This is a genomic window from Paenibacillus sp. Y5S-9, from assembly GCF_036894235.1.
In the GTDB taxonomy this organism is placed as follows: domain Bacteria; phylum Bacillota; class Bacilli; order Paenibacillales; family Paenibacillaceae; genus Paenibacillus.
Map to the genome: position 1 here is coordinate 2306856 of NZ_CP145887.1, position 57671 is coordinate 2364526.

The following is a 57671-nucleotide window of genomic DNA, read 5'->3' on the forward strand; positions in this document are numbered from 1 at the left end:
ATGCCCTTGAACGTGCCGAGAAGGCCTTGGCTTCGGCAGGTAATTGGGGCGTATATGACATGATGGGTGGTGGGGTAATCTCCACACATATCAAGCGGGGACGAATGGATGACGCTCAGGTCGCTATTATGGATGCAGGTAAGCGTCTACGACGTTTTCAGAAGGAATTGGAGGATGTAGAGATGGCCGTACACGCCGATCTGCATCTTGGAGGTCTGCTTTCATTCGCAGACTATTTCTTTGATAACCTTTTTGTGGACTGGATGGTTCAGGAAAAAATTCGCAAAGCCGAACGTCAGGTGAAGGATGGACTGAGCGCGGTTCGGAAGACCATGCATGTGTTAAGAAATGAAATCCGTGACCATAAGGCAGAGTTAGAGATATTGGATCGTAAATATCATGCATATGTGGAACAGGCAGATTAAGAGATATGACAAAAAAGGACACTTCCGATAGCGCACCGATTTGCTGTGCTTGGAAGTGTCCTTTTTGATTAGACAAGACTTATGGATGTCACCATGATGATTTCGTAGAAAAATGATGCTTTTTTACTTGGTTGTAATGTAGGCAGCGAGCAATCGTGCCGTATTCAGGACAGCATCCTTATGCGTACGCTCCATGGAATGAGATGCGTGAACCCCTGGACCGATCAGTGCTGCTCGGATATTGTTTCCTCCGCGTAATGCTGCACTGCCATCTGAGCCATAGTGAGGATAAATGTCGACGACGTAATCCATGCCATCTTGTTTGGCCAGCTCAATGAGACGGCTAGTCATATCATAGTCATACGGGCCAGAAGAGTCCTTGGCACATATGGAAACGTCGGTTTCTTTACAACTGAGATCGTCACCCATCGCACCCATGTCTACAGCGATCATTTCACTGATTTCCGCAGGGATATACGATGCGCCATGTCCAACTTCTTCATAGTTGGAGATGAGCAGAGAGACGTTATGTAATGGTTTCCAGCCCTCGCGATGTGCAGACTCAAGGATGCCGAATAGCGCAGCCACGCTGGCTTTGTCGTCCAGATGACGTGATTTGATATAACCACTCGGAGTGATGACGGCGCGAGCATCGAAGGAGATAAAATCGCCCACAGAGATTCCGAGTTTCAACACATCCTCCTTGGAAGAGACGACTTCATCGATTCGAACTTCCATATGGCTCTCGGTCCGTTCAAAGGTGCGTGCATCTGGATAGACGTGTACAGACGGGTGAAGGGAGAGGATGGTGCCTGTGTATGTTTTTCCATCCCGAGTATGGATGGTACAATATTCGTTTTCGATACTTTGCATGGAAAATCCACCAACAGAGGTCAGTTTCAATGTGCCGTAAGATGTAATGGAGCGCACCATGGCCCCTAGCGTATCCACGTGGGCGCTCAAAGCAATTGTCTTGGACGAATCCTGCCCTGGCAATGTAAGCACTGCACCGCCCTTATTATTCAGCTCACAGGCGATGCCCAGTGATTCTGCTTCCTTGCGGATCATCTCGATAATATGATGGGTGTAACCACTTGGGCTTGGTGTATCCAGCAATTTTTTCAGAAAAGACAGAACGTATGATTCATCAATTGTAAAACTCATTGTGTAATTTCCTCCTCGGATCGTGGGTATGGTGTGAAACAAAATACAGCCTGTCTGGGGGAGAGAATGTAATACTACCATTCCTGACTCGCCAGCAGGCTGTCTCTGATTGGTTACAGTGTTCCCGTAGGGTTTCCCTTGCGCTGACTCTGGATCGAATCATTCTCCAATAGGCTGTCGGATTCATTGGAGTCAAGCGAATCCATCGATTTGAAAGAATCCAACGTAGATTTGCTTGTCGCGGAACTTTCCAATTCAGATACACGCAATTTCAATTGTTTGTTCTCGCGTTGCAGTCTGTATTGGCGATAGATGCCATATGACCCTACAATAATTCCACCGATCAGGGTACAGCCGAGAATCAGCAAGATCAGCGGGATTTGTACCGTGTTAAATAACAGGTTGACTTGTACGGAATCCACATTAATGACCGCAAAGATTCCCGTGAGCAGTGCAAAAACAAGACCTGCTATGAGTGCCCATTGCATTTTCATGGTGTTGCCTCCTTGTTGAACAATTGAGAACTAGATATGCATTACCCATATTCGGGTATGTTGCATCTAGCAATGATGATAAAATCCCCTGCCCAACGGGCAAGGGATGCAGGTCACTTGGAAAGACAACCTTATTTGGTTAATTGCTCCATCTGTTCAATCAATTCCTTGAACACACTCATGGCTTCACGAATTGGCTGTGGTGTAGACATATCCACACCTGCTTTTTTCAGAATGTTGATGGAGTAATCACTGCCACCACTCTTCAGGAAGCCAAGATATCGGTCAACAGCCGGTTGGCCTTCTTCCAGAATTTGCTTGGAAAAGCTTGTTGCTGCGGAGAAGCCTGTAGCATATTTGTAAACGTAGAAGCTGTTATAGAAATGGGGAATGCGAGCCCATTCCATTTCAATTTCTTTGTCAACAGCCATGCCTTCTCCGTGATATTTAACGTTCAGATCATAATAGATCTCGGATAACAATTGTGGTGTTAATGCGTCACCTTGTTCCGCACGTTCATGAATGATTTTCTCGAATTCAGCAAACATGGTCTGACGGAATACCGTTGTACGGAATTGGTCTGCATAATAGGTCAACAGATACAATTTTTCCTTTGGATCTGTTGATTTGTTAAGCAGATAATCCATAAGCAACGCTTCGTTGGTTGTAGATGCAACCTCTGCCAGGAAGATGGTGTACTGTGCATCACGATACGGAAGAGCTGTATCCGAGTAATGTGAATGCAGAGCGTGACCCATTTCATGTGCGAGTGTGAACATGCTGTTCAGGTTATCTTTGTGATTTAACAAGACATACGGGTGAGTGCCGTAAGCGCCCCAGGCATATGCGCCTGAACGTTTATTTTCATTCTCATATATATCGATCCAGCGGTTATCATATCCAGTCTGCAATGCGTCAGCATAGTCCTTGCCGAGTGGTTTCAGACCATCTTTGACCGTTTGTTTCGCTTCCTCGTAGGTAATATCCATTTTGTATTCGTCTACGAGTGGAGCGAACAGATCGTACATGTGCAATTGATCCACACCCAGCAACTTTTTGCGCAGGTCCATATAACGATGCAATAACGGAAGGCTCTCGTGAATGGTGTCTACCAGATTCGTATACACATCCGTTGGGATGTTATCTCCATATAGGGACATTTCCATCACGGAAGGGTACTTCCGAACATTAGCATAGAACATATTTTTGGTTACATTTGCATTCAGGGCAGCCGCAATTGTGTTCTTCTGTTTGGCATAGGTTTCGTATACCGCTTTGAAGGCACGTTCGCGAACTTCACGATTAGGATTCTCCAGGAACTGAATGTAGCTGCCGTGTGTCAGCTCGACTTCGTTACCATGTTCATCCTTGATCCTTGGAAACTTGAGGTCAGCGTTATTCAGCATGCTGAAGATTGTCTGTGGTGCTTGTGAAAGGTTGCCTACCTGTGCAAGCAAAGCCTCTTCAGCTTGGCTAAGAACGTGGGCTTTTTCGCGTTTCATCTCTTCCAATGTAAACGTGTAAGCAGAGAGTTTTTCGTTCGCAATAAATGCGTCCAACTGATCATCCGGCAGGGAAAGAATCTCCGGTGTGACAAAAGAAAGTGCTTCACCAACCCGTACGCCTAATTTCTGGGCTTTTTGGGACAGGTTTTGATATGTAGGATTCGCTGTGTCTTCATCTTGATGCATACGTGCGTACACAAAGAGGCGTTCTATTTTGAGGCTGATCTCATCTTCGAATTCGAAGCAAGATTTGAGTACATCAGGTTGATTCAGTTTGCCTTGGAATTCGGAGGCCTTCTTGGTCAAAGACGATACTTCTTCATATTCCTGATCCCAGGCTTTCTGATCGGCAAATAAATCTTCCAGTTTCCAGCTATGCTCAGCCGGCACCTCGGAACGTTTCAATAATTGACTCATGGAAATCCTCCTTTGATGATCTGATGAATGTATGGACGAAGCTGCCTTCGTCTCGCTTGCCTGTGCGGAGAGAGACGAAGGAATCAGACTAAGTACCAGGATAACAGATAGCGATTTCTGGTATTTCAACGGCCTTCCTCCTTACAATACGAATAATCTCGTATAGTATGACCTTAGGCACGATGAAATATTTGAGCATCTGGGTCCCCGTGATTAGGTTCCCATGTTATACAGAAAATAAACGATCAGGAAAAAGGCGAAACAAATGAGCAGGGTAGCAATAAGCGCCATTCCCCGTCTCAATCGATCCGGGATGGAATTGCGTCCCAAAATAAGCACAATACCAAGAGAGAAGGCAAGGATAATAAAAATGACGACATTGCTTGAGTCAAGCTGCATGGGTTAGACCCCTTTGAAGGCAGCCATCAATTGACGCCATTCATCCTCACGGTTCTCAAAATCTGCTTTTGGAAAACGGCGTTCAGCCCAGTGCATTAATGCAGGACGGCTAAGGAACGTATGGCATTCTTCGCCCCACTCTTCCGAAATTTCTCGCAGTACGAGATATTTGCCTTGAACTTCTACGGTCATCATATTCCACTTGTCTGTTTTGTATATTTCATGTTTTTTTATCATAGGTAGTCTCCAAACTAACGGTTTTGGTAAAATGATACCGTACCCTACGATTCAAAGCAAATTTTTTCGACATTTATGGAAAGATAAATTGCAAAATGGAAGCCCATACAGTATAATAAGGGTATTCGCCATAGATGGCGATATTTTTAGGAGGTTTTTCATTTGAAAGGTACAGTTAAATGGTTTAACGCAGAAAAAGGCTATGGCTTTATTTCAGTTGAAGGCGGCGAGGACGTATTCGTACATTTCTCCGCAATCCAAGGAGATGGCTTCAAAACATTGGAAGAAGGTCAAGCGGTAGAATTCGAAATCACTGATGGAAACCGTGGTCCTCAAGCAGCTAACGTAAACAAACTGTAAGAATTTTTCCGGTCAACGGACTTCTTATATATGATAAATTTATAGCTGAATATTAAGAACCTAAGCACAGTCCCCCAAGGGAGGCTGTGCTTTTTTTGATTCTAAGATTTCTCAGTGTAAATAACGGTTGAATACGATGTATGTTCCCTGTGTGTTCAGGAGACACGATTGGTCATGCTGGACCATAACTTCAATCCGAAACCGATCAGTGCAGCCAGGGAGAAAGCCATAGCGGTGAGATAGAAGGTTTGTCTGCCTGCATGTTCCAGCAGCAGCCCGCCCAACGTTCCACTAAGAAGTCCCGAAGCACTGGACCAGACAATGGTGAACAAAGCCATACCCGTAGCTCTGTAACCGTCTGGAACCAGGCGAATGATATAGCGGACCGCCGTAACGTAGAAAATACCAAAGGTAACACTGTGCATCGTCTGAATCGCAACGACAGCTGCAGGTGTATCGGATATGGACATGAGAAGCAAACGAACCGTATACATCAGTGCAGCAAAAGCAATTAGCGGCAGCTCTTTATAACGGTTTCCATACTTGCTGAGCAGTAGAAATATGGGGATTTCACTTACGGAAGAGATCAGCAAAGACCAGCCGATCAGCCCCTCGCTGGCACCCAGATCTTTTAGCGTGATGGTAAGAAATGCTTCGTTCATGCGATGTCCCATGGCAAGCAAAAACACACAGCCAAAAAAGGTGAGCACATCTCTGCGTTTCAAAATAGCCCATAACCCCGATAGATCCATTTTGCTACTGCTTCCCGAAGGTTGATCCTTCAATTGAAAACTGATCAATAGTGTAGTGGCAGCAAGACCAACACAGACCCAAATCGTCCATGCTGGACCAAAAGATCCAAGGAAATACCCGATACTTAATGCAAAGAAGGCATAACCGATCGATCCGAAGACTCGAATGGAAGTGAAATTTCGGCCGTACTTGCTGGCGGTTGTAATAGCCATCGTATCGGAGAGTGGATAGACCGGATAATAGAAAAAGTAAAACAGGGTTACGAGTACAAATACCTGACCGAAAGTTGTCGCATTGGCTAGCATGACTCCTGTGATCAATTGGCCTCCAAGCAGAATAATCATCACTTTGCGTACCGTTTGGTAGCGGTCGCTGGCCATACTCCAGAACATATTGGAGAACACGGAGATGAGTGGGCCGATCCCGTAGAGATAACCAATCTCAGCCCGACTGAAGCCCAGATGACTGAAGTAAAGCTGGAAGTAGGATACCACCAGAACGGTGGAACCAAAGATGGTGAACATGAGAGCCCGCAGCCAGTTCTGGTCCGGGCGGGCGTTGTGACTTAATTTCATGATGAGAGACTCCAATCCTGATAACAATTCAATGATTTTATTACCCTTTCAGGGATGTTGATTTACGGGCTTTCGGCACGGACATCGTAGGTTCTTTCTGTGTGCGCCGGATGACAAGCCAGACAATGATAAGTTCGGCGAGCAGGCCAAGGGATTGGGCTACAGCGCCAATCATACCGTTCCACGCAGGGAAAATACTAACCAGTATAAGCAGCACAATTACCGTGCAGATGGCATTCGCCGTTTGCGAACGAAACATCGTTTTCGTCTGACCGCGAAGCAGAATGAGGCCATTGCTGAAATCCAGAAAAGGGAAGATCAGCGGAAATAAGACAAACGCACGCAGTGTCCACAGACTTTGTTCCAACAGTTCACCCTGAACGCTCATGACATTTTCGAGTACCCAAGGTCCCAAGGGGGTATAGGCAATCGACACCATCATCGCAAACGGAATAAATCCTGTCACAAGTGCGAATTTTCGTACCAGTTTGGCGTCCACAAGGTAGAAATTCAGCACGATCTGATGGATGTATGTAAAGAAGCTTAGCATCAACTGCATCAGACTGCTTGCTATGGCAAAGGACGAAATGGCTAGTGCGATCCCTGTCGTTTTGCCCAGTACAATGTTAATAACCGGTCCTATGAACAGCGCTACAAAGCTGGATAACAGCAGCGGCTTATAAAAGCGAAATACGTCTCCCTTGCTCTCGACGGGATGATCCTCAAGCTTGGCTGGCATCTTGCGTTTGATGCTGTTTCCCTCCAGAAAGCTGACCAGCGCTTCAATCATCATGCCAGCAGCAAAAATGATAGCGCCTACACGTCCACTGTCAATGCTGTCTGTATATATGAAATAGAGGGATAGGCCGTACATGCCGGCTAAACGGAAAACCATCCCGATGGTTAACCACTTGGTGCGGTTATTCGTAATGATGATCCCCTGATAGATGTTGCGGATCACAGAAAAGATACTCACATACATGAGAATTTCATATACGTCGATGACCTTGTTCAGCAGATCCGGACTTACACCAAACAAGTATTTGAACACCCCGGTACCAACGGGAGAGTATACGATGAGAAACCCAATGAGAAGCACACAGGCAAGAAATATTTTGGTCACAAACGTGAGGGCCTGAAAGGAAAGGCGATCGCGAACCAGTGCGGAACAGGTTTGCCGCAGCAGGGTGGAGGGGCGTTCCGTGAGGGTTAACAAGCTACCGGCGATGGCATAGCTGGCAATAACCGTCTCGGGATGAGCGGAACGTGCTAATGTGCTGTTTATGATGACGTGAGAAATGGTGACGAGAGAGGCGGAAATGCCAAGTGGCACAAAAAAAGAAAATAACCGTCTCCACGAAAGTGATTCACTTGACGACATGTCAACGACTCCTTTGATGGATGAAATATGCCTAGTATATCACAAAGCTTTGGGCGCGGATGCGATTTTTTATGCGGAATATGCGGCAGATCATTTGTACAATTAAGGGGATCATATTATAATAGGAATGGTTAAAAATCGCTCTAATACGTATTCAACCAAGTGGAGGCACATTTATTTTGAGCCAATCAAATCGAAAACGTCATCAATATCCGCGTGGACCGCTGGCATTGATGAGAGGGGTGTACAAATACACCATTCCGGAAACACGGAAGGCACTGAATGGATGGCGAGTCCAAGCTGAGGCGATTCCGAATGAAGAATTGCGTACGCAAGCACTTGCCAGTCTGAAGGATAAACAGTTTCACTGTGAAGGCGGAACCGTCTACGCATTAGCTGATTTGCCCAACAGACACATTCTGATTCCGCTGATCGTTTCATATCAAACTATTAGTGATTATTTGGACAATCTGTGCGACCGCAGCACGTCGATGGACCCGGATGACTTTCGTCTTCTCCATCAATCTATGCTTGATGCGGTAGATCCCGAAGCAATTCCCGTCAATTATTATGCCCTCCGTGAGGAGCAGGATGACGGCGGATATCTGCGGAATCTGGTGACCACATGTCAGGAACTGACCCGTCAGTTACCGGGCTATACGTCCGCCAAGCCCCAAATTCAGGATCTGGCAGGCCTATACACGGACCTGCAGGTATATAAGCATATCAAGCCGGAACTGAGAGAAACGGCACTGCTCGAATGGTGGTCGGAGCATCGTCATCGCACACCTCAGTTTCGTTGGAACGAATTTGCTGCTGCAACTGGCTCTACACTGGGCGTTTTCATGCTGTTTCTGGCTGCGAGTGACGATCAGTTGACTGAAGAGCAAGCGGCCTCGATCCACACGGCCTATTTCCCACATGTATGCGCATTGCACATTATGCTCGATTATTTAATTGATCAGGATGAGGACCGCATCGGGGGAGATCTCAACTTCTGCAACTATTATGAGAATGTGGAGACAATGCTGGACCGAATTGCTTTTATTGTGGAGATGGCACGCAGCGATGTGCAGAAGATTCCGGGAAGCTCCTTTCACCGGATGATCATCGAAGGACTGATTGCCATTTACCTGTCTGATCCCAAAGTCAGCGAACAACAGGAAGTTCGCGTCGTATCCAAACGTCTGCTGAAAAATAGCCCGATCACAAGAATATTTTTCTTCATTTTCAGTCGCTGGATACGGAAAAATATGTAAGTCAGGTGTGATATTGCGGAGCCTGAAGTGAAACTAGAGGAGGAAGAAACATCATGACAGCAGTAAAGAAAATCGCAGTATTAACGAGCGGTGGTGATTCACAGGGGATGAACGCGGCTGTTCGTGCGGTTGTTCGCAGCGGACTGTTTCACGGTCTCGAAGTATATGGAGTTCAACGTGGATACCAGGGTCTTTTGAATAATGACATTTTCCCAATGGATTTGCGGAGTGTAGGGGATATCATCCAACGTGGGGGAACGGTTCTTCAATCGGCACGTTGCAAGGAGTTCTATACCGCTGAAGGTCAGCAAAAAGGTGCGGACATTCTGCGTGCGCGTGGCATTGACGGTCTGGTTGTTATCGGTGGGGATGGTTCTTACAACGGAGCAAACAAACTGAGCAAGCTGGGCATTAACACCATGGGTCTGCCGGGAACGATTGATAACGATATTTCATTCACCGACTACACCATCGGGTTTGATACAGCTGTAAGCATAGTGGTTGACGCAGTGAACAAATTGCGTGATACGATGTCTTCACACGAACGTTCTTCCATCGTGGAAGTTATGGGTCGTCACTGTGGGGATATCGCTCTGCATGCCGGACTTGCTTCGGGTGCTGAAACGATTCTTGTCCCAGAAGTTCCATTTGACATGGACGAAGTAGCAGATCGGATGAAAGCTAACTTTGCACATGGCAAACGTCACAGTATTATCATCGTTGCAGAAGGCGTAGGCAAGGGTGAGGATGTAGCAAAAGAACTGATGGAACGTTGCCCGACGTATGAGCCACGTGTAACCGTTCTGGGTCACATCCAGCGTGGGGGTACGCCAACACCTTTCGACCGTAACCTGGCAAGCCGTCTTGGCGACTTCGCTGTTCGCAGTCTGATTGCAGGCGAGACAGACAAAGGTTGTGGCATTATCAAGGGTGAACTTACCCTGACGGATATTGATAAAGTGGTTAACACAAAAAAAGATTTCGATATGGAGACTTACGAGCTTGCACAACGTTTGTCCCAATAATTCGATTCATAAGCAAGGAGCACAATCCCGCTTTAACGTGGATTGTGCTCTTTTTGTTGTTTCACGGAGTGAGTATATCGATGTTACGCCTTGCGGAGTGCGGCTTGTTTTTGTACCAGGAAGAGTCGCCAGAGAAGCGCTGTTGCTCCTACAGCAAGGCCGGCAATGAGGCCGATCCAGTATCCGAAGGCACCGAGTGAAGTATACGTAGCAGTTAGATAACCTACAGGCAAGCCAATGATCCAATATGCTACGAACGTGATGATCAGTGCCGGATTAACATCTTTGTAGCCACGTAATGCTCCTTGAGTCGGTGTAGCAATCGCATCCGAGATCTGAAAGAAAATGGCGTAGATGAGGAAATGCTGCGTAAGTGCAATGACCTCTCGATCGTTTGAATACACACCTGCAATCTGTTCGCCGAACACAATCAATACGATCGCTGTCAGCAGTGAGAGGCCGATGGCTCCACCAATGCCAAGCAGACTGTATTGTTTGGCATCTCTCAGACGTCCCGCACCTGCCTCATAACCCACAAGGATCGTAAGAGCCATACATATGCTCACAGGCAGCATGTAGAGCGTAGAAGCGAAATTCAGCGCCGCCTGGTGGGCAGCAATTGTTGTGGTATCGAAACGGCTCATCATTAAAGTCACAGCAGCGAAGATGGACGTTTCGAAAAAAGTCGCAAATCCGATGGGCACTCCAATCTTGAGTAACTCTTTCCATTTGGACAAGGATACACGGGTCCATTGACGGAAAATGCCATACTGGGCGAAAGGTTCGACCCGATGGACAAAAAAGAGACTAATAAGAAAGATCAGCCAGTATGTACATGCTGTAGCAACACCAGCACCAACACCGCCCAATTGTGGAAAGCCCCAGCGGCCGAATATCAGCAGATAATTTAGAAAAATGTTAACGGGCAGGGAAATCAACGTAATGAACATCGTAGTCCGTGTCTGGCCAAGTGCATCCATGAAGCTGCGCAGCACCGTATATCCGAAGAGCGGGATAATGCCAAAAGCAAGTGCGCACAAAAAATAGAAGGCAACTTGGGCAACTCGGGGTTCCAGAGGCATTCCGTTCAGTATAGGGCCAAGTAACAAGGCCCCGGCTCCGATAACGACGAGACTGACTGCAATCCCGAGATACAACGCCTGTATGACGTTATACCCGATCTGATCATTACGTTTGGAACCTAACAGATGGGAAACGACAGGCGTTATGCCAATTAAAATCCCGCTTAGTCCAGTTTGAACTGGCATCCACAGACTTGTGCCAATCGCGACGCCTGCAAGGTCGGCCGGAGAAAACTTGCCTGACATATTCGTGTCGAAGAACGACATGGCAGAGAGGGCGATTTGAGTGGTGAAGATGGGCAAAAATATAATCAGGAATTGCTTCACTTTTTGGGAAAAACTTGTTGTGTTCATGTTCACTGGCAGTGCCTCGCTATTCTTAATAGATGTCATCCAAGTGTCATATATGGACAGCTACTTATTGTAGAGGATTTTGTTCAATTTGAATAGGGACAGAAGCAGAGTAGGGGTGTACAGAGAAAAATGAACACCAAAAAACCTCGCTCCGCTTCAAGCAGAACGAGGTTGGATGAAATGAAAAGTATGAAAGAGTGCGGATTACTTATATTGTACACCTGATGTATAACGGTTGGACGCATTCCAGAGCAGATATTCATGCACATCCATGTCCTTCATCGCTCTAATCTGGTCTTCCACTTGTTTCTTGTCATACTTGATATAATGCCCACTGCCCAGCCAGCTTGCTGTGAAGTCCTGAATCCACGGACGAATGACGGGTTTGAGTTCTTTGGTAGGGTCTAGTTTCTTGTGTGTATCTTCCATTGAACCCTTGATGGTTGTGTAAGGATCTTTGTCAGGGTCCTTGACCCCATACCAGCCAGTAGAATAGTGACTAGGGTATACCATCGGTGAGATCACGTCTACATTTTCGGATATCTTAACAAAATCCTGTCCAATGCCTTCAGCCGCAGGTACAGAAGCGGCGTAACCGAAAATATCAACCGACACACGAACACCTAGCGGTGCCAGCTCCTTGCGTGCATATTGCACGAATTCAGCCACAACATCGACGCGTGATTTGTCGGATTTGGTATATTTCAGTACATCGGCTCGAGTTTCGAAACCTTCCGGGAAACGAACGTAGTCAAATTGAATCTCTTTGAATCCAAGCTTGGCTGCTTCCTTGGCAATCTCAATGTTATAGTCCCATACTTCCTTACTGTATGGATTCACAAAGCTGTCGCCTTTGCCATTCGCCCATACAGATCCATCCTTGTTTCGGAAGGAGAGCTCCGGATTTTTCTTGGCAAGAATCGTATCTTTGAATACAACGACACGTGCAATCGGGTAGACCTCATGTTTTTGCAATTTTTTCATCAAGGCATCGATATCCCGAATAAAAGGTTGGGATTTGCCCATTTTCTGAAGCGCTTTGTTTTCTGTGGGATAAGTTATGTATCCGAGATCGTCTTTGATATCAATGACCATGGCATTCAGTTCTGTGCTGTCTGTCAGTTCCAACAATTCTTTCATACGTGCGCCGCCTGCGCTGTAGGCCGTTACATAAATACCTTTGACCACAGGTGCATCAGGTTGAGGATCAATTTTGGCAGGTGGGTTATCGGCATCAATAACAACCTGGTCTTTTTGAGATTGGATAATTGCGGTATTAAAACTGTTGGTTAACGATTGGAATTGAGGGTTTCCCTGGTCTGCCACTGCGGGGGCACCACCAAAGCTTCCAAAGGCCATAGCCAGTAAAGCCCAAAACATGTTCATTCATTTCCACTCCCTTATGTGTGCATTCCATGTATGAATTATACATTAAAGCCTCTGGGCTTTTAACCATATTAATCAAGTAATGAAACACATGGAAAAAATGAAAACCGCTTCCTGCTGGGGAAATCCCCTGCAAGAAGCGGCGTGATCAATCTGAAAAAAATTATTGAATGTAAATCTCATTTTGATGCTCACAAATACTGTACTGAATGATTTCCATTGCGTCTCCCTGTTCCAGGATGCCCAGCCCATCCCGGAGGACAATCAGTGAGTCGAGTTCATTCGGTTTCAAGAAAGGGAGCATTTCCGGGCACCATCTGTTGACAATCTCAAACAGTTTTACCGTTTCCATATCCACAATAATCACCCTTTCCTACTCGAATTCCAAAATGGTAAGTCATTCGGCGCGATTCGGGAAAGCATATGGCCTGTGAAATTGAAGGGTTGAACCTGCTATACATCATATTTAGGAGCCGTACACCGTTATTATACCACAATGTTGTGAATTGTTAACCGTACAGGTGTCTCAACTTCTGCGAAATGAACCCATAACACCAACCGTTTCCACAATGTTAACAAAAGCGTTTGGATCTGTATCCTTGATAATACGTTTAATTTCAACCAACTCGTAGCGGGTGGTAACGGTCATGAGCATGTCCTTCTCAATATCCGTGTATGCTCCCTGAGTCTTAATTTTGGTAACTCCACGAGGCCGAACAAGTAATTTTTTTAACATGGCTTCGGTTTCGTTGGTAATAATGTACAGTGTTACTTTGACGTGACTGATATGGATCAGGTCAAGCACTTTGCCTGTAATGTAGATGGATACCATGGAGGCCAAGGCTGTATTCCAATTGTCACTCAGGTATCCTGCAAGCATAATGATCGAACCGTTCATGCCGGCCATCACTGTACCAATCGGAAAGTCTCGTTTACGCGTGAAAATGGACCCAACAATGTCGAGTCCTCCTGTGGAGCCGCCAACCCGGAAGGAAACACCAGTACCCATTCCAATAAGCACACCGCCAAATACAGAACTAAGTAAAGGGTCTGTAGCCACAGCAAAAACAGGCAGAAGCGCAATGAACCAAGAAGTGGCTGCTACCGAAAGAATACTTAATGTAATGAAGCGTCGTCCAAGAATAAACCAACCTGCAATGAGCAGGGGAATGTTAAGAACAAAATACATTATACTAAGATTCAACGTTGTAAAATAACCCAGAAGCATTGAAATGCCGGACACCCCGCCGCTTAAAAGCTGATGGGGGACCAAAAACCAGTTGAAGCCGCAAGCAATAGCTGCAGCACCCAAAATGATCACTAAAGAGTGCCAAATTATTTTGGGCAATTTAATCACCTCATTTATATTTAAAACCAGATTGCTGGTAATCTTGAATTGTTTTGTGATATAATAATTTGTGGATATTCTTGAGTAGGAAACTTTTCCTAAATGGAGCAATAAAATTTTGAAATGTTTCAAACACATGTATGTAGTTTTAGTCTTATGTTGGGGACCCATTCATGGAATTATATTCGTTAGTGAAAATAATCCGTCCCGTTGGGATACCCTATAAATATTAACGCTACTTAAGAATACAGACAACAAAGTGGATTGTCCACCATGTCCACCATATAAAAGGAGCATGAATAATTTTGACAAATTTAAACTTTACAGATTTCAATCTTGAACCACTGGTGCTGCAAGCCATCACTGAGCTCGGGTTTGAAGAAGCAACACCGATCCAATCCAAAGCGATTCCTTTGGCACTCGAAGGCAGAGATTTGATTGGTCAAGCTCAAACAGGTACGGGTAAAACAGCTGCATTCGGTATTCCGTTGATCAGCAAAATCACAAAAAGTGATGAGAAAATCCGCGCCCTTATTATGGCACCTACACGTGAACTTGCCATTCAAGTTGCTGAAGAAATTGAAAAACTCACTCGCTTCAAAGGTCTTCGCTCCCTGCCAATCTACGGCGGACAAGATATCGTGCGTCAAATCCGTGCACTGAAAAGAAAACCACAGATCATCATTGGTACACCTGGACGTCTCCTTGACCACATCAACCGCAAAACAATCAAACTAGATGATGTACAAACTGTTGTACTGGATGAAGCAGATGAAATGCTCGACATGGGTTTCATGGAGGATATCCAATCCATCCTGAAACAAGTTCCAGACGAGCGCCAAACCATGCTGTTCTCAGCAACAATGCCTCCTAACATTCAAAAATTGGCACAACAATTCTTGAACAATCCTGAACACATTTCTGTGATTCCGAAACATGTTAGTGCACCATTGATTGACCAATCCTATATCGAAGTACCTGAGCGTCAAAAATTCGAAGCATTGAGCCGTTTGTTGGATATGGAATCTCCTGAACTGGCGATCGTATTCGGACGTACAAAACGTCGTGTTGACGAATTGGCTGAAGCTTTGCAAAAACGTGGATATTCTGCAGACGGTCTTCATGGTGACCTGTCCCAGAATCAACGTGATGCGGTAATGCGTAAGTTCCGTGACGGCAGCATTGACGTTCTCGTTGCAACAGACGTGGCTGCACGTGGTCTCGACGTATCTGGCGTAACTCACGTTGTTAACTTTGACCTTCCGCAAGATCCGGAGAGCTATGTTCACCGTATCGGTCGTACAGGTCGTGCGGGTAAAGAGGGTGCTGCTTGGTCCTTCGTTACACCACGTGAGATTGATCACTTGCACTTCATCGAGCGTGTAACACGTCACCGTATTCCACGTAAACCACTGCCAACAATGGCAGAAGCGGTTGAAGGTAAACAACGTTTGACAGCAGAGCGCTTGCTGGAAATCGTACAATCAGGCGAACTGAACGAATACAAAGGTATTGCGATTCAAATGCTTGAGCAATATGATTCTGTTCAACTGTTGTCGGCTGCACTGAAGCTCCTGACAGGTGATAAGAAAGATGCTCAAGTTGATCTGACTCCTGAAGATCCAATTCGTGCAAAACGTCGTAAACCGGATGTTCGCTCTGGCGGACGTAAACCATCAGGTTACAGCGGTAACCGCACAAGTGGTAGCGGCGGCAGTGGTGGTGGTTACAACCGCGATCGCAACAGCAGTGGCGGCGGACGTGGCGGTTACAACCGTGATCGTAACAGCGGCAGCAGCACTGGCGGTGGAAGCAGAGAAGGTGGTTACAACCGTGACCGCAAACCGCGTCCAAGCAGTAACGAAGGACGTCGTCCAGCGAAAGATTCTTCTTTCGAGTAATATAAACGTATAATCTGATAAATGGAGCGGGCAACTGCTCCATTTTTTTATTTTTAAAATTACTGCATCATTTTTTTCACTGCCAGAAGCGTTAGCTAAGGACAATGACGATCTCTTTTCGGGAAGTACTGGCTTTTCCTATCTATAATAAGGTATATTAATATTAGACTTCAGGTAATACGCAAGGCTGCAGAGGAGGAGAAATGTTTGGAATTTAAAGGAGCTATGGGTGGGATCTACCGGCTTACAGAGTGGATTACGAGACTGGCCGCAACCAATCTGTTGTGGGCTATTTGTTCGTCTCCGTTCTTGTTTTTCTTGATTATGAAACTGCTCGTGATGCAGCAGAACCTCGCAAACGAATCATTGCAAATGAACTGGGCTATAGCTATTGTGGCACCGCTTACACTGTTCCCGGCGACTTCGGCGCTGTTTACGGTTGTTCGTAAATGGAATATGGGCGATACGGATGTACCGATCTTCCGTACTTTCTTTGTAGGTTACAAGGAAAACTACAAGCAAAGTTTAATTGGGGGCATTTTTTACACACTGCTGTTCGCGATTATGTATCTGGATTATACAGTTTACATGACGCAGTTCCGCAACATGCAGCTCGTGGGAATCATTATGCTAGTACTGCTTCTCTTGTTATTTGTATCACTCTTTAACTTTTTCTCGATGGTTGTACACTATCATATGTCCATCGGACTCATTATCAAAAACGCGGTATTGCTTACGCTGATCAGACCATTCCGTGTATTTTCCACATTGCTGGGAAGTGGATTGTTGTTCTACATCGGTTTCCGTTATCCGGTCTTGTTCGTTTTCTTCATTATCAGCATCATTGCTTGGTTCGCATTCTTTAACTTCTACGCAACCTTCAACAAGATGCAGGAGCAGATGGAGAAGATGCAGCTGAAGAAGGAAGAAGAGGAAGCTGCCGCGCTGGCTGAACAATCAGCAGAGAATGGTGAAACACCTGAGCCATCAGACGACAAAAACATTACATTGCAAAAATAAAACATGATGGATCGCCATTTACTTTTTACACAGTTAGGGATATAATAATTGTACATCCTGCGATGTACGTTTCGGTTATTCGTTGTTTTGAACCAATGATGATGTCTTCGGGAGATCAACACAGAATGTTGCTGAAAAGCCCTGTCTATACGACATGGGGACTTCAAAAAGCATTTTTGCGGTCACCCACCTGCCAAGCAGGTTCATAAGACAATGTAGCCGGACGGCATAGGCGGGTTCCTAAATCTTCATGTACAGCACCCTGACTTTTCCTCTACAAAAGGAATTTCAGGGTGTTTTTAAGTTGTGATGAATGTTTTTGATTGGTTTTACGATAAATATGATGCTTGCCCTTTTGTTACTACTTGAACAATGTTACACTAAGATACATAAATGGAACGGTTACATTCAAAGGAGGAAGGGTCTTGACCTTAAAGAGAACGCTCGTCGGTATCATCCGCAGCATGGAGGGGACCAGCGATCGAGCCAAGGATCCCAAATTAAAAACACGGTATTATAACTTATCCAAAGACAGAGCTTGGGAAGAGGTCTCTTCGACACTCAAAAAGATTCCGGGTTATAAAGTGCTGCATGAAGTGCCTTCTGTTGGAGAAGTTATTCTGGAGAAGCGGACTACCTTTGGACGGACGATGGATATTACAGTTTCCATTATCTCGGTAAGTCCTGTTCGCAGTGCGGTGGATATGTATTCAGCTTCACGTGGTTCACTTGGAGACTTGGGTTCCAACTATCGCACGATTATGAACTTATTCTCTGTTCTGGATAAGAAGCTAAGCAAGTATAAAGCAAATGATTGAAATAGATGATAAATAACAAAAAGCGAGTGAAGGTTAACCTTCCTCGCTTTTGTTCTGAACGTATGTTAACCTCTACAGCAAAGCTTTTACAGCAGCGATCGCTTGTTCGAAGTTAGGGGAGTCTGTCATTTCAGGCAAATACTCCACATATGTAATCCGGTCTTCGGCATCCAAAACAAAAATGGAGCGCATGTCGAGTTGGAATTCTTTGATCAGAACGCCGTAGTCTTCACCGAAAGAACGTGTTTTGTAGTCTGACAATGTAACTACGCGGTCAACACCAGCTGCTCCACACCAACGTGCTTGAGCGAACGGAAGGTCAACGCTTACTGTCAAGACAACAACATTGTCTCCGAGTTCTCCAGCTTCCACGTTGAAACGACGAGTTTGCGCATCGCATACGCCAGTATCCAGGGAAGGAACAACGCTGATTAATTTGATTTTGCCTGCGAAGTCCTTCAGGGAAGCATCCTCAACCAGGTTTTTGCTCAGGGTAAAATCAGGTGCTTGATCGCCCACTTTCAGTTCGGGTCCGATCAATGTAATAGGGTTGCCTTTAAATGTGGCTGCGCCTGTACGTTCTTGTGTCATAATAATGTTCCTCCTTATAAATTGGTGATCCGTGCCAAAATCCATTATAATCTTTTATGAAAGGCATTGTCCAATTCGGACATGTACCATTACGATGGATCAGAGATGTAAGTCCGATCTGAACAGGGTGGAGTGAAAGAAGAAATTTATGATATTTATTCGCTATGAGAACTGGAAAGGTTATTTGAAGTATTTCCCTTTGACGTCGCTTTTTTTAATTGCCAATGTAGTCATGTTTATTGTGTTAACGGTGAACGGTGGATCAACGAACAATATGGTGCTGTTGAAATTCGGGGCACTTACGAATCATGAACTGTTCGCACATGAATGGTGGCGTTACATTACATCCATGTTCCTGCATGCGGGCTTCAGTCATTTATTGTTTAACAGTTTTGCGTTAATCGTATTTGCACCACCGATGGAGCGGTTGCTCGGGTCGGTAAGGTATGGTGTATTGTACCTGGGTGGCGGTGTATTGGGTAATATTCTTGCTGTTGCGTGGTACAACTCGGTTGGGAGTATTACCATCTCGGTAGGGGCTTCAGGAGCGATCTATGCCGTTTATGGTGCATTCCTGTATGTAGCACTGTTCCAGAGAACGATGATGGACGAGGCTTCGCGCAAAACGATGTATACGTTGCTTTTGTTCGGAATCATATTCTCCTTCGCCATGTCGGGCATCAACTGGATGGCTCACCTTGGCGGATTGTTGGGTGGATTCTTTATTTACGGACTGTTGATCAGATTGTGGAAACCCCGCAGCTTAAAGCGGTAGTCAGAACGTTCTCCAGATGGAATGCAATCAAGGATAAGTAGGGTATAACAGATTGGAGCGATCAGGCGAGTGGAATTAAGACAGTTGCATTACTTTTTGAAAGTAGCACAGAAGGAACATGTAACACAGGCTGCTGAAGAGTTGCATGTGGCACAGTCGGCGGTGAGTCGTCAGATTCATCAGCTGGAAGAAGAACTGGGCGTGGATCTTTTTATGCAAAAGGGGCGAAATCTGCAGTTGACTGCAGTGGGGCAGCTTTTTTGCAAACGAATTGAAGGCATATTAAAAGATTTGGACAAGGCAGTTGGGGAGGTTCATGAGTTTCTGGACCCGGAGCATGGAGAGATTCGAATTGGATTTCCACATAGCCTGGGGATTCATCTCATTCCTTCCGTGGTGGCTGCTTTCCGTCAGCGCTACCCCAACGTGAAATTCAGATTCAAGCAGGGGATGTTCCCTACACTGATTCGTGATGTGTTATCCGGAGAGGTAGACTTGGCATTCATTTCTCCTTTTCCAGAGAAGCATGATCAAGTAGATGGTGATATTGTACTCACGGAAGAATTACATGCCATCCTTCCTCCTAATCACCCGTTAGCTGGTGAAGAGACAATTGCACTTGAACAGCTCAAGGATGATAAATTTGTATTATTCAGCAAAGGTTATTCTCTTCGTCCTATTGTGTGGCATGCCTGTCTGGAAGCTGGTTTTACACCTAAGATCGCTTTTGAAGGGGAAGAGACCGACACCATCCGCGGATTGGTCGCTGCGGGCATGGGGGTCAGTCTGCTGCCTGAGATGGCGTTATTCCAGACGAATCCGTTGCAACCGGCACATGTGGCTATCTCCCATCCAAAAGTAACGCGAACTATCGGGTTAATTCATCGTGCGCATGATAAACTGCCGCTGGTTGCTCAGTCCTTTCGTTCATTCTTGCTTGATTATTTCGGTTTACAACAAAACAATACCCCATCCGATTAACGGTGGGGTATTGTTTTTTGTTTTTGTTGTATTAAGTATCCAATTAATCGCGGCTGTTGAAGATTCCGATGTAACGAATCAACTCAAGCAGTGAAATCAACGCTGCAGCAACGTAAGTCAAGGCTGCGGCATTCAGAACTTTTGCAACACCTTTTTCTTCTTCATTACGGATGTACCCTTCGGATACCATAATCTCTCTGGCACGATTACTTGCATTGAACTCAACCGGTAAAGTGATGAGTTGGAATGCTACAGTTACGGAGAAGAAGATGATACCGATACCTACAAGGTTCATGGCATTGAAGAGAAATCCTGCAATCAACAGGAATGGAGCTAATCCGGATGCAAAGTTCACAATTGGGAAGATCCGGTGACGCAGTGCCAGCATCGGGTAACTTTCTTTATGCTGAATGGCGTGGCCAACTTCGTGACACGCTACCGAAACAGCTGAGATTGAGTTTTCGTAATATACTGGTTCTGATAAACGTACAACCCGATTGATCGGATCATAGTGATCAGAGAGCGTGCCGCGTACAGGTTCAATTGGAACATCATGCAGGCCGTTAGCATCAAGCATCTGGCGAGCGGCATCGTAACCAGTCATTCCGTTCTGGTTCGGTACCTCCGACCAACGTCTAAACGTACCTTTAACGCGAAATTGCGCCCATAAAGAGAGCAAAAAGGCGATAATGATCAATACGAACATACCGTTATTAAAACTCATATTCATTCCTCCGCTTTCTAAAAATAAGCTACATCATGGTGTTCTCAAGCAAGATTTTTAGTGCCTCCATTGTACCGGCACTTTTGGTGAGGAGTCCTGCCATCATTTTACGTGCTTGTACAGGTTTCATCTCTCCAAGTAGCGGTTTGAGTTCGTTAACCTCTCGCTCAAGTTGTTGTACATGAAGCTCCAATGTTGTCAATTTGCTGGCAACTTGTTCTTCTGTACTAACCAGACGCCACTTCTCAAGAGATTGCTTAATCTCGTCGAGACTATACTTCTCTTGTTTCATCTGTACAATACGTTCAAGCCTCGTTAAAGTTTCATTACTATAGAGACGATAATTTTTTTGTGTACGTTCTTCGGGAGCGATTAGTCCAAGCTTTGTGTAATAATCAATCGTCCGTTCACTAACACCAGCGGTCTTGGCGAGTTCGCCAATCCGAAAAAGTTTCATATCCCCAATGATATTCACCTCGCTTGCAAGTTCAAATGTAGGGAATTGTAGTTTCCACTTGTGAATTTCTAGACTACGCCCAATTTTTCTTACTAATAAGTATGATACATGATCTTTAACCGTACAGTCAAACGTTATGCTTTGGTAATCAGCATACTGCATTTCTATATCTATGTACTCATAGAATGTGATTATGTACTTAAGTGCAAGAAAAAGACGTATGACTTTATTCCCAGAAATAATTTTCAGTTTTGATGAAAATACTCTTGTCAACTTTCCTCTCTTCTGCTTATAATGACATTAAGAGTTTCACGTTATGTGAAGAAACTTAACATAAGAGGGAGTGGGGTATATGAGAAAGAAATGGTTGGTTTCCATGTTAGTAATGCTTACTTTGTTCGCTTTTCCGGTCAGCGCATTTGCGGCTGCGGAGGGTCCGACTAACATTGAACTTCAAAGTGGTTTGAACTCAGCCTTTACGTTTCTGGCTGTTGTACTGGTGTTCTTGATGCAAGGGGGATTTGCTTTACTCGAAGCGGGTTCAACACGAATGAAGAATGCAGGACACATTGCGGGTAAGACCATCCTGACATTGGGAATTTCAGTTATTGCCTTCTGGGCTTTGGGTTTCGGTCTTGGTTTCGGTAATGGTAACAGCTTCTTTGGAACAACAGGATTCTTCCTGAGTGGTGACAAGATGGCTGCTTCCTTCGAATCACTGGCTTTCTCCGATGTTCCACTGACTATTAAATTCGTATTCCACCTCGCCTTTGCGGCGGTATCTCTGGCCATTGCCTGCGGTGGTATGGCTGAACGTGCAAAGATGAGCGTATATATTGTTTTCGGTACTCTTTATACCATTATCATGTATCCGGTTGTTGCTCACTGGGTATGGGGCGGCGGCTGGTTGGCTGAGCTGGGTATGCAAGACTTTGCAGGATCGACGGTTGTTCACTTGACTGGTGCGACTGCAGCATTGGTAGCGACCATCTTGTTGAAACCACGTATTGGTAAGTATAACAAAGACGGCAAACCTAACATCATTCCAGGTCACAACCAAGTGTATTCCGTACTCGGGGTTATTATCCTCTGGATTGGTTGGTTCGGATTCAACCCAGGTAGTACATTATCTGCCATGGGCGATGGATTCTTCGGTTATGTTGCATTAACTACTAACGTAGCTGCTGCAGCCGGTGGTGTTGCTGCGCTGTTGATCTCATGGGCAGTACTTGGTAAGTCAGATATTCCTAGCATGTTAAACGGTGTGCTTGCGGCACTCGTTGCAATTACAGGAGCATGTGCATTCGTTGAACCTTGGGCAGCGCTGGTTATCGGTGCTCTGGCGGGTATCATCACATTCTTCACAGCACAGTACTTCGATCGTAAAGGAATTGACGATCCAATCTACGCTTTCTCCGTGCATGGTATTGCTGGTATGTGGGGTGCGATCTCCACGGGCTTGTTCGCTACTCCTGAACTTGCCGAGAATGCTGGTGTAGGTCAAGCGGGGCTGTTCTATGGCGGTGGATTCCACCAATTGGGCGTACAGCTTCTCGGTCTGGCAGGTGCTTTTGCCTTCGTACTGGTAATGTCCTTCATTATTCTGGGCGGAATGAAAGCAATCATGGGCATCCGTGTTACTGAAGAAGAAGAAACAATGGGTCTGGATATCAGTGAGCACGGTACTTACGGATACCCTGAACAAATGAAAAATGTAGATTCTAAATCCAATGGTGGTACGTTCAGCTCCTGAGGTGAATGATGCTGAATCATGCTTCAAGGAGGCTGGACATGATGGAACCCATCTCGTATACAAACTATTCCTGGTCTTATCAGGGAATCGATGGTGCGGTGTCTTCTCAAGAACTGCGCCAGGCACGTGTGATATTACAGAACGAGCTCCAGGAATTGTTGTCCGCTTCCTTGTCGCCGATCGAGTGGTACCAAACGGTAAATGAACTGCATGACCGGATTGCACGGAAAGCAGTAGAGTTATGCATTCAGGGGATGGTTGAGGAAGGCTTCGGCCAACCTCCCGTCCCCTATGCCTTTATCGTATTTGGCAGTTCCGGCAGGGAAGAAGCAACGTTATGGAGTGATCAGGATAATGGCATGATCATTAGCGATACTCCGCATGAAGGTAAAGAGGAATATTTTGCTCAGCTCGGACAGCGAATGACGGATATGTTGGAAGAGCTTGGTTACGCCAAATGCGAAGGCAAAGTCATGTGCTCTGAGCCACTCTGGAGAAAAACGCTGGCGTCATGGAAGCATCAATTAGCAGATTGGAGCTCGGATCTGAATTGGGAGCCCGTTCGTAATCTCATTATTGCTTCAGACATGCGTTTTGTTGCAGGTGAGCAAAGTCTGGCGGAGGAATGGATCACGAGTTTTTATGAACAGTTCAGACTGGTTCCTGAACTTTCGGATGCAGTTCTTCGCAATACGGTTAAACATAAAGCTACATTAAATGTACTTGGACGTGTGGTCACAGAACGATTTGGTGAACATGCAGGCGGATTTGATGTTAAGTATGGTTTGTACATTCCGCTGGTGAACAGTGCCCGTTATTTGGCTTTGCAACATGGGATCAAGGAGTCATCGACGTTAAAAAGAATGGAGAGACTGACTTCACTTGAAGCTGTTCCATTTACATTACTGGATGCATGTCAGCGAGCCTTCTTAGCCGCTTTGAAATTTCGCAGAAGTACACCGGTTGTCATCCAAGGGGATTTGCAACATAGCAGTGGATTCCTGGATGAGAAACAGATGAAACAAAAGCAGATTCATTATGAACTCAGGGATACGCTCGGGTTGGTACGACGAGTGCATCGTGCTTTGCAAAGACAGTTGCGTTTTGCAGAAAGGAGACGTCCATGAGAGAGCCGGCAAGGGGCAATACAGGATTCTGGAATTCGCTGCGTCAGGGAGGGGTTCCTTCCGCCATCGCTTCCATTATGGGAGCCCCTACGGCGCAACACATGGCGTTTATCCGCTCTATGATGAGAGAACAGCGCAGACCTGAGGTTCTGCATACGCCTCTAAATGAGCTGGACGCAGTTGTATTTGATCTGGAAACGACGGGTTTTTCGCCCCAGCATGGGGATGAGATTATCTCATTTGGTGCGGTCCGTATACATGGTGGTGTGGTACTGGAAGGGGAGCAGTTCTATACGGTGGTGCAGTCCAAGACTGCGGTTCCGGAACATATTACTGAACTTACAGGTATTACGCAGGAGATGACGCTGGACGCACCGACTTTGCTGGAAGGGCTGCATGATTTCATGTCTTTTGTAGGTGGAAATGTTCTGATTGCACACGCAAGTGCGCATGACCGTGCTTTTCTGAATGCAGCTCTGTGGCGGACTTCAAAGGTAAGACTGACACATCGTTTAATTGATACGATGATGTTGGCCCGCTGGCTTGAACCGAGCAGGCCGGGGTATGGTTTGGATGAATTGCTGGAATCCAGAGGCATCCCGATCTATGGGCGTCACCATGCACTGGAAGATTCCAAAATGACTGCACAGTTATGGTCCTGTTATCTGGAGGACATGATGCGTAAAAATGTGGAGACCTTGGGTGATTTGTATACCCAGCTAAGTCACGCATAACGGAACGGGAAGCAGATTGTATGAAGGCACAACGCGGTGTGCCGGATCTTGCGGTTTCTTCGAGGGTTCAATCAGATAACCGTTCAGATGCATATGAGATCGCGACCCACTTGGTAGGTCGGGTGAGCCGATGAGGTACATCTGAAGCAAACCGGCGAAGGCCGGAAGAGCTTGCAAGTCCTCTAAGGAAGGAACAGGCCTGGTCTGCGGATGAGAATGGAAGATACCAATGAGCTTAGGCTCGGAGAATACGCACCGAATCCATTCGGCATCATCCAGAGTAAAATGGTGCAGCGGGTCAGGTGCTACGTTACGAATGGGCTGAAACCGACTGATTCGTATACCGCCCGCTGCGGTTTCACCCAGCATAACCCCGCAGGCTTCTTGCGGCAGCGAAATGAACATGTGCTTTGACATCTCTTGCTCTACGGAAGAAGGGATGTAGAAGGCGTTTTGCTGCCCGTGAAGTGCTGCCATTTGTATTCACCCCTCTCTCTTTGGCTCCTGCTTAGGCAGGAGTCCTTTTTCATTTTATTTTCTGTAATGCGGATTGTAAAATTTTAAAGGAAAAGGGTACAATAATAAAGAGAACATTTGGCAATCATGTTCTGGTGAACTGTGATAGAGCGTGATAAACACTTAGCATGTGCAGAAATTACTGTTTCAGTTTCAAATATGCTAATTATATAAAAGGGTGGCTGGTTATGAAACGAAACATATACATACTCCTTGGTGTTGTCTTGTTGGTTGGTATTGCACTGGCCCAGAATGCGGGTGACGGCATTGCAGCTGTCTTTAAGCAGGAAGAACCGATGCCTACAGAGACGGGACCACGTGCGGGTCTTCTGGCGCCTGCTTTTTCTCTGACAGCAATGGATGGGAAAACGTACAGTGTGGGCGGTGCCAAAGATAAGGCCACGTTCGTCAGTTTCTGGGCATCCTGGTGTGAGCCGTGTAAGCAGGAAGCTCCAGAGCTGAACAGAATGGCTGCGAAATACAAGGATAAGCTTGACATGTATGGGGTTAATGTAACGTCATACGATAAACTCAAAGATGCCAAAGCTTTTGTGGATGAGTACCAACTGACATTCCCTATTCCCTTAGATGAGAAGGGGACAGTGTACGCTCAATACAATGGGGTGGCTTTTCCAACGAATGTTCTGATTGACTCCAGAGGAGTTATACAGGAGATTGTTCTGGGCATACTGCCCGAAAAAGAGTTGGAACGTAAGATTAAAGAGCTAGTTGCAAATTAATTTTCATGTAAACAAAGAAGCCTCTGCATCCATGAATCATGGATGCAGAGGCTTCTTTATATTTTCCGGGAAATAAGCGTTATTAGTGGTTGCTTATCCCATGAGCAGGAATAGGGAGTGTGCCCGGCTCATCCTGCAATTTTTCTTGAAGCAAAGCATAGCGGAAACTGTGTACAAGAGCTTCCCAACTTGCTTCAATTACGTTCTCGGATACACCGACAGTGTTCCATGTGTTCTCCGTATTTTTGGATTCGATCAATACACGAACTTTGGCGGCTGTGGCATCTTTCTCATCCAGTACACGTACTTTGTAGTCTGACAGATGCATATTGGCAAGTGAAGGGAAGTATTGCACCAATGCTTTCCGCAGAGCGTTATCGAGTGCGTTCACCGGACCGTTACCTTCAGCAGCGGTATACACACTTGTTCCAGCTACATTAAGTTTGACAAAAGCTTCAGAAACAACGGATTTGCCCGCCGTTTTCTCCACAAGCATTTTGAATGATTCAAACGTGAACAATTCTTTCATGTCACCGTTCGCTTCACGAATTAACAATTCAAGCGAAGCATCAGCACCTTCGAACTGGTAACCCTGATGCTCCAGGTCTTTGATCTTCTCAATAATCTGACGTGAATTGGCACTGCTTGGATCGAACTCAAGCCCCAGTTCCTGAGCTTTGGATACAATGTTACTTTGTCCGGCAAGTTCCGAGACCAGCACACGTTGTTTGTTACCGACCAGTTCAGGCACGATGTGTTCGTAGGTACGTGAATCCCGCAGGATGGCAGAGACGTGAATTCCACCTTTGTGAGCAAAAGCGGCATTACCGACATAAGGCTGATTAATCGGCATATTCACATTGGCAATCTCGCTAACATAACGAGCCACGTTTGTAAGTTGTTTCATTGAATCTTCAGTAACACACTCATAGCCAAGCTTCAGTTGCAAGTTCGGGATAATGGATGCGAGGTTTGCGTTACCGCAACGCTCTCCATAACCATTCATCGTTCCTTGAACCTGACGGGCTCCGGCTTGTACAGCGCTGAGTGTGTTGGCCACGGCCAGTTCACAATCATTATGTGTATGGATGCCGAGATGTGCATGAGGCAGGCTTCTATGCAGTGTGGATACGATCTCGTGCACCTCGTTTGGCATCGTCCCGCCGTTGGTATCACACATGACGAGCCAGTCCGCTCCAGCTTCGTGAGCCTTGGTCAAGACCGCTTGAGCATACTCCGGGTTATGCTTGAATCCGTCAAAGAAGTGTTCTGCATCAAAGATCACTTCCATACCATTCTGTTTCAGATAGGCGATGGAATCATAGATCATGGACAAGTTTTCTTCCAATGTAGTCTGCAAAGCGGTATGCACATGGAAGTCCCATGATTTACCGACCAAAGTTGCAGCCTGAGCACCAGATTCGATCATGCGCTTCAGGTTGGCGTCTTCACTAGCAATGCTGCCTTTACGGCGGGTACTGCCAAAAGCAACAACCTTTGCGTTCAGGTTTAATTCCTTGACTCTTTTGAAAAACTCAATGTCCTTGGTATTGCTGCCGGGAATTCCGCCTTCAATATAATGGACACCCAGGTCATCAAGCTTCTTGGCAATTTTGAGTTTGTCGTCTGCCGATAAGCTGACACCCTCCCCTTGTGTGCCGTCACGTAAAGTCGTATCGAAGATGGAAATGGCCTTTGACATGAAGATCCTCCTTTGAGATAAAGCGCTCTTTTAAAAGTTTGGATTGTAAGTTGGGAAAATCTGTTAAGTACGTTAGTGCGCGAATCCTTCGATTCGGCAACGCTACACTGTGTTAAACTCAATGTGCTGATTTGTCCTAAAGTCGTCAATTTGTATAATTAATTATTATAGCACCATTATAGCCAAATGCTACATAGAAATCGCAGTATCATGTAACAATTAACGGATTTTAGAGAAAAAAGAAGGATGTTAATCATAATCCGGATGTATGTTATAATTTATTATTGAGTTTTAATTGGAATATATGGAAGAAAAGGAGGGTTTGTTTTGACTTTTTTATGGGGAAATACGATTATTGCCCTGATCACATTGATCCTTTTTGTGAGTGTAGGCTGGTTGATTATTCGTTCTCTGATCAGTTCTCGCAGAAAATAATAGCCCGCGACTGAATTTACATAACAGGTTTGATATAATATAGAAGAAAGTAATTTAGTTTTCATTATTTTGTGTACATGAAAGGGCGGGGGTCATGATGTCTTCAGACGGCAATCCTCCAGTAAATGTGGATCAATATTACCCTACAGCCGGACGGGTGATTCTGCATGTGGATATGAATGCTTTCTACTGCTCTGTACATGAAGCGGAGGAACCGGATCTATATAGAGGAAAAGCAACGGCCGTTGCGGGCAGTAGTGAACTGCGCAAGGGTGTAATCGTAACCTGCTCATATACCGCTCGTAATCGAGGTATCTCAACAGGCATGGTTGTACACCAAGCCATGAAGAAGTGCCCTGATCTCATTGTGATTCGTCCCGATTTTCATTTATATCGTCAATATTCAAGAGCGTTCATGCAGATTGCGTATAGTTATACCCCTCAACTTGAGGCAACGTCCATTGATGAATGTTATCTTGATATTACAGGTTCAAGGCAATTCGGGAATCCAATGGAGATTGCGGAGAGCATTCAGCGTAGAATCAAGGATGAATTGGGGCTGCCATGTTCCATTGGCATTGCACCCAACAAATTATTGGCGAAAATGGCTTCGGATCTGAAAAAACCGAACGGTATCTCCATTTTACGCATGAGGGACGTACCCCGGATTCTTTGGCACAGACCATGCAACGAGATGTTTGGCATTGGCAAAAAAACGGCTGAAAAGCTGAAAAAACTGGGCGTTGAAACGATTGGTCAATTGGCCAAGTCGGACGAGAACATGTTGACCGAACTATTCGGAGTTAATGGAACATGGCTCAAAAATTCTGCGAATGGCATTAACCATTCCGCAGTTCACGCGGAACGGGAAGCTAATAAATCCATTGGGCATACAACCACTCTACCGGCGGATGTATCGGATATGAATGAGATTCATCGGGTATTCCTCAATATAAGTGACCAGGTAGCCAGAAGATTGCGCAAGCACGAAATGTTCAGCCAGGGTATTCAGATTACGATCCGCACACCGGATATGAAGACAATCACCCGATCACGTCTAATGGAAGTTCCTACGGAGGATGCGACGGTCATTTACCGTGAAGCCTGTAAACTATTTGAGAAGCATTGGGGTAGTGGCAAGCCTGTCCGTATGCTGGGTGTGACACTTCAAAACCTGATTCCAAGAGAAGAATCCGCTGTGCAGATGGACTTGTTCGAATATGAGCAGAAGCCCAAGAAGGACAATCTGATTCGGATTATGGATCAGTTACGTGATAAATTTGGTGAGAATGCTGTTGTGACCGCTGGCATGCTTGGAGATGATCCTTCCGTGCTGCTTCGCAATCATAAAGTGCGCGGTACTTCCTTGCAAAAAGATAACTTGCAAAGTCTTGATTAAATAAGGGATAATAGATACTTGTGGTTGCAAAATGATTTGTAATTATCCTTACTTTGTATTAATATGTTTCTAGATAAAAACACTGTACGTTTCGAATTTTAGGAGGAGAGAATGTAAATGAGTAAATATACTTGGGTTGAAAAAGACACATGCATCGCATGTGGCGCTTGTGGAGCAACAGCTCCTGACATCTACGATTACGATGATGAAGGTTTGGCAGAAGTTATCTTTGACGGCGATGCTAACCATGGTATCAAAGCTATTCCAGACGACTTGTTTGACGATATGCAGGATGCATGCGATGGCTGCCCTACAGATTCAATTAAAGTAGCGGATGAGCCTTTTAATAAAGAGGGTTAAGTATTTCTTGCATGAACACAGAGCACTTTCTTTTGTCTTTACGACAAGGGAAGGTGCTTTTTTTGTTTTCATTTAACTGTGATCTTATGACCTGTGGATCAAGGACGATTATTGTCGAAAACCCTTTTTTCCACCGGGTACTCAAGTCCTATGGATTCAACGCCATGTTATGCCGATATATATGGATATACGGAAAAAGGCGAAATAGTGGAGGATCGGATGCAAAATACTCATCTAAGAACATATGTCAAGAAACATCCCGACAATAAAATGGCTTGGTACTTGCTTGGAAAGGAGTATTTGGGCGAAGGACAGGAGGCCAAAGCCAATTATTGTTTTCAGCAAGCGGGCGAGGTTTACGAAGCATTTGAACGCAGTAAAGCTCCTGCTGACATCTGGGTAGACTATCAGGAGAAACTGGTGGAGATGTCTGAGCAAAAAGAGAAAAAACAACGTAGACGCAAAATGTGGCTTACGTTGTTCATGCTGCTTGTGCTGGCAGGTCTGCCACCTGCGGACGCTCCGGGGTTCAGTCGTGAAGCGGCCGACGCACTGTCAGCAGCACTGGAATCCACAGATGACATCGAAGCGCCTATAGAAGCGGATAAACAGGCTGTGACTGCATCCGCGCCACCAAGTAATGTGTTTACTGCTGCGGCATTTGGTGGAGGCAACCATGGCGAGACTGCGCTCGCAGCTGCCTGGTCCGGGTCTGGCCCAAAAGTAGAGACCTCTGCTGTACTGGGTATGCAAACCTCGGATGACTGGTCTTTATGGAAGCGAAATATGCCTGTGAAATACATAGTACAAACCAATACAAAAGGTAAATTAACTGCACAGAGTTATGATGCCAAGCAATGTAACTGTGAACCTCCTGAAGTCACGCCGAAAATCAAAAAGATGGCTATGGCGTGGACCGCCAAGCAGGAAGCGGCTGCATCATTATCAAGTGCAATCGTTGCCTATCGCAAAAAAAATGACGCTTGGCCCAAGAGTGTAACGCAAATGGCCCAGCCATTTCCGAATAATATTCTGGGCGAGACTGCGCCAGGGATGACCGAGATGTTTCCGAAGCTGTTAGCTTTGCATCAAGGAAAGGCACAGGAAGGAAAGAACGATTCAAGTGGTAAAGAGAATGGTTCAACGACTTCGAATTCGTCTCAAGGCAAAAATGCCGCTTTTGCAGATACGCTGGGAGGTCAGCCTTTTTTGCAGGAACCGCTGGAGATTGTCATTGATAAGGATAAACATAAACTTGCATTAATTAGTGGGGATACGATTGTTCGTATGTATGATGTGGGACTTGGCGGTGATCGAACCCCGGAGGGTTCATTTATCATCACAGATAAAGTGGTCAATCCGAATGGGCGCTCGAACGGTGAGTTTGGAAGCAGAGGTATGCAACTCTCGAGTACAAATTATGCCATCCACGGGACCAACGAGCCAGACAGTATCGGACTGGATGAGTCCCTTGGATGTGTGAGAATGCGTACAGGAGATGTAGAAGAGTTATTCGCTCTTGCTCCGCAAGGCACTCCGGTACGCATTGGAGAAGATGTACTGCCAGATCTGACGCTTGTTCCAGAAGCAAAGCAGCGTTATCAGCATACACTTGTTCCAAAGCAGAATAATCCGAACAAAACGTATCACTGGCTGAATTGATCTGTTGGATATGTAGAATCAGATGGATTCAGCCTGAATCATCTACATGTTGGCAATAATGATAAGAGCACCAATGATGATGATCAAGCCGCCTACACTGGCTGCTGTCCATGCAATGGCTTTGCGATTCACTTCTTCTTTCTTTTGCTGTAATGCAGGTGGTTTACGTTTGGGAGCCATGAGTTATTCCTCCTTATTGGAATAGAACTGGTGTAGAGTAACCATGCTCTCATTGTAAAGAATTCAACTCGTCATTTCCAGTGGGCGGGTGGATTTCTTGTGAGCATTTTGTATTATTCGATTTGTGCTGTCTATGCCCAAACTACTTTCCTTTTTAATAAGAAACAGATAGACTTGTGTGTAGAGTGTTTTTTACATATGAAAAGACGGACAACGGCTTTTTGGCGTACCGGACCAGAACGGAGTGAGTGATTTGTTATACAGAAGTCTTGCTAAACCTTTGTTGTTCAAAATGGACCCTGAACAGGCCCATCATCTGATTATTGGCGGCCTTAGTGGCGTGGGCAGCATCCGTCCGGTTCCTTCCGGACTACGTGTGATGTACGGCGTTCGTGAAACGTCTGATCTGGCTGTTGACATGTTTGGGTGTCATTTCCCTACACCTGTTGGTCTGGCTGCGGGTCTGGACAAAAACGGACAGGCCGTAACGGGCTTTTCTTCCATCGGATTTGGATTCATGGAAGTGGGAACCGTGACACCACTTGCACAACCAGGTAACGATCAACCACGACTGTTCCGTTTGCCTCCGGATGAGGCTTTGGTGAACCGAATGGGCTTCAACAATCTTGGTGCGGAAGCCATGGCAGGAGAACTTTCACGTCTACAGGATCGGCGTATTCCAGTGGCTGTTAACATCGGCAAGAATAAGGCAACGTCTAATGAGGAAGCTCACTTGGACTATTCGAAGTGCATTCAGGCACTATACGATTATGCTGATCTGTTCGTGGTTAATATCAGTTCACCAAATACACCGGATTTGCGTAATCTGCAACATGGGAATGAATTGAAGGAACTGCTCGCTGCGGTTATGAACGAGATGAACGTGCAGCATGCACGAGCGGGCGGAGCGGCCAAATCCGTTCTGGTGAAGATCGCACCGGATGTGAATGATCAGGAACTTGAATATATGGTTCGCACAATTGCAGACAGCGGTGTTGCTGGCATTATTGCAACGAACACAACCATCAGTCGTACAGGACTTTCCCACCAACATGCAAAAGAGACTGGCGGTCTGAGCGGTAAACCTCTACGTGAGCGTTCTACGGAGATTATTCGCCAGATCTATCGCCAGACCGAAGGCAAACTTCCGATCATCGGTTCAGGTGGCATTTTCACAAGTGAAGATGCATACGAGAAAATTAAAGCCGGAGCAAGCCTGGTCGAAATATATACAGCATTAATCTACGAAGGACCTGAGGTGAATCGGCGTATTCATGCCGGACTGCGTGAGTTACTGCGCAAGGACGGTTATCGTCATATCTCTGAAGCGGTTGGTGCGGAGCATCGTTAAGAAGGAATGTGGATCCCCGGATTGAAAATATAGAAGCATGGAAGAGCGTAAAATGGTTCGGGACTCTTCCCCCCACCAAACATCATGTATAATGGAATAGAACAGGGGACGCTATAGAGACAGGAGGCATAAGCATGGACGGTAGAGACTGGGGTACATTTTTACTTCCTTATGAACAAGCGGTAGAGGAATTAAAAGTCAAGTTTAAGACAATGCGGGCGGAGCTGAAAAAACGGGAAGAGTATGCCCCGATTGAATTCGTTACCGGTCGTGTCAAAAAAATATCCAGTATTCTGGAGAAATCCAGACGACTGAATGTGTCGCTTGATGACGTGGAGACAGGCATTGAGGATATTGCAGGTATCCGTATCATGTGCCAATTCGTAGATGATATCCGTCGGGTTGCCGAATACATTCGAGGCCGCAAGGATCTCACGGTACTCATTGAGAAAGATTATATTACGAATTTCAAAGAGAGCGGTTATCGCAGCTTCCATATGATTATTGAGTATCCCGTTCAGACGGCTCTGGGACAAAAGATCGTATTGGCCGAGATTCAGATCCGGACACTTGCCATGAATTTCTGGGCTACCATTGAACATTCTCTGAGTTACAAATTCCGGGAGAGCTTACCGGATGACATGCGAGCCAGGCTGAAAAAAACAGCTGAGGCCGCTTTTGTACTGGATAATGAGATGTCTGCAATTCGTCTACAGATTTTGGAGGCGCAGAAGGCATTTGAGGATGATTCCAATATCGTGTCAAGAACATTGAATATCATTCATCAATTATACTTCTACCACCTTGTCAGTGAAGCGATTGAAGCACAGAAGCGATTTAACGATTACTGGGAACGGCATGATATGGAAGGGCTCAAAGACTTGCTCGATGACGTGAAGAAACTTCTGAACAACGCCAGAAAGGGCGAAAACCCGGATGAGCATCTATGAGCCACTGTACATTGACTACTTAATCTACTTCAATCGGGATCAGGATTATTTCGAGTGCCATGAGGTGCTGGAAGAATTGTGGCTTGAACGTAACCGGGATTCTCTCTATAAAGGGTTGTTGCAAATTGCGGTTGGTTTATACCACTTCAGGAATGGCAATCTCCGCGGAGGAACGATGATGTTACAGAGCTCGCTTGATCTTCTGGAACCTTATCCTGCTACGATTCTGGGCATTGACCTTGGGAATTTGGTACGGGATGTACAGGAAATCGTGAAGGAACTGTCCCAATCAGATGTTCAGTCTGTGACTTACAGGGATTTGTCCATACGAATTGTTGATGAGGTCTTAGAACAAGAGATATCTAGAAGATCGCTTGAGCTAAAACCTAATATTCCGCAACGCCGGAGTCCTACCAGAGGGCGAATATACGAAGAGAAGATGAAGGCGATGGATCAGGGTAAAAGTTAAGCCGTAATCAGCGTTAACATCCAAATGAGCATCCCATGGATATGAAGTTCCATGTATATGAAACACCCCGACGATTCCTGTAAAGGGAAAGATCGGGGTGTTTTTGAATGTTGCGTCATATTCAGATGATTGCAGGTGGCACAGCCTGTCCTTCAACAGAACTGTGTCTGGTGATACAAGTACCTGATTGTAGATACTTGTGGAAACGGATCTAGCAGTTAGCTTGCCGAAGGAGCGGCACTGCCTTTATATTTTTGGAAAAATTGTTTGTAATCATCCAGTGTGTAGCCTTGATCACTGCCATTCTCTTTCAGTCCGCCAACCATACGGTCTTTCTCGACACCAGCCTCATAATAGACGAGTGTAGGCGTGAACTCGATATTGTAATCGGTCCATCCTGCTTCGAATTCACGCAGATTGAACTGCGGAAGCTCAATACCTTCACTGTCAACCAGTGGCATCAACTGAGGTGTTGTTGCACGGCAGTGCGAGCAGTCGGAAGCAAAGAAATAAACAAAAAAGCTGTCTTTGTTATCGATTTTGGCTTTGAGATCAGTGGGTACAATAATTTGTTGATAGTTGGGATCACTCAGTAGCTCCCGTGTAGCTGGATTAAGCTTGGAAGCAGCGATGCCATAAGCATTTTCCACTGAATCCATCTGTTTCTTGGATTGCTGGTCTACGACAACCAGTGCTGCAATCATAATGATTAAAATACCCAGGAATATAAGGATCGCAGCACTTTTCTTTTTCTTCTTGGATTTCATTGGACATCCCCCATCGATCATATCGAAATATAGTTTGGGCAAAAATAAAGGTTGGGATTATATGCATAAACACCCGAATTTTTGCTCAGGAATCAATCTACTTGCCATTATACTACATTACACGCTGTAGTGGAATAGATACGATATGATAGGAAAGCAAAGCTTGGATATGATAAAATAAAACGATATTGCAATCTTACCAAGACAGGATGAGTGGGAATATGGGTGTAAAGTTACCTTTGATATTTGCTGAGCGAATGAAAAGTTTGCTGGGTGATGAGTTTGAACAATTTATGAAATCGTATGAACAGTCTCCCCATGCGGGACTGAGAGTGAATACGTTAAAAATATCGATGGAACAATTCGATGAGATTGCTCCGTTTGATCTAAGACCTATTCCGTGGTGTGAGACAGGATTCTATGTACCTCATGGTGTTAAACCGGGGCTGCACCCTTATTATCATGCAGGCCTGTATTATATACAGGAACCAAGTGCAATGGCTCCAGTTGAATTATTGCAGGTGGAGCCTGGAGATCGCGTGCTTGATCTGTGTGCTGCTCCGGGAGGGAAAACAACACAGATTGCTGCAAAGCTGCAAGGCAAAGGTGTACTTGTGACGAACGATATCCATGCTGAACGCACAAAAGCACTGGCCAAGAACGTGGAATTGTACGGGGTGCGGAACGCCGTTGTTTTGAATGAGTCGCCAGAGCGGATCGCAAATGCATTTCCGCATTATTTTGACAAAGTATTAATCGATGCGCCTTGTTCAGGTGAAGGTATGTTCCGCAAGGATGAAGACATGGTGAAATCGTGGGAACATCATTCGGTGGAAAAATGTGTACTCATGCAGCGCGATATTCTTGAAACTGCGGCACGATTGCTGGCTCCGGGAGGTACGATTGTATACTCGACCTGTACCTTTGCACCGGAGGAAAATGAAGCGATGATTGCGGAGTTCCTGAATGTAAACCATGATTTCGTAGTAATGGACATTCCTGATGAGACAGGGTTCGCTCCAGGACGTCCGGAATGGGTACGTCAGATGATGCCTGAGAAGGCCGATGAGACGGAAGCTGTGCTGGATCAAACGCGTGGTACCGCAAGATTGTGGCCTCACCTTTTGGAAGGGGAAGGACATTATGTCGCTGTATTACAGCATCGTGTAGGGCAAGAATTAGAAACAGATCAACCTGGAGTAGTTAAAGAAGGAGCAATGGAGTATGGACAGGTCGTGGATGTGTCCAGGATTGAAGTAGAGGGGAACAAGGATCACTCTATTGCTGCTTCTTCAATTGCTATGACCAAGGCTGATCGCAAAAAGGAACGTTTATTGCGAATTGAATCCCGAGAGTCCCATGACAGACAGGCTGGTGGCAAGAATTCGGGTAAACAGAGCAAAAAAGGTAAAGATCACGGCGGACGTAAATCGGAACGGGGTCAGGGACGTGGAGCTGATCCGGCAAGTATTGATCCGGTTGCGATCTACACTCAGTTTGTGAAAGAACAATTGGAGATTGAGTTAACTGGAGAAACGGTATGTTATGGAGATCGTGTGTATCAATCCTCGGTTGGTGCAGCTCGGTTGGAGGGACTGAAAGTCATTCGTCCAGGCTGGTTTATGGGCACGATTAAGAATGGGCGATTTGTTCCGTCCCACCCGCTTGCGTGTGCTCTAAATGCATCTGAAGCACGGAGAAGCGTAAATCTGTCATCCGCTGATGGCGAGGCTGTGAGGTACCTCAAGGGTGAAACGTTAAATATTGAAGAAGAACGAGTGGTGCTCAAGGCGGATACGTTTGCCAAAGGGTACGTTCTTGTATGTGTAGATGGTTATGCTGCTGGCTGGGGAAAATGGCTGGATGGTGTACTGAAGAATGAATATCCGGCAGGCTGGAGGTGGACATCGGTATGAGTGGAAAAGGCAAACAAACGCTGCGCCTGGACAAAATATTAAGTCATATGGGTGTAGGAACACGAAGTGAACTCAAAAAGATGGTGAAACAAGGCAGAATTCATGTGGACGGCAAAGCGGTGAAAGACAGTGGTGTACAGGTGAATCCCGAGGTCAACGTCATTGAAGCCGATGGAGAGCGGATTGTGTATCGGGAGATGATCTATCTGATGCTGCATAAACCTCCGGGTGTTGTGTCTGCTACCGAGGATAATAGAGATAAGACGGTACTGGATCTGCTACGCAAAGAGGATCGGGTCTTCAATCCGTTTCCTGTGGGACGACTGGATAAGGATACGGAGGGACTGCTCATTCTTACGAATGACGGTCCACTTGCCCATGATCTGTTATCTCCACGCAAGCATGTGCCCAAAACCTATGAAGCCCGTGTTCTGGGAAACGTGGATGAAGTGGATGTGCAACGTTTCAAGGCGGGCATTCAATTGGATGACGGATACGAGACGCTGCCGGCCGAACTGACTATACTTGGTCAGGAAAAAACGGAAGAAGGCATGATTTCGTCGATCTCGCTTATTATTCACGAAGGGAAGTTTCACCAGGTAAAACGTATGTTTCAGGCGGTAGGCAAGCGAGTGATTTATCTGAAACGCGTAGCCATGGGTGAGCTGGAACTAGCTTCCGATCTTGCTATCGGAAGCTATCGTGAACTAACCGCAGACGAGTTGAGCCTTCTGCGGAAGTAAAAGCTCCCGTCCTTCGCGAAGCGGAGTAGGAAGTTGTGGAGGGAAGCGAAGCCCTGATACTAACGCCGAAGGCGAGAGAGCTCCCGACCTTCACGAAGTGAAGCAGGGAGCCGGGCAGAAAGCGAAGCTTTGCCCGTAATGGTCCCGGTTAAGCTTGGGCGGGAGCGCCGCTAACCAGCGGTGTGCCCGGCAACAAGCGTTCCTACGACAACCGTGACATAGCAAGACCCGACCTAACACCGTTGCGCAAGACGGGAGTCCAGAGGGCAGAGCCCTCTGGGGCCCTCCCTCGGAAGGGAGGGGTTGGGTGGGTGCGACTACTAACAGATGAGGATGAAGCCAGAATGACCTATAAATTAATTGCACTTGATGTAGATGGAACACTGCTGAATGATCATCATGAACTAACCGAATGGACTCAGGAGACCTTGATCCAAGCTTCCCGTCAGGGAGCAGAGATTGTCCTGTGTTCAGGTAGAGGTCCTGCCAACACGATTCCTTTTATGGAGCAGATGGGACTGGATGGATATGTGATTACACATAATGGTGCCGTAACGGCGCAAGTGGATACCCGTGAGGTGGTTCATCATTTTGCATTAGATGGACAAGGACTGGAGCCGATCATATCGTACTGTCGAGCCAATGGAGTACATTTTGACATCAATACGGCATTTGGTCTATATGTGGATCAACCGGAAGGTTTGGGTTTGCAGGTGCGTGAGATGTATTACAACTTTATGGCCGAGCCACTGAAGTTACCCAAGTGGGTTGATATGACAGAACCGCTGGCCAAATTCACTGCATTTGGACCGATCGAACAGATGGATGCAGTACTTCAGGAATGGTCTACTTGGAATCTGCCTTATTATATGACACGGAGTGGTGACTTTTTTATTGATCTGATGCATCCCGAAGCGTCCAAAGGCGCTGCGCTTAAAAGGCTTGCCGAATCGAAGGGAATCTTGCCTTCGGAGATCATGGCGATTGGTAACTACTTCAATGATATTACGATGCTGACCTTTGCGGGCAAAGGCATTGCCATGGATAACTCACCGGACGAGGTGAAAGCTGCTGCGGACGAGGTTACACTCTCGAATAACGAGCAGGGTGTGGCACACGCGATCCAAAAATATGTGTTATCCGTCTAACCTTACATCTAATATTTGAAATGCACGCTTCCCTCATAATCTACCGTCCTCAGGGGCATCCTAAGAGAATAACGTTAGGAATGGAGGAGGACGCGTGATGAAATATGATGTGGAATTGGTTGCAGACCTGCGGACATCAGGTGGAGAAGTACAAGACGTGATGGTCAATGGTCAATATGCAGGCTCACTTTTCCTTGTGTACAGAGAAGGAGATCGTTTATCAGGTAGTCTTCAGATCGAGCAGGAGTCTCTGCCAGATGATACAGAGCAACGTATCGTGGAAAAAGTGCATGCCTATGTTCGATCTCTTGCAGATGCGTTGGAAGCTGCGTATTATGAAGTGCTGGTTAGTTGTGGCTCATTACATACGGTTCTGCATATGCCTGAGTCAGAGACAGTGTGGCCGTCTGAAGAGAGGAATCATGACGAAGGCAGCTATGACGATATAGGTAGCAGTGGAAGTAAGGTAATCCCTGTTTCACAAGCCGAATCGTTTACATATGAAGATCGGGATCAGGTTCTGGAGATGGAAATGGTAAGCGCAGGACGCAGCATATCGACGTATATTTTCAATGATGTAGAAGGGCAGGAACTAGCAGAAGCTTCCTTAAAACAATATGGCGCTGATGTACAAGGTGAAATACACTGGTATGACGAGCCGGAAGAGAATCAATTGGAAGCTGCGGCAGAGTTGCTGGTCAGAGAGCTGGATGAAGATGTCATCGATACGATTACGATTCGCATGTGGCATCAGGGCAACGAACTTGAGACGCTAGAGTGGGTACATCGCGATTTCTCCGAGGATTTGGAGGATACCGATGAATCGGATCTGGACGAGCTGGAAGCTGCTGAAGAAACATGTTATGTCATGTTGAAGCGTAAGGATCGGGAGTTCCGGGTATATGAGCTGTTTCTTCAGGAACGAGGTGGATTGCCTGTGGGAATAGCAACAATAGACACTTCTCATTCCGATCTGACGGGATACATTGATTACGAGGTTCCTGGTACCAGTATTCAGCGAAAGAGCCTGGTGGAAGTGTTGATGCAGGAGTTGGACAAGGAAATGGAGTTTGATACTCTGCACCTTACGATGTTGTATCGAAATCAGATTATTGATGAAGCCAGAATAGATGGGTAAAAGGCAGCTGCCTTTTACCTTTTTTTGTTCTTATTTTGACGAAAAATCCATTTCCCGGTATAGTACCATTAGTTTAAAAGAGATCAGGAAGCGGAGGAGAACAATGATGCACTCATTCAAGATTAGTAGCGAATATATTAACGATGGTTTTCAAGCGGTTCAGGCGAAGCCGGAAGACACGGAGGATGTGATGTCCCTGCTGGTGGAGACAGCCGAATGGTTACAAAGCCAAGGTTCTTCCCAATGGAATGCTTTGCTTAAAGGTGAAGATTCACATGATACGGCAGGGGCGATTCGGCGTGGGGATGTGTTTGTATTTAAAAAAGGAGCGGACGTAGCGGGGATGGTCATCCTTTTGGTTCAGCCAAGCCCTTGGGATATTCATCTTTGGGGTTCAAAAGCTCATGCCGAGGATGGTGCAATTTATCTGCATCGGCTAGCGATTCGAAGAAAATATGCTCAGAGCGGTCTGGGACGGTCCATTTTGCAATGGTCTAGCAGTGGCATACATTTTGAAGGCAAACATACTGTTCGGTTAGATTGCGGAGCGAGCAATGCTACGTTGAACGCCTTTTACGCGCGGAACGGATATACTTTTTTGGGAGAGACCGATGGTTACAGTACATATGAGAAGCCCGTGGAGCTACTGAGCTGAGAATTCTGACTACCCAATGAATATGATGACAACAAACGCGAGCGGTTAACTGCTGAATTAAAGCTTTTGCTTCTGAGGTGAACGTTTCATGAATATGTTGTATATACGAGTGGGTGAACCATGGCTTGGTCAGTTTAGCTTTGATTGAGCGGTTTAAATAGCCAAAAGTTTGCACTATCTAACGTAATATAGATGTTCCGGCTTCCCTATGTCATAATGGATAGTAGATCAGTACGTAAGTTAGAAAGGGGGAAACTAACGGTGAAATTGCTGCAGGCGCTTTTCTTTCCTCCGGAGCAGCCCGGAGGTGTATCCTCTATGATTCCGTATATGCAAGAGAGATTTACAACCCCGAGGTGGGAAATGGATCTGTTCTCGTTGCCAAAGCGAATTCGCAACAAGGGCAGAGAGGAAGTTCAGTTCGAAACGTTTGACTGGACGGAATATCAGGATAGTCCTGTTGTCCAAAAATATATTCAAACCTATCGTGATTATCTATGGTGGACCAAACTGCGTATTCAGAAGCCCTATGATCTGATCCATGCACACCACCCAATTGCAGGACTTGCGATGAAAACGGTTTTCCCGGATACACCCCTCATTCAGACGATTCACTCCAGTTATGAACGAGAATTAATCCTTAATGGACGCATTGAAACGGATGGACCGGAGCATCGATTCCTGCTTGCGATATATGGTGAGCTGGAACACCAGGCAGAGCGTCTCTTGACGGTGTCGGATTCGTTCCGTCGTTATCTGGCTCCCTACGTGAAGGAACCTGATGTCATCGGTGTGATTCCCAATGGATTTGATGAGAAGCGGTTTAAGCCGATTCCTCATGATAATGCGATACCACAGCTGGTCACGGTGTGTCGGCTTGTTCCGGCAAAAGGGTTGGATATTCTTTTTAAAGCCTGTGCGGAACTGAAGGGCCGAGGTCATGATTATGTGTTACATATTATTGGAGATGGACCAATTCGTCCTGATTTGGAAGAATTGGCGCAGCGATTGGGCATCTATAATGAGACCATTTTCTATGGTTACACACTGCACCCTGAGGAATTCATGCCATTCTTTGATATTTTTGTACTTCCTTCACGGGCAGAAGCATTTGGTTCCGTCTTCGCTGAAGCGGCGCTGAGTTGTCTTGCCCTTGTGGGTACGGATGTAGGTGGTATACCGGAACAGATCGAGAACGGCAGCAATGGGTTGCTTGTACCGGTAGAAGATCCTTCTGCACTGGCTGAAGCGCTTGAAAAGGTGATGCTGGACCCGGCTTATCGTTATGAACTTGCCCGTTCAGCGTGTGAAAAAGCCAAGACACATTACTCGCTCGGCAGATCGGTCAATGAGTTGAAAAAGATGTATCTACAGTTTCCTAGCCAAGCCTAAAACGTAGAGCAAAAAGTGCGAGCCGCTGTGATAAACAGCGGCTTTTTGTCATGTTTAACGAAAGAGTACCCGCGGTGACTTGTGGTTATAAGGCAAACGGATGCTCATATTCATGAAGTACATGGACCGTGAGATTTTATATATTGTTGCGTTTACGAAAGGTGCCCCAGCGGTTCAGTACCAATTTGGCAGCCCAGATTAATGCCATACTTCCAAAGATGGGGTAAAGGATGGACAGCAGGGAACTGAATCCAAACTGACTGAGTGAGTAACACAACAGCATAATGGTTAATGTAATGAAACGGGGGTGAACGCGTATATGTTGTCTCAGTTGCAAGGTCATTCCATAGATATCGGCTACAAAGGTACTGAATATTTCCATGAAAATAAGGGATACATATACAGATTGCACTGCCCATCCAAGTTGAAAGGCAATGCTACCCATCGGGATTTCGAATTGAATGATGCCGGGCATCTGAGCTGACATGGCAAAATGAGCTGCCATCAGCATGAAACCAACACCAATTCCACCCAATACTCCGCCCCATTTCAGCACACTCCGACTACGAATCTGGTTACCTACAGGCACAAGAACAGCTTGAGCCAACACCAGATTGAATGAAGTATACAACAATGGAGACAGCCACACTTGAACAGGGTTTGAGTCTGTCGTCAGTGTGATGAATCGGGAAGCGCCTGGATGATGGATGGTACTGGTGATCATGAGCAGAGATAACAGGAGCATCATGGGCACGACTATGCTATTCATTTGTAGGATGGCCTGAATGCCTCGACCGAGAAGCAGATATGTCCCTACAAGTGTGACGATCAGACCTGTCTGATAATGCAAACCCAGATGTTCGACAAAAACGGAACCTGCTCCGGCAAGCATGACACTGTTCACGCCAATGAGAATGAGAAGGGTCACCCAGGTGATCCATTTTCCCGCCTTGTGGCCGAATAAATGTTTGTTCAGATCCTCATAAGAGCGGGACCCGGTATCGTGAGCGATCAGCATCATTTTGGTACCTAACCAGACAAAGAGCATGGTGGATAAGCCTATGGTGATGGTGGCCCATTTGCCATACTGGGTAAAAAACTGCAAAATTTCCTGCCCTGTAGCGAAGCCGGCTCCGACAACCGTTCCGATGTATGTAAATGCGATCTGCAGCACCCGAAATGCCTGTTTCATGTGTTTCCCCTCTCAGGCCCCTGTATAGTTTGGACATGCGGGTACCATGGTACAAGGTATGCTTGACCCACGAAAGTCATGACAATCGATAATGAGCTTTGGCTTGAATTGCGTCTCAAGGACAGCGCCCAGGCAATTTCGCTTGAACTTATAGATAGATATATGATACTTTTACCTCATAGGATAGGCTTGGGAGGTCAAATCATGGAATTATTGAAACAACGAATTTTACAAGAAGGTGTGGTTATCTCGGATCAAGTATTAAAGCTGGATGGTCTGTTGAACCACCAGATTGATCCTGCATTAACGATGGAGATGGGACGTGAGTTCGCTGCCCGTTTTCGTGAAAGTGGAGTGACTCGGGTAATCACGGTAGAATCCTCAGGGATTCCGGTTGCTTTTGCCGCAGCCTATGAACTTGGGGTGCCCCTTGTATTCGCCCGTCGCAAAAAAACACTTCTGGCTGATCCTGATGCTTACTGTGAACGCGTACCGTCCTTTACCAAAGGAATTGTAACTGACATTATGGTATCCCGTGAGTTCATTCATGAGAATGACCGTATTTTGTTCATTGATGATATCATTGCCAATGGAGATGCCGCTCGTGGCGTCATCAAAATTATCGAGCGTTCCGGTGCGGAACTCGTCGGATTCGGCGTTGTGGTCGAGAAAAGTTTCCAGGCAGGGGCACGAACGATTCGTGAACAGGGTATTCCGGTGGAAGCCTTGGTACGCATTCGTTCCCTGAACGATGGTACGGTACAATTTGACGATAACGAAATGTGACATTTTAAAGGAATAGGGCCTATTTTTTGAACTATGCCTTTGCATGACCGCGGATTTCATTTATAATGGGGTTATGTTAGGGAGAGGAGGCAACACCATGGGGAACCAACCGGCAACAGAACAATTTTTTAATGATAAGCTGGCGGAATCGAAAGTTCATTTTGAACGTGCCCTGGATTGTAAACATACGGAATTCGATGACCTTTATCCCTATATGATTGAACATCCTCAATTTTTCTGGTACAAACGCTATGTTGCCTGGTCAGAATTACTGACGATTGTAGGCTTGTGCGAAGAGTTGTCCTTCTCTTGGAAAGAACAATTTACACCGCATCAAGTGGAGTACCTTGAAGAACGTGTGATGTCCGCCAAAGTGCTTGATTTTTGGTTCGAGAAGAACGACAGCAAAGAGCACGCGCAGCGGTAACTTTCAGTCGGGACATAATTTCGAATGACATGACAGTCCAATACAGTCACGTGAGACCTAAATGACATTTCATTTAGGTCTCTTTTTGTAAATAAATTTGGAATATAGGAGCCATGAAGATGATCAGTGATACAGAACTGGACGCCCTGCGTCTGTCAGGTGAGAAAGTAAGAGTAGTACGGGACGAGCTGGAATCTAACGATGTAACCGGGATTGTTGTTGCCTGGGATGGCGAGCAGGTACTTATCCGTCGTCAGAATCGACGTGTCGTCAAGCTGGATCGCGGTTACCGATATCAGCTGTTTAGCGAGCCGCGCCAGAGTCCACTTAGTGAGTAACAGTTTATAATTATGGCAGAGCCATGAGCGTTAAATGTTTGGAATTACCATGATTTGTTGGCATAATTGACTCACTCGGGAGAGAAGATAGGTACAGTGAGGAAGATCTGTAACTATAGCCGAGAGGGTGTGCTACAAGCCATGACATTGATGAATGATAAAGTTCATGCCTACAAGGATCAGATTGGAGCATTAAGCGATGTACTGCCAGGTGTGGTGAAGTCATATCATGAGTTTACGGGAGAATGTTTCCAACCTGGCGTGATTGATGCCAAGACAAAACAGCTCATTGCGCTCGGCATTGGATTGTTTGCCAACAATGAGGTATGTACTTTCTACCATGTAGAAGAAGCCCGTGCCAAGGGCGCTACAGATCAGGAGATCATGGAGACCGTAGCCGTGGCCGGAGCTGTAGGAGGCGGACATGCTCTGTCTCAGGGCGCGATGCGAGTGCAGAAGGCGCTGCATTAGTAAGCAATGAAACATACATTTTAAGCACAAAAAAGGCATCCGGTTAATAACCGATGCCTTTTTGTATGTGAATCACATTTTTCCTAACATTTTATCATACATAAACTGTCCAGTTACCCGACGTGCTGTTACATAGCGGTCATTGAAGTATGGATTCGATAACTTTGTGATGCTTACACCTTTACTGCTGGAGGCATGAGCGAATTGTCCGCCGCCGATATATACACCTGTATGTGAAATGCCTTTGCCTGTTGTATTAAAGAACACCAGATCACCTGTCCGAACATTGCTTTTGGCTACCGGAGTACCTGCTTTGGCTTGCTGCTGAGAAGTACGTGGCAATTCAATGCTGTATTTGTTGAAAAGATATTTCATAAAACCAGAACAGTCAAAGCCGGCTACAGTCGTGCCACCCCATTTGTAAGGAATACCTGTCATGTTGTTCACTACGGAGTTGATACTGCTTGCCTCTGTGCTTGTTGCCCCGGATGTAAATAATACAGCTGCTCCAAAAATGGAGATAATCAGTTTTTTCAAAATCAATGTTCTCCCTTCGATGCCTACGGAGTTAGCTAAGGGTTCGGTAGAAGGTTCCCTATATTTCCTATGTATAAGAATAATTCACCCAAATTGGTTCCCCCGTTTTCAAACATGAAACTCGGCAATGAATAATTAAGTTTTTGTAACTATTTGAAACTATATTGCATAAATGCGTAATTGTCAAACCCATTTAAAACCCTTCGTAATACCTCAATGTTAGCGGAATTAAGGTTTTTATATGAAAGAAGGGATCAAGTTTGGGTATCATTCATGACAAAAACGTCATTATTGATTCGCTTAAGACGAATTTGGATAAATAAATAGGTTTGTCATGAGTTAAAAGAACTATTCCGTTATGTAGAATTAGAGATATTATATTCATTAAGTTGCATATATTGACAAAAATCGATTTTTTGCATATTATCTGAGTATCCAATCCACATATTGGATTAAAATTGATTTTATTATGCGATAAATACAAATAAAGGAGGTTTGTGGAAGCTTATCATAGGTAAAGTAGAAGTGGCAGATTTATAAAAACGAACATAGGAGAGTGTTACATTTGAAAGCGAAGAAAATAATTACTTTTGTCCTGGCATGTACGATGGTGGTGTTCTCAGCAGTTGGAATGGCAGTTCTCCCTGTAGGGACGGTATCTGCTGCGGATGCATCGGGTACTACAGCGAGTATTTCTGATATTTTGAAGAACCAGCTGCCGGATGGAGGTTGGAGAAAAGATTATAAACAGACAAGTGGAGAGTGGGCGAAGTCCACGATAGACAACAAGGCTACATACTCAGAAATTAGAAGATTGGCGAAGGAATTCAAAAAGACGAATGATCCGCGATACTCCACAGCTGCAATCAAAGGAATTAACTTTTTGATCAACATGCAGTATTCAAACGGCGGATGGCCACAAGTCTACCAAAGCTCCGGATATCACAAACATATTACCTACAATGATGATGCCATGATTAATGTAATGATCATGCTCGATGAAGTAGCGACACGCAAAGGTGATTTCTCGTTTATCGACAGCACACTTGCTAACCGCAGTAAAAATTCAGTTGCCAAAGGTGTGGAGGCGATTCTGAATACACAAGTCGTTTCAGGTGGTAAGCTGACAGCATGGGGACAACAACATGATTCCAGTTCCCTTAAACCAGCGAGCGCAAGAATCTACGAAGTGCCATCGCTGACAGCTGGAGAAAGTGTAACAATCGTTAAATTCCTGAAAACGAGACCTGCTAACTCTAAAATCACAGCATCCATTAAAGGAGCGGAGGCTTGGTTTAACAAGGTGAAAATTACGGGTTACAAGTATGAAAGAGCTAATGGAGATAGTAAAATTATCGCTGATTCCAAAGCTGCACCAATTTGGGCACGCTTCTATGAGATCGGAACAGATAAACCAATCTTTATTGGTCGCGACGGGGTAGTTAAATACAAATTAAGTGATATTGATAAAGAAAGAAGAGGCGGTTATGCATGGTATGGCAACTGGCCTTCCAAGCTTTAATTTGTAGTTAAAGGTAAAGCCCGAATCTATCTACGTCTGGTTCGGGTTTTATTGTTATTATTTTCAGTGTTGACATGATAGATTCCGCATGATATATTATTTCTTGTCGCCGATATTGATGGCGGAGATACAATATGCGGTCGTGGCGGAATTGGCAGACGCGCACGGTTCAGGTCCGTGTGGGCTAACCCCCCGTGGAGGTTCGAGTCCTCTCGACCGCATCTAACAAAAAAACTCCTTAAGCTAACGCTTAAGGAGTTTTTTTTGCATTTTTTGATATAACACTAACTTTAGACTTGAGTATCCAAGAGGTTAGTGCTTAGCTGCATGTACAGCAAATGTCTTCCATCAGCCCTAAGGAACGTTTATTGCGCTGCGGTAACATTAATGCTGTCAATATTCGGTCCTTCCGATCCGGTGGTAACCACTTTCAATGTATTGGTCCCCGTGTTCATGGGGACCTGTATTGTTTTTTCAACCCAAGTGGACCAGCTTCCCGTAGCCGGAAAGGGCTCGTTGCTGATAACTTTGGTTCCGTTCACAAAAATGTCGAGGTTCCGTGTTCCACTTTCCAGCGCATAACGAAACTTTACGTTTTTGGTACCTGTTGTAGCATTATTAATGCCGTTCCATTGAATGGCTGAACCAGTCATCGCATTGAAGTTAACATACCCGGAGCCAGTGTAACCGGGGTAGATTGTTTCAATGGCAGCTTCCGTAAGTGATGTTCCGGTCTCAGCTTCATACGTAGTGCCACTGCCTGTATTCCCGCCGCTATTTCCGCCAGTAATGTTGGCAACAAATGTTGTTACGCTCTGAGGCGGGAGCTGTGCTGTGAAGGCTCCATTGGATACGGTAAGCGGGGTTCCGCTTGCCAGGTTTCGACTGCTGTCCGTAATCCATGAGGACACAGTGGAGGCATTACCATTCTGCAGAACGAATTTTTGGCTTGTGGCTGAAGTTCCACGGTTAATCGCCACGACGACAACTTTGTTATCACCTTTGTAGGCTGAGACAAAGGTGTTCGTATCCGGATTTTTCGTTGCGTCGACTCGCAGGTAGCCTGGACGCACGAATTTGGAGAAATGAGCCATATTATATCCGCGTTTGCTTATGGTACCGTCCTCTTTCATCGGACCATACTGTCTGCGGATGTACCACCACACATAGGCCTGGAAATCACCTTCTACCATGGCATTGTGCATGTGATAGGAAACGTCCAATGCTTCAGGCCAGCGGTCTGCTGAGTTGTTGTCACTATTCGGAACGTACACCTCAGTCATCCACAGTTCTTTACCGGCTCCTTTTTGCTTAAAGAGAGGGTAGGCAAAATTCGAAATCTGTGTTCCATACGTATGCGCTCCCAGTATGTCCATGTTGGCAAGTGCCTGCGGATCATTCAGGATTGGGTCGGATATATTCTTTAAATACTGGAAGGATTCAGGCGCCATGACTTTGGTACCTTGAATGGACCCGGCATTTTCTTTCATGAAGCGAAGGATCTCTTGTGGAGTCCACCAGGTCCAGTCATGAGCATAATCCGGTTCATTTTGCACAGAAATGGCATACAGATCTACGCCGTTATTTTTCATGTAGGTTACAAAGTCGTTCAGATGTTGCGCATATGCGGCATATTTGTCGTATTTCAGACGTTTGGCATTGGTGTCCCCATTGCGGTTGAATGTTTCAACCATGCTGCTTGGAGGATTCCATGGGGATGCGAATACGATAGCCCCTTTTTCAATAGCCCGTTTGGCTGTGGCAACTTCACGATACCAGTTATTAGAATCTGGATCGACGTAGATCCTGAGAATTGAAAAGCCTAACTGATTCTGGTCATTACCGAAAGCAGTTTCACGTTGAGCGGGAGTCAGATCACCAATCCAGGCAGGAAGGTTAATGCCCCCAAAGCCCTTGATCAGTTGTTTTTCTGAGGACAAATTAATGTTGGCATCACTTGCCGCCGAAACTTGTGTAGGACTTAACATGAGGGGCAGAGCTGTTAAGCAGGCCAATAAAACATTGATCGTCTTTTTGAATTTGAATTTCACTACTTTCATCCTCCTCGATAATGGTAAATGGTTACATAGAGAAACCGCGACCAGGAAAACAAACAAGAATAGCGGATTGACTGGCATTTATTTTATGTAAACCCTTTCAAAACCTCCTTCCATAAATCATAGGATAGAAATGAAGCATAGAACCTCTTTCATTTGTTGATTCTACTAAATAATTCCTAAACTGAAAACCTGACAAATTACAGTATTTTTTCTAATTAATCTCTATTTTCTAACTATTCAATGACAGTTCTTGTCTGAATGCAAAAGGAAAACTGGAATGATGGGAGGGGGGCTTCGCTTGAGATACAGGTCTCCAATGGCGGGGATATTTTTATTAAGGAAGGCTTTGGCTTACATATTCCTCCCTTCATTATCAAACAATGAGATCACAGAAGTTACGGGGAGGGAATCATGATGAAGGTACAGAGAAAGATTTATCGATTCATTGCAGGTATCATGGCATTTTTGATTGTGTTTTACGCAGACATATCGGCAGGAGGGCCTACAGCGGCAGCTTCAGAGTCTACATCGAATCACAAACGGTTAGCGATTATCATCGATGATGTTGGTAATGACATGAAGGGTACGGCAGAGATCTTGGCGATGCCAGTTAAACTAACGGTAGCGGTCATGCCTTTTTTGCCAACAACGAAGAAAGATGCGATGGCTGCATATGAAAAGGGGATGGATGTGATTGTGCACATGCCCATGGAACCCAAGAAAGGACGACCTGAATGGCTGGGCCCGGGTGCAATCACATCCAATCTAACAGATGAAGAAGTCCGCTCACGAGTGGAGAAAGCGATTGATGATGTGCCCCACGCAATTGGCATGAACAATCATATGGGTTCCAAAATTACTTCGGACAAACGCATCATGTCAATTGTGCTCGATGTATGCAAGGAGAGGGGCCTCTTCTTTGTAGACAGCCGTACGAACTTTCGCTCCGTGGTGGGTGAACTGGCCGTATCCAAAAATATGCCACCTGTAGGTAATGACATTTTCCTGGATGATCAAAACTCCAAACAACACATTCGCAAGCAAATGGATTTGGCTGCTCAGCGTGCAATCGACAAGGATATCTGTGTTGTCATTGGTCATGTCGGTCAAACGGGAATGAACACATCCGCAGTGATTCGTGAATCCGTCTCCCGTCTGCAAAATCAGGTTCAATTTGTAGGAATCGGTGATCTAGTTCGAGATGTGTGGCAATGGGAGTCTGCTCCTACACTACCGACAGATAATAAATAATGCCGCTCGCAATAGATTGGGCGATTCGTTTTTGCTCAGCGGGGTCACTCATTCTGGCTCGATCTGCCGCATTACTCAAAAATCCGGTTTCGACGATGACGGCAGGTTGCTTCACGTAATTCAATAAATAAAAGGGCTTGCCCCATACGACCCCGTGCTCCGTTCCGTACAACTTGTTCATAGCGTCCTGAATGGATTGGGCCAGCAAATAACTCCTGCCTTCTTTCTGGTGCAATACCACCGGGCCGTGTGCGGCCGATCGGGGACTCCAGTTCGCATGGATGCTGACCACAATATCTGTACTTACTTCTTCGCTAAGGCTCTTACGTTGGGCAAGATCCCTGGTATGACGGGAGCGGCTGTTCAGCCAGCGGTTCTCATCACTAAGTGCATAATCACCAAGTCGATTGATGATAACGGCATAACCTTTGCTGCGAAGCAGGAGATAGACCTTTTCGCTAATGGCCAGGTTGATATCTTTTTCCAGCACACCTTGGGCTGATGTACCACCGTCAATACCGCCATGGCCTACATCGAGCAGGATAACGGGTGCTGCAAAGGCATGATGACTTGAGCGATAAGCATTTCCATCGGTCACCGGCAGCATGGATGGACTGTTCTGGGACGGGGCTGCTTTTCCATAAGCGACATGGGGCAGCATGGGTAGGCAATGGAAGCTTAGTAGCAAGGCTACCGAAGCGGTCAGCAGCTTATACATGGGAATACACACTCCTTCATGAAATAGGTATCGAATGCAGATTAATGACTCTATGGATACCTTTGGCATTAGACTGTGCATTCTGAAGGTTTTCATACTTCTTTCAATAAAAAAATGTTTAACCAGTACACTTCCTGCACACAATAGAACTATCGTAAGCTCCGCGAATATGCAGGAGCGAAGGAGGCAATATTATGGCCAAAAGTGATGAGTTGGTTAAATACATTACGCAGCGTGTTGTTCATTATATTGATACGCCGAAGAATGAGCGGAAAGGTCGCACCAAAAGGAAAGAACCATGGGCGATGAAGTGGTTTGGCATGATTCCGTTTGCTGTATCTCTGTGGGTGGGGAAAAAGGAAAAAGAATTGGACACCCAGTCTCATAAACGAAGTTCTTCGGGCAAAGGGTAACGATCGCTCACCTACTTCACTCAGCGAGTTTTAAGACACGCCCTAATGTAAAACCAAAAGACGCAATCCCTTTTTTATTTCATGGGAAGGCGTCTTATTTGTTGTGGAGAGTTATAGTTTTAACGTGAGTTGACTGAATCTTAAGATTTTGCTGATAATCAAGGATTTACGATGTAAAAATGGCCATCTTGCTGCAATGTGCTCAAAGGGACAAAGCGTTGAATGGATGATTTTCCGCCTAACGCTACATATAGAATGGACTCTGCTTCCTGATCTGTGTGCCACAGCTGATAACCGCTAACGGGTAGAGGACCGCCGTATACGACGTTCCGATCATCCGCTGAGAAAACAATCTCTTGATTCTCCCCGTGTTGTATCACATCTTGTGCCCGGTCGGCAGCAACAGGCTTGGAGGTAATCCACAACAGATTGTCAGCCGGATTGAAGACGGGTCGGAGATGAAGTGGATCGACTGATAAAGATGGCGTTGTGGATAAATCAGTTATGCTGGCAGAGTTCTTTTTGGAATCAGCCTCCAGCAGGTTTAGGAACTCTGACGGCAGTACATCTCCGTTCGTAGCATCAATATAAAGTGCAGGATGGTTAGGTTGCTCCACTTTCCAATAAGCCAGCAGGGGAAGAGCATAACCAAGATGAAGCTCTCCTCCGCCAGCAAGTAATGCCTCAAGGTTCACATGTTGCCGATCCAAGGCTTGTCCAAGAAGTTCATTGTTGTATGGTGACTGTTCTCCATGACCATATTCACTAAGCACAATCTGACCCTGCTCTGTGACTGTAATAATCATATATCCGATAGGTTTGCCTTCAAACTCAGCTTGTACGAGCCAGCTATGTGTACCTGGACCCAGAGGGTAGAAATCCAGATCGGCGTTCTTCCAATGCGCTTCGCCGTTCACTGTACCAAGTGTAACAGCTTGTTGCTCTGCAAACCGTTGCACAGCAGCGGGAGCTAGCTTTTCATTCTGAATGCCATGATGTTCGGGGCTATACTCTGTTGATGATGCGGGGGATAGCGAAGACGTTTTTTGTTCCTCTGCATTGGCTATCGACCAAAAAGAGAACAGGGCAAGACAACTGAGTATGCCCAAGGTTATACAGGTTGTTTTCCGAGCGTTGTTCCAACATGTATGAAAGAATCGTTTCAAATTTACACCTACTTTTCATTTATCCGTTACCTGAGCGGGTTCTAGTTTCATTCTAGGGGACAGGCTATGCAAAGGTTGCCGCAACCTGTCGGGCAGCTGATCATGAATAAACACTACTTTTGCCAGCATTTGCAGGAAAAGTAGTGTCTTCGTCTATCTTAAGTGAAACATGCCGCTGCTAATGGCAGTCACTTTCACTTTGGGTTCATATTGCCAGATCATCTCGGTCCGGCGTGTCTCATACTGCAGTTTCATAGCTTCACGATCTATTACCGCCTGTTTTGCTTTCTCTTCTTCGGCATCTGTCTCGGAGTCGATCGGTACTGCGGCTTCTGCCGCCAGTTCTACATCTGCTCCAATGGGTTTAGCGTTCTTTATATCCACAACTTTTTTCAGTTGTGCAGGTGGCGTGCGGTCAGAATGGACATTCTCCGTGTCTGAGGTTACGTTACCTGGTGATTCTACCTCAGGTGTATCTTCTCGGAGTACCGCTTCATAATAGGTGTCCAGGACGTCCAGCTCCAGATCAAGCCGCTCTTGGGCTTTCTCTGCCCAGCTATAATCGAGTTCCAGCAAGCGGTTCGTCAAATGAGATTCCAAAGCAGCTCCGGCATCAACTAACGAAACTTTAGCTGTCTGTACATGCATGTTCTCCGCCAGCCTCGGACTAAGATCACGTCGGTTCAGCTTGGTGCCGAATTTCTCTATAATTTCACCCGAGCGAAGGGAGATGCCGAGAAAATGCAATTCCTCCCGTTTCAAATCACAGGCGAATTCCACCTTGAAACAGACACCAAGCCAAGGCTCATATACGGCTGGCGCTGTAGCCCGCAATTGCCGTTTGGCAGCCTGTTCGAACAGGTTCACGAAGGCACCGCCTTCACGGGCAGCGCCGAAAATCTGCTGCAGTCTGCGACTGCCATACACCACTTCTTCACGCAATATTCGTCCTGGCCCCAGCTGTGGCAGCGATGGCGTAATACCGAAGTAACGGCCTAGAATGGTTTCTTTTGGTGGCTCGCCTTGAGGACTGCCATTGGTTACGCCATTTGTTCCAGCAGGGTTAGGGACAACAGGAGGTGATGCTTCCGCAGCTTTGGCTTCTGCTGCTTCAATGGCCTGCTGATAACTGTCAGGATCAAATATAAATGTAAAGGACATCGTCTCAGCGGGTGCTCCGGTTCGTTCCACGAACCCCCAATAATAGGGGCGATTGGTCAACGCTTTGTCCGCCTCAGGCGAGAGTTTGACTGTAACATGGGCGGGAGAACGCTCCATAATCTGACAATCCAGTGCTTCCAGATAGGTGAGAACATAAGCCTGCACTTCATGGGGCGACATGGTCATGAGTTAGCTGCCTCCTTTTCGAAGATCTAACAACCCGGATACGGCAGGGCCTTCATCTGAAACCTCACGTTGAATGGAGTTCAGCGATTGTCCAAGTGAGTCCATTTTACGGCGAATATCTTCATCATTTTGTGATTCCAGCATGATTTTGTACAAACTTTTCTCAATGGACTCCTTCTTCTCCAGCCGTTCCAGAATGACATCCAGCCCGCCGATCACCATCTCAAACATATTGATCTTCTCATGCAATAGATTCAAGATGTGTTCCTCAATGGTTCCGCTCGTAGATAAATTGAAGATGTTCACGTCATTTTGCTGTCCAAGCCGGTGTACCCGACCGATCCGCTGCTCTACCCGCATAGGGTTCCAAGGCAGATCAAAGTTGATCATATGATGGCAAAATTGCAGATTAATGCCCTCGCCACCCGCTTCTGTTGCAATCATGGCCTGCACACGTCCGCGGAAGAGATCCATCATCCAGTCTTTTTTGCCTCGATTCATACCACCCCGATAAGGTACAGCTGTAAGCCCATTGTTGCGGAAATAGTTTAGCAGATACTCCTGCGTGGCCCGGTATTCGGTGAAGATAATGACTTTTTCATTCATGTTCCGAATCAGTTCCATCGTTTTCTCGGCTTTGGTATTTTCCTTGATCGCTTTAATATGGGCAACGAGTTCCCAAATCTTGTCCCGAAGGGGAGAGTCCAGCGGAAGTTTCTTCGACAGATTAACGAGCGTCACGAATACTGCATCCCGACTGCTGCACACTTCACGCTGCAATGTAACAAGGGAAAGCATGCTGCTCAGGTTGCCGCCAGCTTCCTGGTACTGGTCTTTAACAAAGGAAGTCACGCCATCATAAAGCGCTTGTTCTTCGGGCGATAGTTGCAAGTTCACGTTGGAGACGTTCCGTTTGGTAAATTGAACGGGGCCTTCGCCGCGACGGTTACGAATCATGACTTTGGATAACTCGTTCTTAAGCTGTTCCTGATTTTTCGGAACCCGCTTGTCTACGACAAAGTTGGCCGCAAAGTCACCCTGACGGCCCAGTTGACCGGGCTTCAGCAGGTTGATCAGATTAAACAACTCGCTCATATCGTTCTGCACAGGTGTAGCTGTAAGCAGCAGACAATATTTTTTGCGCAATTTCAGCATGAACTGATAGTTGGTTGTTTTCTTGTTTTTGAGCTTATGGGCCTCGTCAATAATAATCATGTCGTAATCGGTATTCAGCAGCATATCTTTATGCGGGTCACGTTTGGCTGTATCCATGGAAGCAACAACCACTTCATTTTGCCAGGAATAGGCCTTTTTCTGGGCAATAGCAGGGATGCCGAATTTCGAATTCAACTCACGTACCCATTGCAGCACAAGAGACGCTGGCACGAGAATGAGTACCTTGGATACGAGACCTCGAACCATATATTCTTTCAGAATGAGACCGGCTTCAATGGTTTTGCCAAGACCCACCTCATCGGCGAGAATGGCCCGGCCTGACATTTCAAATAATACTCTGCGTGCAGTGTCCATCTGGTGAGGGAGTGGAGTGAGGCCTTGTAGATGCTTCAAACACTGGATCTCGTCAAAATTAGGAATCAGATTGGTTTCTTCGGCTTGAATACCCAGTTGGAAGAGTCGGTAATCTCCCCAAGGACCTCCTTTATCCAGTCGTGATTCCAACTGATTGATCCAGCTCCGATCAAATTCCAACGGAACGGGCAGTTCGGCTACTGGTTGATTCATGTGGTGCGGATTCTTCCGGTTCATGGTGCTTCCTCCCCTGCCATACGTGATGACGTTTTATTCGTAGGTAATAGTATGGACGAATGAGAGTCAGTTCATAACTATGTAAGTTGAACTACAGTTTATTTACAAGAAGCTTGTCCGAGTATAGGGAGTCTATGAAGATGGACTGTGATAAAAGTCATATGGAAAATCAATATATGGTGTATTATACTGAATTTATATCACTATATGTGGTGTTTTATCATAATTTACTCTTGTAGTGAAAATGTAGCGTTATTCGGGGAGGTTGAACGTAGCGATGAAATCAAACCAACGATCGCATCAATTAGAAGGACTTAGCGAAAAAATATTTCTGGACCGATACGCCTGGAAAGATGCTGATCCGAATCATGCCAAGGTCGGAGATGTGGTATTGGTATTAACCAAGGATGATCCCAAGTTCCCAACCAAGGAAGTGGGCGAAATCATAGAACGTCAGGGCCAGCTTGTACAAGTAAGGACTCGAAGTGGAGAGATCATCCAGACAAACGTGGAGAAATTGACACTCAACATAGAAAAAACACCGGAAGAGATGTGGGACCGTCTCGCCAAAGCGATGGCTTCTGTCGAATCCACAGCCGATCAGCGGGCAACGTGGGAGTCCAAGTTCCGCTCTGTGTTGGAAGATTGGAAGTTAGTACCCGGAGGTCGTATTGCTGCGGGCGCGGGGGCAAGCGATGAACTGACACTCTTCAATTGTTATGTCATTCCATCTCCGCAAGACAGTCGGGGTGGCATCATGAAGACCTTGACCGAGATGACGGAAATTATGGCACGTGGGGGAGGTGTTGGCATTAATTTGTCCTCTTTGCGTCCTCGTCGAGCGGTGGTGAAAGGTGTCAACGGATCATCTAGCGGTTCCGTATCGTGGGGCGGATTGTTCAGTTATACGACGGGACTGATTGAACAGGGCGGAAGCCGCCGGGGTGCGCTCATGCTGATGATGAATGACTGGCATCCGGATGTGCTTGATTTTATTACCGTGAAACAAACGATGGGCCAGGTGACCAATGCCAATCTGTCTGTATGTGTGAGCAACGCATTTATGGAGGCTGTCAAGCAGGACGGAGATTGGGATTTGGTTTTTCCC

58 protein-coding genes, 1 tRNA gene, 1 other RNA gene and 1 riboswitch (2 of these 61 cut by a window edge) are annotated in these 57671 nt (G+C 45.9%); of the genes, 35 read left to right on the forward strand and 25 right to left on the reverse strand.

Annotated features, from left to right (window positions below):
• On the forward strand, window positions 1-425 hold the final stretch of the coding sequence (locus tag V6669_RS10330; protein WP_338593565.1) for a hypothetical protein. The gene continues 514 nt to the left of window position 1, outside the view; the window shows 425 of its 939 coding nt (coding positions 515-939); its start codon lies off the left edge, out of view; its stop codon occupies window positions 423-425.
• Between the two features lie 123 nt (window positions 426-548).
• Here V6669_RS10330 and V6669_RS10335 read toward each other — a convergent pair whose 3' ends face one another.
• The 5 genes from V6669_RS10335 to V6669_RS10355 form a co-directional block, all read right to left on the reverse strand.
• Window positions 549-1589 carry a M42 family metallopeptidase gene (locus V6669_RS10335; RefSeq protein ID WP_338593568.1) on the reverse strand — a complete coding sequence of 347 codons (1041 nt, stop codon included), beginning with the start codon at window positions 1587-1589 and terminating at the stop codon, window positions 549-551.
• A 113-nt stretch (window positions 1590-1702) separates the two neighbouring features.
• Window positions 1703-2083 (reverse strand): lipopolysaccharide assembly protein LapA domain-containing protein, encoded by a 381-nt coding sequence (locus V6669_RS10340; protein ID WP_047842377.1) that lies wholly within the window; start codon window positions 2081-2083, stop codon window positions 1703-1705.
• 131 nt (window positions 2084-2214) lie between these two features.
• Window positions 2215-4005 carry an oligoendopeptidase F gene (pepF, locus tag V6669_RS10345; RefSeq protein ID WP_338593574.1) on the reverse strand — a complete coding sequence of 597 codons (1791 nt, stop codon included), beginning with the start codon at window positions 4003-4005 and terminating at the stop codon, window positions 2215-2217.
• Window positions 4006-4218: 213 nt separating this feature from the next.
• Window positions 4219-4404 carry a hypothetical protein gene (locus tag V6669_RS10350; RefSeq protein WP_047842378.1) on the reverse strand — a complete coding sequence of 62 codons (186 nt, stop codon included), beginning with the start codon at window positions 4402-4404 and terminating at the stop codon, window positions 4219-4221.
• A 3-nt stretch (window positions 4405-4407) separates the two neighbouring features.
• Window positions 4408-4641 carry a hypothetical protein gene (locus V6669_RS10355; protein ID WP_017689395.1) on the reverse strand — a complete coding sequence of 78 codons (234 nt, stop codon included), beginning with the start codon at window positions 4639-4641 and terminating at the stop codon, window positions 4408-4410.
• A 162-nt stretch (window positions 4642-4803) separates the two neighbouring features.
• Here V6669_RS10355 and V6669_RS10360 point away from each other — a divergent pair, with 162 nt between their 5' ends.
• Window positions 4804-5001: a cold shock domain-containing protein gene (locus tag V6669_RS10360; RefSeq protein ID WP_017689394.1), complete on the forward strand. Its 198-nt coding sequence runs from the start codon at window positions 4804-4806 to the stop codon at window positions 4999-5001.
• Between the two features lie 155 nt (window positions 5002-5156).
• Here the strand turns inward: V6669_RS10360 and V6669_RS10365 are convergent, their stop codons facing one another.
• On the reverse strand, window positions 5157-6329 hold the full coding sequence (locus V6669_RS10365) for an MFS transporter (protein ID WP_338593582.1): 1173 nt from the start codon (window positions 6327-6329) through the stop codon (window positions 5157-5159).
• A 40-nt stretch (window positions 6330-6369) separates the two neighbouring features.
• Window positions 6370-7710, reverse strand: a complete 1341-nt coding sequence (locus V6669_RS10370; RefSeq protein WP_338593585.1) for a multi antimicrobial extrusion protein MatE — start codon at window positions 7708-7710, stop codon at window positions 6370-6372.
• 179 nt (window positions 7711-7889) lie between these two features.
• On the opposite strand from V6669_RS10370, the gene V6669_RS10375 reads away from it, so the two are divergent.
• Both V6669_RS10375 and pfkA read left to right on the forward strand, forming a co-directional pair.
• The gene (locus tag V6669_RS10375) at window positions 7890-8969 is read left to right on the forward strand and encodes a tetraprenyl-beta-curcumene synthase family protein (protein WP_338593588.1); all 1080 of its coding nucleotides are present in this window, start codon (window positions 7890-7892) and stop codon (window positions 8967-8969) included.
• Between the two features lie 53 nt (window positions 8970-9022).
• Window positions 9023-9994, forward strand: coding sequence for a 6-phosphofructokinase (pfkA, locus tag V6669_RS10380; RefSeq protein ID WP_253433325.1), 972 nt, complete (start codon window positions 9023-9025; stop codon window positions 9992-9994).
• An 83-nt stretch (window positions 9995-10077) separates the two neighbouring features.
• Here pfkA and V6669_RS10385 read toward each other — a convergent pair whose 3' ends face one another.
• The 4 genes from V6669_RS10385 to V6669_RS10400 form a co-directional block, all read right to left on the reverse strand.
• Window positions 10078-11430 (reverse strand): MATE family efflux transporter, encoded by a 1353-nt coding sequence (locus V6669_RS10385; protein WP_338594893.1) that lies wholly within the window; start codon window positions 11428-11430, stop codon window positions 10078-10080.
• 204 nt (window positions 11431-11634) lie between these two features.
• Window positions 11635-12816 (reverse strand): putative glycoside hydrolase, encoded by a 1182-nt coding sequence (locus V6669_RS10390; protein ID WP_338593593.1) that lies wholly within the window; start codon window positions 12814-12816, stop codon window positions 11635-11637.
• A 163-nt stretch (window positions 12817-12979) separates the two neighbouring features.
• Window positions 12980-13168, reverse strand: coding sequence for a hypothetical protein (locus V6669_RS10395; RefSeq protein WP_029880762.1), 189 nt, complete (start codon window positions 13166-13168; stop codon window positions 12980-12982).
• Between the two features lie 174 nt (window positions 13169-13342).
• The gene (locus V6669_RS10400; RefSeq protein ID WP_091017520.1) at window positions 13343-14164 is read right to left on the reverse strand and encodes a YitT family protein; all 822 of its coding nucleotides are present in this window, start codon (window positions 14162-14164) and stop codon (window positions 13343-13345) included.
• 305 nt (window positions 14165-14469) lie between these two features.
• On the opposite strand from V6669_RS10400, the gene V6669_RS10405 reads away from it, so the two are divergent.
• From V6669_RS10405 to V6669_RS10420, 4 genes are all read left to right on the forward strand, one after another.
• Window positions 14470-16065 (forward strand): DEAD/DEAH box helicase, encoded by a 1596-nt coding sequence (locus tag V6669_RS10405; protein WP_091017518.1) that lies wholly within the window; start codon window positions 14470-14472, stop codon window positions 16063-16065.
• Window positions 16066-16272: 207 nt separating this feature from the next.
• Window positions 16273-17085 carry a DUF624 domain-containing protein gene (locus tag V6669_RS10410; RefSeq protein ID WP_036609655.1) on the forward strand — a complete coding sequence of 271 codons (813 nt, stop codon included), beginning with the start codon at window positions 16273-16275 and terminating at the stop codon, window positions 17083-17085.
• Window positions 17086-17136: 51 nt separating this feature from the next.
• Window positions 17137-17328, forward strand: a non-coding RNA gene (gene ssrS / locus V6669_RS10415) — 6S RNA.
• Between the two features lie 182 nt (window positions 17329-17510).
• Window positions 17511-17903 carry a DUF1499 domain-containing protein gene (locus V6669_RS10420; RefSeq protein WP_017689382.1) on the forward strand — a complete coding sequence of 131 codons (393 nt, stop codon included), beginning with the start codon at window positions 17511-17513 and terminating at the stop codon, window positions 17901-17903.
• Window positions 17904-17975: 72 nt separating this feature from the next.
• Here V6669_RS10420 and tpx read toward each other — a convergent pair whose 3' ends face one another.
• Window positions 17976-18494, reverse strand: a complete 519-nt coding sequence (gene tpx, locus V6669_RS10425) for a thiol peroxidase (RefSeq protein ID WP_036609653.1) — start codon at window positions 18492-18494, stop codon at window positions 17976-17978.
• 148 nt (window positions 18495-18642) lie between these two features.
• On the opposite strand from tpx, the gene V6669_RS10430 reads away from it, so the two are divergent.
• Both V6669_RS10430 and V6669_RS10435 read left to right on the forward strand, forming a co-directional pair.
• Window positions 18643-19269: a rhomboid family intramembrane serine protease gene (locus V6669_RS10430; protein WP_036609651.1), complete on the forward strand. Its 627-nt coding sequence runs from the start codon at window positions 18643-18645 to the stop codon at window positions 19267-19269.
• A 69-nt stretch (window positions 19270-19338) separates the two neighbouring features.
• Window positions 19339-20250 carry a LysR family transcriptional regulator gene (locus tag V6669_RS10435; protein ID WP_036609648.1) on the forward strand — a complete coding sequence of 304 codons (912 nt, stop codon included), beginning with the start codon at window positions 19339-19341 and terminating at the stop codon, window positions 20248-20250.
• A gap of 43 nt (window positions 20251-20293) precedes the next feature.
• Here V6669_RS10435 and V6669_RS10440 read toward each other — a convergent pair whose 3' ends face one another.
• Together V6669_RS10440 and V6669_RS10445 are read right to left on the reverse strand one after the other, a co-directional pair.
• A complete protein-coding gene (locus V6669_RS10440) occupies window positions 20294-20974 on the reverse strand; it encodes a zinc metallopeptidase (RefSeq protein WP_338593613.1) in 681 nt (226 codons plus the stop codon).
• A 28-nt stretch (window positions 20975-21002) separates the two neighbouring features.
• Complete coding sequence (locus V6669_RS10445) at window positions 21003-21431, reverse strand: MerR family transcriptional regulator (RefSeq protein ID WP_017689377.1); 429 nt, start codon at window positions 21429-21431, stop codon at window positions 21003-21005.
• Window positions 21432-21783: 352 nt separating this feature from the next.
• Between V6669_RS10445 and V6669_RS10450 the strand changes: the two genes are divergently transcribed.
• The 3 genes from V6669_RS10450 to V6669_RS10460 are packed head-to-tail and all read left to right on the forward strand — an operon-like array spanning window position 21784 to window position 25045.
• The gene (locus V6669_RS10450) at window positions 21784-23184 is read left to right on the forward strand and encodes an ammonium transporter (RefSeq protein WP_036609643.1); all 1401 of its coding nucleotides are present in this window, start codon (window positions 21784-21786) and stop codon (window positions 23182-23184) included.
• 38 nt (window positions 23185-23222) lie between these two features.
• Entirely contained in the window at window positions 23223-24311 is a 1089-nt protein-coding gene (locus tag V6669_RS10455) for a DUF294 nucleotidyltransferase-like domain-containing protein (protein WP_133384238.1), read from the forward strand.
• On the forward strand, window positions 24308-25045 hold the full coding sequence (locus V6669_RS10460) for an exonuclease domain-containing protein (protein WP_091032202.1): 738 nt from the start codon (window positions 24308-24310) through the stop codon (window positions 25043-25045). The genes V6669_RS10455 and V6669_RS10460 overlap by 4 nt, the downstream gene beginning before the upstream one ends.
• Here the strand turns inward: V6669_RS10460 and V6669_RS10465 are convergent.
• Window positions 25031-25522, reverse strand: coding sequence for a Mov34/MPN/PAD-1 family protein (locus V6669_RS10465; protein WP_338593622.1), 492 nt, complete (start codon window positions 25520-25522; stop codon window positions 25031-25033). The genes V6669_RS10460 and V6669_RS10465 overlap by 15 nt on opposite strands.
• A gap of 227 nt (window positions 25523-25749) precedes the next feature.
• Between V6669_RS10465 and V6669_RS10470 the strand changes: the two genes are divergently transcribed.
• Complete coding sequence (locus V6669_RS10470) at window positions 25750-26301, forward strand: TlpA disulfide reductase family protein (protein WP_338593625.1); 552 nt, start codon at window positions 25750-25752, stop codon at window positions 26299-26301.
• A gap of 82 nt (window positions 26302-26383) precedes the next feature.
• On the opposite strand, the gene cimA is transcribed toward V6669_RS10470, so the two are convergent.
• A complete protein-coding gene (cimA, locus tag V6669_RS10475; protein WP_338593628.1) occupies window positions 26384-28003 on the reverse strand; it encodes a citramalate synthase in 1620 nt (539 codons plus the stop codon).
• A gap of 532 nt (window positions 28004-28535) precedes the next feature.
• Between cimA and V6669_RS10480 the strand changes: the two genes are divergently transcribed.
• The 3 genes from V6669_RS10480 (at window position 28536) to V6669_RS10490 (ending at window position 31859) form a co-directional block, all read left to right on the forward strand.
• Window positions 28536-29837 (forward strand): DNA polymerase IV, encoded by a 1302-nt coding sequence (locus V6669_RS10480; RefSeq protein WP_338594895.1) that lies wholly within the window; start codon window positions 28536-28538, stop codon window positions 29835-29837.
• A gap of 117 nt (window positions 29838-29954) precedes the next feature.
• The gene (locus V6669_RS10485) at window positions 29955-30197 is read left to right on the forward strand and encodes a ferredoxin (RefSeq protein ID WP_091032191.1); all 243 of its coding nucleotides are present in this window, start codon (window positions 29955-29957) and stop codon (window positions 30195-30197) included.
• Window positions 30198-30416: 219 nt separating this feature from the next.
• Window positions 30417-31859, forward strand: coding sequence for a L,D-transpeptidase family protein (locus tag V6669_RS10490; RefSeq protein WP_338593632.1), 1443 nt, complete (start codon window positions 30417-30419; stop codon window positions 31857-31859).
• Between the two features lie 42 nt (window positions 31860-31901).
• On the opposite strand, the gene V6669_RS10495 is transcribed toward V6669_RS10490, so the two are convergent.
• Entirely contained in the window at window positions 31902-32039 is a 138-nt protein-coding gene (locus V6669_RS10495; protein WP_017689367.1) for a hypothetical protein, read from the reverse strand.
• Window positions 32040-32292: 253 nt separating this feature from the next.
• On the opposite strand from V6669_RS10495, the gene V6669_RS10500 reads away from it, so the two are divergent.
• The 3 genes from V6669_RS10500 to V6669_RS10510 all read left to right on the forward strand — a co-directional run bounded on the left by V6669_RS10500 (window position 32293) and on the right by V6669_RS10510 (window position 34809).
• Window positions 32293-33390, forward strand: coding sequence for a quinone-dependent dihydroorotate dehydrogenase (locus tag V6669_RS10500; protein ID WP_338593635.1), 1098 nt, complete (start codon window positions 32293-32295; stop codon window positions 33388-33390).
• A gap of 134 nt (window positions 33391-33524) precedes the next feature.
• On the forward strand, window positions 33525-34340 hold the full coding sequence (locus tag V6669_RS10505) for a GTP pyrophosphokinase family protein (RefSeq protein ID WP_091032183.1): 816 nt from the start codon (window positions 33525-33527) through the stop codon (window positions 34338-34340).
• Window positions 34327-34809, forward strand: a complete 483-nt coding sequence (locus tag V6669_RS10510) for a DUF309 domain-containing protein (RefSeq protein WP_338593639.1) — start codon at window positions 34327-34329, stop codon at window positions 34807-34809. The genes V6669_RS10505 and V6669_RS10510 overlap by 14 nt, the downstream gene beginning before the upstream one ends.
• A gap of 218 nt (window positions 34810-35027) precedes the next feature.
• Here the strand turns inward: V6669_RS10510 and V6669_RS10515 are convergent, their stop codons facing one another.
• Window positions 35028-35576 carry a thioredoxin family protein gene (locus tag V6669_RS10515; protein WP_036609632.1) on the reverse strand — a complete coding sequence of 183 codons (549 nt, stop codon included), beginning with the start codon at window positions 35574-35576 and terminating at the stop codon, window positions 35028-35030.
• Between the two features lie 221 nt (window positions 35577-35797).
• Here V6669_RS10515 and V6669_RS10520 point away from each other — a divergent pair, with 221 nt between their 5' ends.
• From V6669_RS10520 to V6669_RS10545, 6 genes are all read left to right on the forward strand, one after another.
• Window positions 35798-37492 carry an RsmB/NOP family class I SAM-dependent RNA methyltransferase gene (locus tag V6669_RS10520; RefSeq protein ID WP_338593644.1) on the forward strand — a complete coding sequence of 565 codons (1695 nt, stop codon included), beginning with the start codon at window positions 35798-35800 and terminating at the stop codon, window positions 37490-37492.
• Window positions 37489-38235 (forward strand): pseudouridine synthase, encoded by a 747-nt coding sequence (locus V6669_RS10525; protein ID WP_338593647.1) that lies wholly within the window; start codon window positions 37489-37491, stop codon window positions 38233-38235. The genes V6669_RS10520 and V6669_RS10525 overlap by 4 nt, the downstream gene beginning before the upstream one ends.
• A gap of 344 nt (window positions 38236-38579) precedes the next feature.
• Window positions 38580-39383 (forward strand): Cof-type HAD-IIB family hydrolase, encoded by an 804-nt coding sequence (locus V6669_RS10530; RefSeq protein ID WP_315936455.1) that lies wholly within the window; start codon window positions 38580-38582, stop codon window positions 39381-39383.
• A 97-nt stretch (window positions 39384-39480) separates the two neighbouring features.
• Entirely contained in the window at window positions 39481-40521 is a 1041-nt protein-coding gene (locus V6669_RS10535; protein ID WP_338593650.1) for a hypothetical protein, read from the forward strand.
• 106 nt (window positions 40522-40627) lie between these two features.
• On the forward strand, window positions 40628-41176 hold the full coding sequence (locus tag V6669_RS10540; RefSeq protein ID WP_338594896.1) for a GNAT family N-acetyltransferase: 549 nt from the start codon (window positions 40628-40630) through the stop codon (window positions 41174-41176).
• Between the two features lie 261 nt (window positions 41177-41437).
• A complete protein-coding gene (locus tag V6669_RS10545) occupies window positions 41438-42568 on the forward strand; it encodes a glycosyltransferase family 4 protein (protein ID WP_338593652.1) in 1131 nt (376 codons plus the stop codon).
• A gap of 136 nt (window positions 42569-42704) precedes the next feature.
• On the opposite strand, the gene V6669_RS10550 is transcribed toward V6669_RS10545, so the two are convergent.
• Window positions 42705-43760 (reverse strand): hypothetical protein, encoded by a 1056-nt coding sequence (locus V6669_RS10550; RefSeq protein ID WP_338593654.1) that lies wholly within the window; start codon window positions 43758-43760, stop codon window positions 42705-42707.
• A 204-nt stretch (window positions 43761-43964) separates the two neighbouring features.
• Here V6669_RS10550 and V6669_RS10555 point away from each other — a divergent pair, with 204 nt between their 5' ends.
• From V6669_RS10555 to V6669_RS10570, 4 genes are all read left to right on the forward strand, one after another.
• The gene (locus tag V6669_RS10555; protein ID WP_036609617.1) at window positions 43965-44546 is read left to right on the forward strand and encodes a xanthine phosphoribosyltransferase; all 582 of its coding nucleotides are present in this window, start codon (window positions 43965-43967) and stop codon (window positions 44544-44546) included.
• A 97-nt stretch (window positions 44547-44643) separates the two neighbouring features.
• Window positions 44644-44973 carry a hypothetical protein gene (locus V6669_RS10560; protein WP_036609615.1) on the forward strand — a complete coding sequence of 110 codons (330 nt, stop codon included), beginning with the start codon at window positions 44644-44646 and terminating at the stop codon, window positions 44971-44973.
• Between the two features lie 119 nt (window positions 44974-45092).
• A complete protein-coding gene (locus V6669_RS10565) occupies window positions 45093-45311 on the forward strand; it encodes a hypothetical protein (RefSeq protein ID WP_307413871.1) in 219 nt (72 codons plus the stop codon).
• A 141-nt stretch (window positions 45312-45452) separates the two neighbouring features.
• Window positions 45453-45782, forward strand: coding sequence for a carboxymuconolactone decarboxylase family protein (locus V6669_RS10570; protein WP_017689352.1), 330 nt, complete (start codon window positions 45453-45455; stop codon window positions 45780-45782).
• Window positions 45783-45854: 72 nt separating this feature from the next.
• On the opposite strand, the gene V6669_RS10575 is transcribed toward V6669_RS10570, so the two are convergent.
• Window positions 45855-46319, reverse strand: a complete 465-nt coding sequence (locus tag V6669_RS10575; RefSeq protein WP_338593664.1) for a C40 family peptidase — start codon at window positions 46317-46319, stop codon at window positions 45855-45857.
• Window positions 46320-46324: 5 nt separating this feature from the next.
• Window positions 46325-46456: riboswitch (cyclic di-AMP (ydaO/yuaA leader) on the reverse strand.
• Between the two features lie 419 nt (window positions 46457-46875).
• On the opposite strand from V6669_RS10575, the gene pelA reads away from it, so the two are divergent.
• Window positions 46876-47841, forward strand: coding sequence for a pectate lyase (pelA, locus tag V6669_RS10580; protein ID WP_338593665.1), 966 nt, complete (start codon window positions 46876-46878; stop codon window positions 47839-47841).
• A gap of 136 nt (window positions 47842-47977) precedes the next feature.
• Window positions 47978-48062, forward strand: a tRNA-Leu gene (locus V6669_RS10585).
• 144 nt (window positions 48063-48206) lie between these two features.
• On the opposite strand, the gene V6669_RS10590 is transcribed toward V6669_RS10585, so the two are convergent.
• Window positions 48207-49892, reverse strand: coding sequence for a carbohydrate-binding protein (locus tag V6669_RS10590; RefSeq protein ID WP_338593667.1), 1686 nt, complete (start codon window positions 49890-49892; stop codon window positions 48207-48209).
• A 420-nt stretch (window positions 49893-50312) separates the two neighbouring features.
• Here V6669_RS10590 and V6669_RS10595 point away from each other — a divergent pair, with 420 nt between their 5' ends.
• Entirely contained in the window at window positions 50313-51152 is an 840-nt protein-coding gene (locus tag V6669_RS10595) for a divergent polysaccharide deacetylase family protein (RefSeq protein WP_338593669.1), read from the forward strand.
• Here V6669_RS10595 and V6669_RS10600 read toward each other — a convergent pair.
• Window positions 51127-51870 carry an N-acetylmuramoyl-L-alanine amidase gene (locus tag V6669_RS10600; RefSeq protein WP_338593670.1) on the reverse strand — a complete coding sequence of 248 codons (744 nt, stop codon included), beginning with the start codon at window positions 51868-51870 and terminating at the stop codon, window positions 51127-51129. The two genes, V6669_RS10595 and V6669_RS10600, sit on opposite strands and share 26 nt — an antisense overlap.
• Before the next feature lie 194 nt (window positions 51871-52064).
• On the opposite strand from V6669_RS10600, the gene V6669_RS10605 reads away from it, so the two are divergent.
• Window positions 52065-52283 carry a YqzE family protein gene (locus tag V6669_RS10605; protein WP_338593671.1) on the forward strand — a complete coding sequence of 73 codons (219 nt, stop codon included), beginning with the start codon at window positions 52065-52067 and terminating at the stop codon, window positions 52281-52283.
• Between the two features lie 158 nt (window positions 52284-52441).
• On the opposite strand, the gene V6669_RS10610 is transcribed toward V6669_RS10605, so the two are convergent.
• The 3 genes from V6669_RS10610 to V6669_RS10620 all read right to left on the reverse strand — a co-directional run bounded on the left by V6669_RS10610 (window position 52442) and on the right by V6669_RS10620 (window position 56563).
• A complete protein-coding gene (locus tag V6669_RS10610; RefSeq protein ID WP_338593672.1) occupies window positions 52442-53449 on the reverse strand; it encodes a hypothetical protein in 1008 nt (335 codons plus the stop codon).
• A gap of 153 nt (window positions 53450-53602) precedes the next feature.
• Window positions 53603-54796, reverse strand: a complete 1194-nt coding sequence (locus tag V6669_RS10615) for a YqhG family protein (protein WP_338593673.1) — start codon at window positions 54794-54796, stop codon at window positions 53603-53605.
• Between the two features lie 3 nt (window positions 54797-54799).
• The gene (locus V6669_RS10620) at window positions 54800-56563 is read right to left on the reverse strand and encodes an SNF2-related protein (RefSeq protein WP_338593675.1); all 1764 of its coding nucleotides are present in this window, start codon (window positions 56561-56563) and stop codon (window positions 54800-54802) included.
• A 277-nt stretch (window positions 56564-56840) separates the two neighbouring features.
• Between V6669_RS10620 and V6669_RS10625 the strand changes: the two genes are divergently transcribed.
• On the forward strand, window positions 56841-57671 hold the beginning of the coding sequence (locus V6669_RS10625) for an adenosylcobalamin-dependent ribonucleoside-diphosphate reductase (protein ID WP_338593677.1). Its footprint extends 1809 nt past the window's final position; the window shows 831 of its 2640 coding nt (coding positions 1-831); it begins with the start codon at window positions 56841-56843; the stop codon falls past the right edge of the window.

Coding starts and splice junctions, on each gene's coding strand:
- V6669_RS10560 (WP_036609615.1), top strand. CDS start 44,644: ATGGGGAACCAACCGGCAACAGAACAATTTTTTAATGATAAGCTGGCG.
- V6669_RS10335 (WP_338593568.1), bottom strand. CDS start 1,589: ATGAGTTTTACAATTGATGAATCATACGTTCTGTCTTTTCTGAAAAAA.
- V6669_RS10355 (WP_017689395.1), bottom strand. CDS start 4,641: ATGATAAAAAAACATGAAATATACAAAACAGACAAGTGGAATATGATG.
- V6669_RS10455 (WP_133384238.1), top strand. CDS start 23,223: ATGATGGAACCCATCTCGTATACAAACTATTCCTGGTCTTATCAGGGA.
- V6669_RS10615 (WP_338593673.1), bottom strand. CDS start 54,796: ATGACCATGTCGCCCCATGAAGTGCAGGCTTATGTTCTCACCTATCTG.
- V6669_RS10350 (WP_047842378.1), bottom strand. CDS start 4,404: ATGCAGCTTGACTCAAGCAATGTCGTCATTTTTATTATCCTTGCCTTC.
- V6669_RS10450 (WP_036609643.1), top strand. CDS start 21,784: ATGAGAAAGAAATGGTTGGTTTCCATGTTAGTAATGCTTACTTTGTTC.
- V6669_RS10485 (WP_091032191.1), top strand. CDS start 29,955: ATGAGTAAATATACTTGGGTTGAAAAAGACACATGCATCGCATGTGGC.
- V6669_RS10430 (WP_036609651.1), top strand. CDS start 18,643: ATGATATTTATTCGCTATGAGAACTGGAAAGGTTATTTGAAGTATTTC.
- pepF (WP_338593574.1), bottom strand. CDS start 4,005: ATGAGTCAATTATTGAAACGTTCCGAGGTGCCGGCTGAGCATAGCTGG.
- V6669_RS10445 (WP_017689377.1), bottom strand. CDS start 21,431: ATGAAACTTTTTCGGATTGGCGAACTCGCCAAGACCGCTGGTGTTAGT.
- V6669_RS10550 (WP_338593654.1), bottom strand. CDS start 43,760: ATGAAACAGGCATTTCGGGTGCTGCAGATCGCATTTACATACATCGGA.
- V6669_RS10365 (WP_338593582.1), bottom strand. CDS start 6,329: ATGAAATTAAGTCACAACGCCCGCCCGGACCAGAACTGGCTGCGGGCT.
- V6669_RS10540 (WP_338594896.1), top strand. CDS start 40,628: ATGCACTCATTCAAGATTAGTAGCGAATATATTAACGATGGTTTTCAA.
- V6669_RS10595 (WP_338593669.1), top strand. CDS start 50,313: ATGATGAAGGTACAGAGAAAGATTTATCGATTCATTGCAGGTATCATG.
- V6669_RS10465 (WP_338593622.1), bottom strand. CDS start 25,522: ATGGCAGCACTTCACGGGCAGCAAAACGCCTTCTACATCCCTTCTTCC.
- V6669_RS10495 (WP_017689367.1), bottom strand. CDS start 32,039: ATGGCTCCCAAACGTAAACCACCTGCATTACAGCAAAAGAAAGAAGAA.
- V6669_RS10535 (WP_338593650.1), top strand. CDS start 39,481: ATGAAATATGATGTGGAATTGGTTGCAGACCTGCGGACATCAGGTGGA.
- cimA (WP_338593628.1), bottom strand. CDS start 28,003: ATGTCAAAGGCCATTTCCATCTTCGATACGACTTTACGTGACGGCACA.
- V6669_RS10340 (WP_047842377.1), bottom strand. CDS start 2,083: ATGAAAATGCAATGGGCACTCATAGCAGGTCTTGTTTTTGCACTGCTC.
- V6669_RS10525 (WP_338593647.1), top strand. CDS start 37,489: ATGAGTGGAAAAGGCAAACAAACGCTGCGCCTGGACAAAATATTAAGT.
- V6669_RS10440 (WP_338593613.1), bottom strand. CDS start 20,974: ATGAGTTTTAATAACGGTATGTTCGTATTGATCATTATCGCCTTTTTG.
- V6669_RS10605 (WP_338593671.1), top strand. CDS start 52,065: ATGGCCAAAAGTGATGAGTTGGTTAAATACATTACGCAGCGTGTTGTT.
- V6669_RS10395 (WP_029880762.1), bottom strand. CDS start 13,168: ATGGAAACGGTAAAACTGTTTGAGATTGTCAACAGATGGTGCCCGGAA.
- V6669_RS10520 (WP_338593644.1), top strand. CDS start 35,798: ATGGGTGTAAAGTTACCTTTGATATTTGCTGAGCGAATGAAAAGTTTG.
- V6669_RS10530 (WP_315936455.1), top strand. CDS start 38,580: ATGACCTATAAATTAATTGCACTTGATGTAGATGGAACACTGCTGAAT.
- V6669_RS10510 (WP_338593639.1), top strand. CDS start 34,327: ATGAGCATCTATGAGCCACTGTACATTGACTACTTAATCTACTTCAAT.
- pfkA (WP_253433325.1), top strand. CDS start 9,023: ATGACAGCAGTAAAGAAAATCGCAGTATTAACGAGCGGTGGTGATTCA.
- V6669_RS10555 (WP_036609617.1), top strand. CDS start 43,965: ATGGAATTATTGAAACAACGAATTTTACAAGAAGGTGTGGTTATCTCG.
- V6669_RS10480 (WP_338594895.1), top strand. CDS start 28,536: ATGTCTTCAGACGGCAATCCTCCAGTAAATGTGGATCAATATTACCCT.
- V6669_RS10515 (WP_036609632.1), bottom strand. CDS start 35,576: ATGAAATCCAAGAAGAAAAAGAAAAGTGCTGCGATCCTTATATTCCTG.
- V6669_RS10600 (WP_338593670.1), bottom strand. CDS start 51,870: ATGTATAAGCTGCTGACCGCTTCGGTAGCCTTGCTACTAAGCTTCCAT.
- V6669_RS10385 (WP_338594893.1), bottom strand. CDS start 11,430: ATGAACACAACAAGTTTTTCCCAAAAAGTGAAGCAATTCCTGATTATA.
- V6669_RS10620 (WP_338593675.1), bottom strand. CDS start 56,563: ATGAACCGGAAGAATCCGCACCACATGAATCAACCAGTAGCCGAACTG.
- V6669_RS10470 (WP_338593625.1), top strand. CDS start 25,750: ATGAAACGAAACATATACATACTCCTTGGTGTTGTCTTGTTGGTTGGT.
- V6669_RS10490 (WP_338593632.1), top strand. CDS start 30,417: ATGCAAAATACTCATCTAAGAACATATGTCAAGAAACATCCCGACAAT.
- V6669_RS10505 (WP_091032183.1), top strand. CDS start 33,525: ATGGACGGTAGAGACTGGGGTACATTTTTACTTCCTTATGAACAAGCG.
- V6669_RS10570 (WP_017689352.1), top strand. CDS start 45,453: ATGACATTGATGAATGATAAAGTTCATGCCTACAAGGATCAGATTGGA.
- V6669_RS10390 (WP_338593593.1), bottom strand. CDS start 12,816: ATGAACATGTTTTGGGCTTTACTGGCTATGGCCTTTGGAAGCTTTGGT.
- tpx (WP_036609653.1), bottom strand. CDS start 18,494: ATGACACAAGAACGTACAGGCGCAGCCACATTTAAAGGCAACCCTATT.
- V6669_RS10565 (WP_307413871.1), top strand. CDS start 45,093: ATGATCAGTGATACAGAACTGGACGCCCTGCGTCTGTCAGGTGAGAAA.
- V6669_RS10460 (WP_091032202.1), top strand. CDS start 24,308: ATGAGAGAGCCGGCAAGGGGCAATACAGGATTCTGGAATTCGCTGCGT.
- V6669_RS10370 (WP_338593585.1), bottom strand. CDS start 7,710: ATGTCGTCAAGTGAATCACTTTCGTGGAGACGGTTATTTTCTTTTTTT.